At 71.8% G+C, this 56,194-nt stretch carries 55 protein-coding genes and 1 riboswitch (2 of these 56 cut by a window edge); of the genes, 24 read left to right on the plus strand and 31 right to left on the minus strand.

The window, feature by feature from the left end; all coding sequences use genetic code 11:
- The 6 genes from HHX40_RS01530 to HHX40_RS01555 all read right to left on the minus strand — a co-directional run.
- Window positions 1-854, minus strand: partial view of an endonuclease/exonuclease/phosphatase family protein gene (locus tag HHX40_RS01530; RefSeq protein WP_310737896.1) — the 5' portion only. The gene continues 46 nt to the left of window position 1, outside the view; the window shows 854 of its 900 coding nt (coding positions 1-854); its start codon is at window positions 852-854; its stop codon lies off the left edge, out of view.
- Entirely contained in the window at window positions 832-1,773 is a 942-nt protein-coding gene (locus HHX40_RS01535) for an ROK family glucokinase (protein ID WP_117409207.1), read from the minus strand. Before HHX40_RS01535 ends, HHX40_RS01530 begins: the two co-directional genes overlap by 23 nt.
- Before the next feature lie 97 nt (window positions 1,774-1,870).
- The gene (locus tag HHX40_RS01540; protein ID WP_182879125.1) at window positions 1,871-2,362 is read right to left on the minus strand and encodes a DUF5304 family protein; all 492 of its coding nucleotides are present in this window, start codon (window positions 2,360-2,362) and stop codon (window positions 1,871-1,873) included.
- Window positions 2,359-3,519, minus strand: a complete 1,161-nt coding sequence (locus tag HHX40_RS01545; RefSeq protein WP_117409205.1) for an ArsA family ATPase — start codon at window positions 3,517-3,519, stop codon at window positions 2,359-2,361. Before HHX40_RS01545 ends, HHX40_RS01540 begins: the two co-directional genes overlap by 4 nt.
- Window positions 3,516-3,953, minus strand: a complete 438-nt coding sequence (locus HHX40_RS01550; RefSeq protein WP_182879126.1) for an SRPBCC family protein — start codon at window positions 3,951-3,953, stop codon at window positions 3,516-3,518. The genes HHX40_RS01545 and HHX40_RS01550 overlap by 4 nt, the downstream gene beginning before the upstream one ends.
- Before the next feature lie 15 nt (window positions 3,954-3,968).
- Window positions 3,969-4,736, minus strand: a complete 768-nt coding sequence (locus HHX40_RS01555) for a metallophosphoesterase family protein (RefSeq protein ID WP_117409203.1) — start codon at window positions 4,734-4,736, stop codon at window positions 3,969-3,971.
- A gap of 292 nt (window positions 4,737-5,028) precedes the next feature.
- Here HHX40_RS01555 and HHX40_RS01560 point away from each other — a divergent pair, with 292 nt between their 5' ends.
- The 3 genes from HHX40_RS01560 to HHX40_RS01570 all read left to right on the plus strand — a co-directional run bounded on the left by HHX40_RS01560 (window position 5,029) and on the right by HHX40_RS01570 (window position 9,771).
- Complete coding sequence (locus HHX40_RS01560) at window positions 5,029-6,819, plus strand: AMP-dependent synthetase/ligase (RefSeq protein ID WP_182879127.1); 1,791 nt, start codon at window positions 5,029-5,031, stop codon at window positions 6,817-6,819.
- A gap of 414 nt (window positions 6,820-7,233) precedes the next feature.
- On the plus strand, window positions 7,234-8,133 hold the full coding sequence (locus HHX40_RS01565) for a manganese catalase family protein (RefSeq protein WP_117409201.1): 900 nt from the start codon (window positions 7,234-7,236) through the stop codon (window positions 8,131-8,133).
- Window positions 8,134-8,379: 246 nt separating this feature from the next.
- Window positions 8,380-9,771 (plus strand): Nramp family divalent metal transporter, encoded by a 1,392-nt coding sequence (locus HHX40_RS01570; protein ID WP_259403198.1) that lies wholly within the window; start codon window positions 8,380-8,382, stop codon window positions 9,769-9,771.
- A 169-nt stretch (window positions 9,772-9,940) separates the two neighbouring features.
- On the opposite strand, the gene HHX40_RS01575 is transcribed toward HHX40_RS01570, so the two are convergent.
- From HHX40_RS01575 to HHX40_RS01595, 5 genes are all read right to left on the minus strand, one after another.
- Window positions 9,941-11,050, minus strand: a complete 1,110-nt coding sequence (locus HHX40_RS01575) for a glycosyltransferase family 4 protein (protein ID WP_182879128.1) — start codon at window positions 11,048-11,050, stop codon at window positions 9,941-9,943.
- 123 nt (window positions 11,051-11,173) lie between these two features.
- A complete protein-coding gene (locus tag HHX40_RS01580; RefSeq protein ID WP_182879129.1) occupies window positions 11,174-12,211 on the minus strand; it encodes a hypothetical protein in 1,038 nt (345 codons plus the stop codon).
- Between the two features lie 77 nt (window positions 12,212-12,288).
- Complete coding sequence (locus HHX40_RS01585) at window positions 12,289-12,828, minus strand: C40 family peptidase (RefSeq protein WP_182879130.1); 540 nt, start codon at window positions 12,826-12,828, stop codon at window positions 12,289-12,291.
- Between the two features lie 70 nt (window positions 12,829-12,898).
- Window positions 12,899-13,059: riboswitch (cyclic di-AMP (ydaO/yuaA leader) on the minus strand.
- Between the two features lie 305 nt (window positions 13,060-13,364).
- Window positions 13,365-14,324: a C40 family peptidase gene (locus HHX40_RS01590; protein WP_182879131.1), complete on the minus strand. Its 960-nt coding sequence runs from the start codon at window positions 14,322-14,324 to the stop codon at window positions 13,365-13,367.
- 135 nt (window positions 14,325-14,459) lie between these two features.
- The gene (locus HHX40_RS01595; RefSeq protein ID WP_182879132.1) at window positions 14,460-15,776 is read right to left on the minus strand and encodes an NYN domain-containing protein; all 1,317 of its coding nucleotides are present in this window, start codon (window positions 15,774-15,776) and stop codon (window positions 14,460-14,462) included.
- Window positions 15,777-16,073: 297 nt separating this feature from the next.
- On the opposite strand from HHX40_RS01595, the gene HHX40_RS01600 reads away from it, so the two are divergent.
- The 6 genes from HHX40_RS01600 to HHX40_RS01625 all read left to right on the plus strand — a co-directional run bounded on the left by HHX40_RS01600 (window position 16,074) and on the right by HHX40_RS01625 (window position 23,352).
- A complete protein-coding gene (locus HHX40_RS01600; protein WP_182879133.1) occupies window positions 16,074-16,658 on the plus strand; it encodes a GNAT family N-acetyltransferase in 585 nt (194 codons plus the stop codon).
- Between the two features lie 244 nt (window positions 16,659-16,902).
- Window positions 16,903-18,537 (plus strand): cellulose binding domain-containing protein, encoded by a 1,635-nt coding sequence (locus tag HHX40_RS01605; protein WP_182879134.1) that lies wholly within the window; start codon window positions 16,903-16,905, stop codon window positions 18,535-18,537.
- 135 nt (window positions 18,538-18,672) lie between these two features.
- On the plus strand, window positions 18,673-20,394 hold the full coding sequence (locus HHX40_RS01610; RefSeq protein ID WP_182879135.1) for a DEDD exonuclease domain-containing protein: 1,722 nt from the start codon (window positions 18,673-18,675) through the stop codon (window positions 20,392-20,394).
- 255 nt (window positions 20,395-20,649) lie between these two features.
- Entirely contained in the window at window positions 20,650-21,009 is a 360-nt protein-coding gene (locus tag HHX40_RS01615; RefSeq protein WP_182879136.1) for an effector-associated constant component EACC1, read from the plus strand.
- A 43-nt stretch (window positions 21,010-21,052) separates the two neighbouring features.
- Complete coding sequence (locus tag HHX40_RS01620; RefSeq protein ID WP_182879137.1) at window positions 21,053-22,918, plus strand: caspase family protein; 1,866 nt, start codon at window positions 21,053-21,055, stop codon at window positions 22,916-22,918.
- Between the two features lie 38 nt (window positions 22,919-22,956).
- Window positions 22,957-23,352, plus strand: a complete 396-nt coding sequence (locus HHX40_RS01625) for a hypothetical protein (RefSeq protein WP_182879138.1) — start codon at window positions 22,957-22,959, stop codon at window positions 23,350-23,352.
- Between the two features lie 34 nt (window positions 23,353-23,386).
- Here HHX40_RS01625 and HHX40_RS01630 read toward each other — a convergent pair whose 3' ends face one another.
- The gene (locus HHX40_RS01630; RefSeq protein WP_182879139.1) at window positions 23,387-23,581 is read right to left on the minus strand and encodes a helix-hairpin-helix domain-containing protein; all 195 of its coding nucleotides are present in this window, start codon (window positions 23,579-23,581) and stop codon (window positions 23,387-23,389) included.
- Between the two features lie 135 nt (window positions 23,582-23,716).
- On the opposite strand from HHX40_RS01630, the gene HHX40_RS01635 reads away from it, so the two are divergent.
- A complete protein-coding gene (locus HHX40_RS01635; RefSeq protein ID WP_117409190.1) occupies window positions 23,717-24,004 on the plus strand; it encodes an Lrp/AsnC family transcriptional regulator in 288 nt (95 codons plus the stop codon).
- A gap of 36 nt (window positions 24,005-24,040) precedes the next feature.
- On the opposite strand, the gene HHX40_RS01640 is transcribed toward HHX40_RS01635, so the two are convergent.
- The 3 genes from HHX40_RS01640 to HHX40_RS01650 all read right to left on the minus strand — a co-directional run bounded on the left by HHX40_RS01640 (window position 24,041) and on the right by HHX40_RS01650 (window position 26,532).
- Window positions 24,041-24,829, minus strand: coding sequence for a sensor histidine kinase (locus tag HHX40_RS01640; protein WP_182879140.1), 789 nt, complete (start codon window positions 24,827-24,829; stop codon window positions 24,041-24,043).
- 190 nt (window positions 24,830-25,019) lie between these two features.
- Entirely contained in the window at window positions 25,020-26,072 is a 1,053-nt protein-coding gene (gene trpD, locus HHX40_RS01645; protein ID WP_182879141.1) for an anthranilate phosphoribosyltransferase, read from the minus strand.
- 64 nt (window positions 26,073-26,136) lie between these two features.
- On the minus strand, window positions 26,137-26,532 hold the full coding sequence (locus HHX40_RS01650) for a response regulator transcription factor (RefSeq protein ID WP_117409187.1): 396 nt from the start codon (window positions 26,530-26,532) through the stop codon (window positions 26,137-26,139).
- A 162-nt stretch (window positions 26,533-26,694) separates the two neighbouring features.
- Between HHX40_RS01650 and HHX40_RS01655 the strand changes: the two genes are divergently transcribed.
- The 4 genes from HHX40_RS01655 to HHX40_RS01670 are packed head-to-tail and all read left to right on the plus strand — an operon-like array spanning window position 26,695 to window position 30,846.
- Window positions 26,695-27,312 carry a cytochrome c oxidase subunit 3 gene (locus tag HHX40_RS01655; protein WP_117409186.1) on the plus strand — a complete coding sequence of 206 codons (618 nt, stop codon included), beginning with the start codon at window positions 26,695-26,697 and terminating at the stop codon, window positions 27,310-27,312.
- Between the two features lie 17 nt (window positions 27,313-27,329).
- Window positions 27,330-28,142, plus strand: a complete 813-nt coding sequence (locus HHX40_RS01660; protein WP_117409185.1) for a c-type cytochrome — start codon at window positions 27,330-27,332, stop codon at window positions 28,140-28,142.
- Window positions 28,139-29,215, plus strand: coding sequence for a ubiquinol-cytochrome c reductase iron-sulfur subunit (locus tag HHX40_RS01665; protein ID WP_117409184.1), 1,077 nt, complete (start codon window positions 28,139-28,141; stop codon window positions 29,213-29,215). The genes HHX40_RS01660 and HHX40_RS01665 overlap by 4 nt, the downstream gene beginning before the upstream one ends.
- On the plus strand, window positions 29,215-30,846 hold the full coding sequence (locus HHX40_RS01670) for a cytochrome b (RefSeq protein ID WP_182879142.1): 1,632 nt from the start codon (window positions 29,215-29,217) through the stop codon (window positions 30,844-30,846). Before HHX40_RS01665 ends, HHX40_RS01670 begins: the two co-directional genes overlap by 1 nt.
- A gap of 238 nt (window positions 30,847-31,084) precedes the next feature.
- On the opposite strand, the gene HHX40_RS01675 is transcribed toward HHX40_RS01670, so the two are convergent.
- The 4 genes from HHX40_RS01675 to coxB all read right to left on the minus strand — a co-directional run bounded on the left by HHX40_RS01675 (window position 31,085) and on the right by coxB (window position 35,183).
- Window positions 31,085-32,254 (minus strand): L,D-transpeptidase, encoded by a 1,170-nt coding sequence (locus tag HHX40_RS01675; RefSeq protein ID WP_182875789.1) that lies wholly within the window; start codon window positions 32,252-32,254, stop codon window positions 31,085-31,087.
- A 180-nt stretch (window positions 32,255-32,434) separates the two neighbouring features.
- Window positions 32,435-32,830, minus strand: a complete 396-nt coding sequence (locus HHX40_RS01680) for a cytochrome c oxidase subunit 4 (protein ID WP_117409181.1) — start codon at window positions 32,828-32,830, stop codon at window positions 32,435-32,437.
- A complete protein-coding gene (ctaD, locus tag HHX40_RS01685) occupies window positions 32,827-34,491 on the minus strand; it encodes a cytochrome c oxidase subunit I (protein WP_310737897.1) in 1,665 nt (554 codons plus the stop codon). The genes HHX40_RS01680 and ctaD overlap by 4 nt, the downstream gene beginning before the upstream one ends.
- The gene (gene coxB / locus HHX40_RS01690) at window positions 34,488-35,183 is read right to left on the minus strand and encodes a cytochrome c oxidase subunit II (protein WP_259403199.1); all 696 of its coding nucleotides are present in this window, start codon (window positions 35,181-35,183) and stop codon (window positions 34,488-34,490) included. Before coxB ends, ctaD begins: the two co-directional genes overlap by 4 nt.
- A 323-nt stretch (window positions 35,184-35,506) precedes the next feature.
- Between coxB and HHX40_RS01695 the strand changes: the two genes are divergently transcribed.
- Entirely contained in the window at window positions 35,507-36,640 is a 1,134-nt protein-coding gene (locus tag HHX40_RS01695; protein ID WP_182879145.1) for a cysteine desulfurase family protein, read from the plus strand.
- Window positions 36,640-36,942, plus strand: a complete 303-nt coding sequence (locus tag HHX40_RS01700) for a sulfurtransferase TusA family protein (protein ID WP_182879146.1) — start codon at window positions 36,640-36,642, stop codon at window positions 36,940-36,942. Before HHX40_RS01695 ends, HHX40_RS01700 begins: the two co-directional genes overlap by 1 nt.
- Before the next feature lie 91 nt (window positions 36,943-37,033).
- Here HHX40_RS01700 and HHX40_RS01705 read toward each other — a convergent pair whose 3' ends face one another.
- Both HHX40_RS01705 and erpA read right to left on the minus strand, forming a co-directional pair.
- Window positions 37,034-38,020, minus strand: coding sequence for a carbohydrate kinase family protein (locus HHX40_RS01705; protein WP_182878149.1), 987 nt, complete (start codon window positions 38,018-38,020; stop codon window positions 37,034-37,036).
- A gap of 170 nt (window positions 38,021-38,190) precedes the next feature.
- Entirely contained in the window at window positions 38,191-38,544 is a 354-nt protein-coding gene (erpA, locus tag HHX40_RS01710) for an iron-sulfur cluster insertion protein ErpA (protein WP_117409175.1), read from the minus strand.
- A gap of 196 nt (window positions 38,545-38,740) precedes the next feature.
- Between erpA and nadA the strand changes: the two genes are divergently transcribed.
- Entirely contained in the window at window positions 38,741-39,895 is a 1,155-nt protein-coding gene (nadA, locus tag HHX40_RS01715; protein WP_182879147.1) for a quinolinate synthase NadA, read from the plus strand.
- 61 nt (window positions 39,896-39,956) lie between these two features.
- Here nadA and HHX40_RS01720 read toward each other — a convergent pair whose 3' ends face one another.
- The 5 genes from HHX40_RS01720 to HHX40_RS01740 form a co-directional block, all read right to left on the minus strand.
- Window positions 39,957-40,703, minus strand: coding sequence for a maleylpyruvate isomerase family mycothiol-dependent enzyme (locus tag HHX40_RS01720; RefSeq protein WP_182879148.1), 747 nt, complete (start codon window positions 40,701-40,703; stop codon window positions 39,957-39,959).
- A 24-nt stretch (window positions 40,704-40,727) separates the two neighbouring features.
- The gene (locus HHX40_RS01725; RefSeq protein ID WP_182879149.1) at window positions 40,728-41,276 is read right to left on the minus strand and encodes a PspA-associated protein PspAB; all 549 of its coding nucleotides are present in this window, start codon (window positions 41,274-41,276) and stop codon (window positions 40,728-40,730) included.
- 64 nt (window positions 41,277-41,340) lie between these two features.
- Window positions 41,341-42,231 carry a zinc metalloprotease HtpX gene (gene htpX, locus HHX40_RS01730; protein WP_117409172.1) on the minus strand — a complete coding sequence of 297 codons (891 nt, stop codon included), beginning with the start codon at window positions 42,229-42,231 and terminating at the stop codon, window positions 41,341-41,343.
- Window positions 42,231-42,509 carry a PspA-associated protein PspAA gene (locus HHX40_RS01735; protein WP_117409171.1) on the minus strand — a complete coding sequence of 93 codons (279 nt, stop codon included), beginning with the start codon at window positions 42,507-42,509 and terminating at the stop codon, window positions 42,231-42,233. The genes htpX and HHX40_RS01735 overlap by 1 nt, the downstream gene beginning before the upstream one ends.
- Complete coding sequence (locus tag HHX40_RS01740; RefSeq protein WP_117409170.1) at window positions 42,506-43,306, minus strand: PspA/IM30 family protein; 801 nt, start codon at window positions 43,304-43,306, stop codon at window positions 42,506-42,508. The genes HHX40_RS01735 and HHX40_RS01740 overlap by 4 nt, the downstream gene beginning before the upstream one ends.
- A 148-nt stretch (window positions 43,307-43,454) precedes the next feature.
- Between HHX40_RS01740 and HHX40_RS01745 the strand changes: the two genes are divergently transcribed.
- Window positions 43,455-44,072, plus strand: coding sequence for a DUF3043 domain-containing protein (locus tag HHX40_RS01745; protein WP_138462863.1), 618 nt, complete (start codon window positions 43,455-43,457; stop codon window positions 44,070-44,072).
- 70 nt (window positions 44,073-44,142) lie between these two features.
- Here HHX40_RS01745 and HHX40_RS01750 read toward each other — a convergent pair whose 3' ends face one another.
- Entirely contained in the window at window positions 44,143-45,282 is a 1,140-nt protein-coding gene (locus HHX40_RS01750; RefSeq protein WP_182879150.1) for a hypothetical protein, read from the minus strand.
- Between the two features lie 63 nt (window positions 45,283-45,345).
- On the opposite strand from HHX40_RS01750, the gene HHX40_RS01755 reads away from it, so the two are divergent.
- Window positions 45,346-46,344 (plus strand): aldo/keto reductase family protein, encoded by a 999-nt coding sequence (locus tag HHX40_RS01755; protein WP_117409167.1) that lies wholly within the window; start codon window positions 45,346-45,348, stop codon window positions 46,342-46,344.
- 74 nt (window positions 46,345-46,418) lie between these two features.
- On the opposite strand, the gene HHX40_RS01760 is transcribed toward HHX40_RS01755, so the two are convergent.
- A complete protein-coding gene (locus tag HHX40_RS01760) occupies window positions 46,419-46,625 on the minus strand; it encodes a hypothetical protein (protein ID WP_117409166.1) in 207 nt (68 codons plus the stop codon).
- A gap of 131 nt (window positions 46,626-46,756) precedes the next feature.
- Here HHX40_RS01760 and HHX40_RS01765 point away from each other — a divergent pair, with 131 nt between their 5' ends.
- Window positions 46,757-48,067, plus strand: coding sequence for a bifunctional adenosylcobinamide kinase/adenosylcobinamide-phosphate guanylyltransferase (locus tag HHX40_RS01765; RefSeq protein ID WP_182879151.1), 1,311 nt, complete (start codon window positions 46,757-46,759; stop codon window positions 48,065-48,067).
- Between the two features lie 122 nt (window positions 48,068-48,189).
- Window positions 48,190-49,089 carry an adenosylcobinamide-GDP ribazoletransferase gene (locus tag HHX40_RS01770; protein WP_310737898.1) on the plus strand — a complete coding sequence of 300 codons (900 nt, stop codon included), beginning with the start codon at window positions 48,190-48,192 and terminating at the stop codon, window positions 49,087-49,089.
- A gap of 107 nt (window positions 49,090-49,196) precedes the next feature.
- Here the strand turns inward: HHX40_RS01770 and HHX40_RS01775 are convergent, their stop codons facing one another.
- The 3 genes from HHX40_RS01775 to HHX40_RS01785 form a co-directional block, all read right to left on the minus strand.
- Window positions 49,197-50,315 (minus strand): CPBP family intramembrane glutamic endopeptidase, encoded by a 1,119-nt coding sequence (locus HHX40_RS01775; RefSeq protein WP_310737899.1) that lies wholly within the window; start codon window positions 50,313-50,315, stop codon window positions 49,197-49,199.
- Between the two features lie 147 nt (window positions 50,316-50,462).
- On the minus strand, window positions 50,463-51,464 hold the full coding sequence (locus HHX40_RS01780; protein ID WP_182879153.1) for a DUF1648 domain-containing protein: 1,002 nt from the start codon (window positions 51,462-51,464) through the stop codon (window positions 50,463-50,465).
- Window positions 51,461-51,811 carry a GntR family transcriptional regulator gene (locus tag HHX40_RS01785; protein ID WP_244302415.1) on the minus strand — a complete coding sequence of 117 codons (351 nt, stop codon included), beginning with the start codon at window positions 51,809-51,811 and terminating at the stop codon, window positions 51,461-51,463. Before HHX40_RS01785 ends, HHX40_RS01780 begins: the two co-directional genes overlap by 4 nt.
- Window positions 51,812-51,946: 135 nt before the next feature.
- Between HHX40_RS01785 and HHX40_RS01790 the strand changes: the two genes are divergently transcribed.
- From HHX40_RS01790 to sucB, 3 genes are all read left to right on the plus strand, one after another.
- A complete protein-coding gene (locus HHX40_RS01790; protein WP_182879154.1) occupies window positions 51,947-53,455 on the plus strand; it encodes a leucyl aminopeptidase in 1,509 nt (502 codons plus the stop codon).
- 146 nt (window positions 53,456-53,601) lie between these two features.
- On the plus strand, window positions 53,602-54,981 hold the full coding sequence (gene lpdA / locus HHX40_RS01795; protein WP_182879155.1) for a dihydrolipoyl dehydrogenase: 1,380 nt from the start codon (window positions 53,602-53,604) through the stop codon (window positions 54,979-54,981).
- Window positions 54,982-55,012: 31 nt separating this feature from the next.
- On the plus strand, window positions 55,013-56,194 hold the 5' portion of the coding sequence (gene sucB, locus HHX40_RS01800) for a 2-oxoglutarate dehydrogenase, E2 component, dihydrolipoamide succinyltransferase (RefSeq protein WP_154956631.1). Its footprint extends 309 nt past the window's final position; 1,182 of the gene's 1,491 nt are visible here — the first part of the coding sequence; it begins with the start codon at window positions 55,013-55,015; its stop codon lies beyond the right edge, outside the window.

Below are 56,194 nucleotides of genomic sequence, written 5' to 3' on the forward strand. Positions count from 1 at the left end.
GTCGCGATTCCGGGCCCGACGCGACGCCCGGCGTGACACCCGGACGCGATCTCGGCGACCACCGGCCGGTGGTCGCTCGCGGCGGCCAGATCGCCGGAGGGCACGTCCGCCCCTCCGCAGGAGAGGACGGTCAGGCCCGGCCCCGCGAAGACCGCGTCGATGCGCACCCGGGGGTCGCGGGCCGGAAAGGTCCCGCCGCCCGGCGCCGCTCCGGTGGCCGTACGGGAACCCCCGGCCGCGGCGGCGAAGCAGTCGGCGTACCGGGCCGCGAGGAAGCGCCAGACCGGGGCGCCGGGAGGCTCGTTGAGGTCGCCCGCCAGCACGGGCGCGGCCCCGAACTCCCGGGCGGCGCCCTCCAGGATCGGCACGATCTCGGCGGCGTGGCTCAGCCGCGCCCCGGCCAGCAGGTCGAGGTGGACCGAGCACACGGCGTACCTGTCCCGACCCTTCTCCACGACCGCCACGGCGACCGCGCGCCGTTCGAGGCCGGTGAACCACCGCAGGCGCCGCCCCTCGCCCCGCAGCAGCCGTACGGCCGGGGAGGTGAGGACGGCGGTGCCGTTCAGCCGGCCTCCGGCGGCCACGGACAGCCCGGCGGCGCGGGCGAGGGCGGCCAGGGAGACCGGGACGGCGCGGCTGAACACGGGCCGCCCGTGCCGCCGCGCCGGCAGGCGCGGCACCTCCTGCAGGCACAGCACGTCCGGCCGGAGGGCTCTGATCACCCGGGCCAGCGCCCTCCGGTCGTCCTTCAGCCCGCGGACGTTGTAGGTCGCGACCCGCAACACGCTCCCGCCCTCCCGGGCGGTGCCGTCGCCGGCCTCCGGCACGTCCTCAGCGGAGCCTGGCGAGGTCACCGGCCCCCACCAGACCGGCGGACGGTCCCATCTCGGCCACCCGGATGTCGGCGAGCGGACGGTGGCCCCGGCCGGTCAGCCGCGCGGCGAACTCGTCGCGTACCCGGTCGGCGAACAGGTCCGCGGCTCCGGAGACGCCGCCGCCGAGGATGAAGCACCCGGGGTCGAGGATCGCGGCCAGGTCCGCGAGGCCCTGCGCGAGCCAGTCGGCGAGCGACTCGAACGCGTCCAGCGCCGCGCGGTCGCCCAGGCGCGCCGCCTCGGTCACGTGCTCGCCCCGGACGCCCTCGACCGAGCCGCCGAGCCGCAGCAGGTGGGTGGCGGCGGCGGGGTCGGCCTCGGCGTTCGCCTTGGCCTCCGCCAGCAGCGAGCTTCCGCTGGCGTACCGCTCCCAGCACCCGTTGTTGCCGCAGCCGCAGGGGCGTCCGCCGGGCACCGTCTGCATGTGGCCGAGCTCGGCGCCCATCCCCCACCGGCCGCGGTAGAGGTCGCCGCCGAGCACGATGCCCCCGCCGATGCCCGTGCCCACGGTCACGCACACGACGTGGCTCTCACCCCGGCCCGCGCCGAAGCGGTACTCGCCCCAGGCCATGGCGTTCGCGTCGTTCTCCACGACGACCGGCAGGCCGACCAGCTCGCCGACCTTCTTGCGCAGCGGCTCCTCCCGCCAGGCCAGGTTGGGGGCGAACCGGATGACCGACCGGGTCTCGTCGACGAACCCCGCCGCGCCGATGCCCACCGCCTCGACCTCGTGCCGCGCCGCGAGCTCGTTCACCACATCGGCGATCGTGAGCGCCATCTTCTCGGGGTCGCCCGCGGGGCTGTGCCGCAGGCCGCGTTCCAGGATGCCGCCGTTCTCGTCCACGACCCCGAACGCGATTTTGGTGCCGCCGACGTCCACGCCGATGGTCAGCGCCATGCTGTCGTCCTTCCGCCCGATCCGCTACGCCGCGCTGATTGAAGCCGATCGCGCAGGGTTGTGGCAATTCCGCAGACGCGTGCCGTTTACAGCCCCGTCATGCGAGATCGATGTGCTCCACCGCAGCTTCACCGGACCGCCGCTCCCCGTCAGGCCGCGACCGGGGCGGCGACTGGGGTGACGACTGGGGCCGCTGCAGGGCGTCGACCGCCTCCCGGAACGCCGCGAAAAGTTCACCGCCGGCCGCCATCAGATGACCGGTGACGTCCCCGCCGGCCTCCCGGCGCGCCGCGATCACCCGGCACACCGGGCAGGCACGGCAGACGTACTCGTCGTGGTCCTCCGACACGGCCTCGCTCCACACGTCGCCGGACCGGCCCGCGCCGCCGCTCGCGCCGCCGAAGGCGGCCCCGATACCGCTCGCGCCGGCGAAGGCGGACCCGATGCCGCTCACCCCGCCCTTCACCAGGCCCTTGCCGAACTCGCGGCCCATCCGCCGCTGCACGGCGTCGAGCAGCTTCATCGCCTCTTCCGCCGCGGACCCGACCGGGTCCTGACGGCGGGCGGTGCTCTCGTTCGAATCCGTCATCTCGCCCCTCCTGTCTCGAACCGTACCCGGAGCCGGCCGTCCCGGAGCGCGGCCGAGGAGATCTCCCGTCTGGCCAGGGCCGCGGGAAGGGCGATGACGCGCCGGTGGGAACCGGCGGTGACGATGAGCTCGTCGCCCTTGCGGGCGAGGTCGAGGTCGTCGCGGTCGGCGAGCGGCAGGCTGAGCGACAGCTCGTCGGCGGAGATCCGCAGCGGGGGTTCCACGCCGGGGCGGGCGAACGGGTCGCGGTCCCGGTACAGCTCCTCGCCGACCCGCGCGAGCGCGTCGGTCCCGACGGGCTCGCCCGGAAGATAGGGAACGGTCAGGACGGGCAGCGGCGCGAACGACTCGTGCACGCCGGCGAGCTGCCTGGCCTGGGCCTCCACCCAGCTCCGCCGCCACTCGTCGGCGCCCTCGGCCGGGAAGACCCGGTTGGCGATCACCGCGTCGACGCGGTAGCCGTACAGGCTGAGCGAGGTGAGCGTGCGGCGGGCCTCCGCGACGACCACGGCCTCGGGGGTGAGGACGAGCCGCACGGACGCGTCGTCGCCGGCGAGCAGCGCCCGCACCTCCAGCAGGCCCCGGTGCAGCCGCTCGCCCGCCGAGATGACCTCGGCCTGGGGCACGCTCACCTTCGCGACGTGCCGGATGACCGGCGACAGTGCCCCGAGCAGCCGCCGGCCCGCCGGAAGCAGCCGGTTGACGTGCCAGTCGAGCGCCTCGGGCAGGGCCAGCAGGCGCAGCGTCTCGGCCGTCGGCGCGCAGTCGACGACGATCACGTCCCACCGGCCGGAACGGGCCTGCTCGCGCAGTTCGAGCAGCGCGATGACCTCCTCGGCGCCCGGCAGGACCGTGATCTCCTCGGAGGTGACCTCGTCGAGGCCGAGTTCCGCCAGGACGTCGCGGGCGTAGTCGCGTAACTCGCCCCAGTGCCGCTCCAGCGACCTCTGGGTGTCCACCTGCTGCAGGTGCAGGCCGGGCGCCGCCTCGACCGGGGCGTCCGAGGGCGGCACGCCCAGCGCGTCGGCGAGCGAGTGCGCGGTGTCGGTGGAGACCACGAGCGTCTTGAGCCCGCGGCCGGCGGCGAGCGTGGCGGTCGCGGCGGCCACGGTGGTCTTGCCGACCCCGCCCTTCCCCGTGAAGAGGAGGACCCTCATCGGCCCTCGACGCGCCGCTTGAGCCCCTTCAGCGCGGTGTCGACGATGACCTTCTCGGCCTTGCGCTTGATCATGCCGATCATGGGGACCTTCAGGTCCACGGCGAGGTCGTAGGTGACCTCGGTGCCGCCGCCGTTCTCGGTCAGGCGGTAGCTGCCGGTCAGGCCCGAGACCATCCGGCCGGCGTCCACGATCCGCCAGCTCACGCCCGCGTCGCCGGTCCAGTCGTAGCCGAGGACGTACTCGTCGCTGATCACGCCCGCGTCGAGGACGAAGCGGACCCGGGTGGCGCGGCCGTCCTCGCCCGTCTCCAGCACCTCCGCCGCCTTCACCTGACCCGCCCACTGCGGGTACGCGGGGAAGTCGGCGATGACGGCCATGATTGTCGACCGGCCGGCGCCGATCGTGATGCTCGACGAAGTGCGATCAGCCATGTGGCCAACCGTACTTCACCATTCCAAGGCGAAAGGCGTGCCACGGCCGCGGAAATGGCCGACGTTGACGCACTCCGTACGGCCGACCCGGGCCCGCCCGGCGAGCGGCTGGTGCACGTGACCGAACAGCGCGAACCGCGGCTGCGTCCTCCTGATCGCCTCCAGCGTGGCCTCGCTCCCCCGTTCGAACCGCCGGGCGACCACGTCGTAGAGCAGTTCGGGGATGGCCGGCGGGATGTGGCAGCACAGCACGTCCACCTCGCCGACGGCCTCCACCTTGCGCGCGAACTCCTCGTCGTCGATCTCGTTCGGCGTGCGGTACCGCGTGCGCAGGCCGCCGCCGACGAACCCGAACCGCAGCCCGCCGATCTCCACGACCTCCCCGTCCAGGACCCGCTGCCCAGGGCGCAGGTGGTCGGCCCCCAGGCGCGGCAGGTCCACGTTGCCGTACGTGAGGTAGGCCGGTGTCGGCATGGCCGAGAAGATCTGCTCGTACTGGCGGCGGGCCGCCGTCTCGATGTGCTCCCGGGGGTCGCCGCCGAGGGCCGCCCACAGCCCCGCCGACATCGCCCGCGCCTCGTCGAAGCGCCCCGCCGTGCGCAGCCCGACGTACTCGGTCGCCTTCTCCGCGCCGAACAGTTCGGGGAAGATGCCCTGGGAGTGGTCGGCGTAGTCGACGAAGAGGAGCAGGTCGCCGAGGCAGACGAGCGCGTCGGCCCCGTCGCCCGCGCGGGCGAGCGCGTCGGCCCGGCCGTGGACGTCGCTGACGACGTGGATTCGCATGACGAGATGATAACGGCGGCTTTACCGGGCGCCGCCGGGGTCACGGAAAGGTGTCCGGCCCGCCGCGCCGGGGACACTGCCAGAGACCCTGATAGCGTCGTTTTCGATCCGGATGTCGTTCCGCATCACACCGGACGGCACCCGGACGACGCCCCGGATAACGCCTGGGTGACGGATCTACCCCTGCGTAACTTCGGACGGTAGCGTCCACTGAGACCCAAAGAGTGATGGTCCGCACGCGGTCCCGGCGCTGTCCGGCGGAGGCCGCGGGGCCGTGCGCGAAGGAGTGACCGTGCGCGAGTTCAGCGTTCCCGTGCTGGTGGACGTGCCTCCGTCCGCGAACTGCACCGACGTGGTTTTCCAGCGCGGCGTGGACGAGCCGGACGCCGTCGTGATCCGCCGCAAGGACGACGGGGCGGCGGCGGACGCGCCGTGGACGCCGGTGACCGCCGCGCAGTTCAGGAACCAGGTCGCGGCCGTCGCGAAGGGCCTGATCGCCTCCGGGATCGAGCCCGGCGACCGCGTCGCGCTGATGTCGCGCACCCGCTACGAGTGGACGGTCGCCGACTACGCGATCTGGGCGGCCGGCGCGGTCGGGGTGCCCGTCTACGAGACCTCCTCCGCCGACCAGGTGAAGTGGATCCTGACCGACAGCGGGGCCAAGGCCGCGATCGTGGAGACGGCCGCGCACGAGGAGACCGTACGCGAGGCCGTGCCCGCGCTGCCGTCGCTGTGGCGGATCGACGGCGGCGCGTTCGCCGAACTGGAGCGCCTCGGGGCCGAGGTGGGCGACGACGCGCTGGCCGAGCGCAGGGCGAGCCGGGGCGGCCGCGACCTCGCCACGATCATCTACACCTCCGGCACGACCGGCATGCCCAAGGGCTGCCGCCTCACCCACGACAACCTGCTCTTCACCGCCCGCAACGTCTCGCGGGGGCCGCTGGAGGCGCTGTTCGACGTGCGGGGACGGGCGGCCCTGCTGTTCCTGCCGCTGGCGCACAGCTTCGCCCGGCTGATCGAGATCGTCCTGATCGAGACCGGCACCGTGCTCGCGCACAGCCCGAACATGAAGAACGTCGCCCCCGACCTGCGGGAGTTCAAGCCGACGTTCCTGCTCGGCGTGCCCCGGGTGTTCGAGAAGGTCTACAACGCCGCCGAGCAGAAGGCCACGAACGAGGGCAAGGGCAAGATCTTCCACGCCGCCGTACGGGCCGCCGTGGAGTGGAGCAAGGCGGAAAGCTCCGGCGGGGCCGGTCTCGGCGTGCGGCTGAAGCACGCGGTCTTCGACCGGCTCGTGTACGGCAAGCTGCGGGCGGCGACGGGCGGCGCGCTGACGGCGGCGGTCTCCGGGGGTTCGGCCCTCGGCGAGCGGCTCGGCCACTTCTTCCGCGGCGTGGGCATCGAGGTCTTCGAGGGCTGGGGGCTCACCGAGACCAGCGCGCCGTCGACGGTCAACATCCCGGGCGCCAACAAGATCGGCACGGTCGGCAAGCCGTTCCCCGGGGTGAGCATCCGCATCGCCGACGACGGCGAGGTCCTGGTGAAGGGCCGCCACGTCTTCGACGGCTACTGGAACAACGAGCGCGCCACCAAGGAGACCATCGACCCCGAGGGCTGGTTCCACACCGGGGACATCGGCAGCCTCGACGACGACGGCTACCTGCGCATCACCGGGCGCAAGAAGGAGATCCTGGTCACGGCGGGCGGCAAGAACGTGGCGCCGGCGCCGCTGGAGGACGCCATCCGGGCGCACCGCCTGGTCAGCCAGGTCATGGTGGTCGGCGACGACAAGCCGTTCGTCGGGGCGCTGGTGACGCTCGACCCCGAGGCCCTGGAGCAGTGGAAGCAGGCCAACGGGAAGAGCGAGGTCCCGACGACCGACCCGGAGATCCTCGCCGAGGTGCAGCAGGCCGTGGACGGCGCCAACCGGATGGTTTCCAAGGCCGAGCAGATCAAGAAGTTCGTGATCCTCGACACCGACCTCACCGAGGAGAGCGGCCACCTGACCCCCTCGCTGAAGGTCAAGCGCAACCTCGTCATGCGCGACTTCGCCAAGCAGATCGACGAACTCTACGCCCACTGACAGGCGCCAGTGACAGGCGCCACCGACAGGCGCCACTGACAGGGGCGCCCGCACCACCTTGCCCCGGCGGATGCCTCCTCCTCGGCCCGCCGGGGCGTGTCCGCGCCCTGAGCCGCCGGGTCCGCCTCCGTGTGCCCTGGGGCGGCGCCGCACGCCTGCGGTCCCCCGAAGCCGGCGTGCCCGTGAAGCCGCTGAAAGCCGGTGTGAGCCGGTGTGAGTAGGCAATAGGTGGCACCTGCCCAACCATTGGTCCTTCGTTAGGTGTCGCTCCTGCTGTCCCGTTGCGGCCCGTGTTGGGATTTATGCGTGACCCCCCGGCCCATCGCACCAACAACCCACCGCACCAGCGGGGTCGCGCGCCCTCAACCCATGTAAGGCCTGCGGCTCCCTGCAAATTCCGACGCGAGGAGTCATATGTTCCGGCACACCCGGCACCTCCAGTTCGAGGCCAAGCCCGAAAAGCCCGACCCGGTGTACGCGCGCAAGCTCCAGGAACTGATCGGGGGCGCGTTCGGCGAGATGACGGTCACGATGCAGTACCTGTTCCAGGGCTGGAACTGCCGGATGCCCGGCAAGTACAAGGACCTGATCATGGACATCGCGACCGAGGAGATCGGGCACGTCGAGATGCTCGCCACGATGGTCGCGCGCCTGCTGGAAGGCGCGCCCGCGACGGCGGTCACGAAGATGGCGACCGCCGACCCGGTGGTCGGCGCGGTACTGGGCGGGATGGACCCCCAGCAGGCCATCGTGGCCGGCGGCGGGCCGCTGCCCGCCGACGCCAACGGGTATCCCTGGAACGGCCGCTACATCGTGGCGAGCGGCAACCTGCTGGCCGACTTCCGGGCCAACGTCGCGGCCGAGGCGCACGGCCGGCTGCAGACCGCCCGGCTCTACCACATGACCGACGACCCCGGCGTCAAGGACATGCTGAAGTTCAACCTCGCCCGCGACACCCTGCACCAGAACCTGTGGCTGAAGGCCATCGAGGAACTCCAGTCGGACGGCCTGGAGGACGTCGTCGTGCCCGACGACCTGTTCGACGAGGAGCACGCCGAGCACGCGGAGACGATCTGGGACCTCTCCGACGGCATCGAGGCGCAGGCGGGCGGCTGGGCGAGCGGGCCGCAGCCCGACGGCCGCCACCAGTTCTCCTATCTCCTCAACCCCGAACCGCTCGGCGGGCTCGCCCAGGCCCCGCCGCCCGACCCGAAGCTGTACGACACCTACGACGGCAGCATGGGCGAACCCCAGGGTCCCGCCCTCGGCACCGAGGTCGGCCCCATGGGCAAGCTCAAGGACAAGCTCACCTGAAGCCCCGGGCCGCTCCCGCCCGGCCTCCCGGCGGACCCGCCCGCACCCGCGATCGGTGGCGGGCGGCAGCGCGGACATCGTCCGCGTCGCGCGGGACTGCCAAAGCCGGGCGGCACCGGCCTCCGCCTCCTCGCCCGAACCGCCTCCGCCGGTCCCGGCGCGACGCCGGGACAGGTGAGGCGTCGCCACCGTCCAGACCTCTCCTCAGCGAGGCTTCCCTTGCCCGACCACCGCCGTAGCACGCCCATGCCCGCTCCCGCTCCCGCGTCGATGCCCGGGTCCGGGTCAGGGTCCGTACAGACCGTCTCCGCTGGCACGGCGGCGGAACAGCCGCCGTCGCCGGGACGCCTGGCGCGGCTGGCCGGTCTGTGCGGTCCCGCGTTCGTCGTCGCCGTGGCGTACGTCGACCCCGGCAACTTCGCGACCAACATGTCCGGCGGGGCGCGCTACGGGACCATGCTGCTCTGGGTGATCGCCGTCGCGAACGTGCTGGCCATGTTCGTGCAGGCGCTGTCGGCCAAGCTCGGCATCGCCACCGGCCGCAACCTTCCCGAACTGTGCCGCGACCACCTGCCGCGGCCGGTGAGCCTGCTGCTGTGGGCGCAGGCCGAGATGGTCGCGGTCGCCACCGACCTGGCCGAGTTCATCGGCGGGGCGGTCGCGCTGAACCTGCTGTTCGGCGTGCCGCTGCTGCCCGCCGCCGCGATCACCGCGCTGGTCTCCTCGCTGCTGCTCCTGATGGCGCCGCGCGGACGCCGCCGGTTCGAGGTGACCGTGGCGGTGATGCTCGCCGTGGTGCTGGCCGGTTTCGCCTACCAGGTGATGCTGTCGGGGTCCCTCGCGGGCGTGGCGGGCGGCTTCGTGCCCCGCCTCGCCGGGCCGGACAGCCTGCTGCTGGCGACCGGGATCGTCGGAGCGACCGTCATGCCGCACGTCGTCTACCTGCACTCCGCGCTGACCCAGCACCAGGGAAGAGCTCTCACACAGCACCACGGGGCCGTCACACGACACCACGCGGCCGTCACTCAGCACCATGAGGCTCTCACCGAGCGGCCCCGAGCCCTCGCCCGGAACCGCGGTGCCTGGGACCCGCGCCGGGCGGCCCTCCAGGCCAGCCGCGTCGACATCGCCGTCGCGCTCGGCACGGCGGGGCTGGTGAACATGGCGATGCTCACCGTCGCCGCCGCGACCTTCGACGGGAGCGATCTCGCGGGGCTGGAGGCCGTCCACGCCGGGCTCGGCGAGACCCTCGGCCCCGGGGCGGCCGTCGCTTTCGCGCTCGCCCTGCTCGCCTCCGGCCTGGCCTCCTCCAGCGTCGGCACGTACGCCGGACAGGTGATCATGGCGGGCTTCCTGCGCCGCCGCGTGCCGCTTCTGGCGCGCCGACTGGTCACGGTCCTTCCGGCCATGGCGATCCTGGCCGCGGGGATGGACCCCACCCGTGCGCTCGTCCTGAGTCAGGTCGCGCTGTCGTTCGGCATCCCGTTCGCCCTGGTCCCGCTCGTCGTGTTCACCGCCCGCCGCGCCCTCATGGGCGATCTGGTCAACCGCCGGGCGACCACCGCCGCCGGTGTCGCCGTCGCCGCCGTGATCAGCGCGCTGAACGGGCTCCTGCTGGTGGAGGTCTTCACCGGCTGAGGGCTCTCCGCTGGGCAGCCCCGGTCGCAGGCCGCGCTCACCGGCCGCGAACACGAACCACCGACACGAACCACCGACACGAACCACGGACACGAGCACGGACCCGCCCACCCTCACCGGCCGCGGGCGGCCGTCGCGGCGGCTCTCACACCGGCTCTCAAGGGGCCTGTCACAGCAGCGCGGCGAACCGGGCCGCGACGCGTTCCCAGCCCCACTCCTCCTCGATCCAGGCCCGGCCCCGCTCGCCCATCGCGCGGGCGCGGGCCGGGTCGGCCAGCAGGTCGCACAGCGCGCCGGCCACCGCCGTGTGCGACCTTCCGTCGACCACCAGGCCGGTCTCGCCGTGCAGTACGGCGTCGGGTGCGCCTCCCGAGGAACCGGCGACCACCGGCAGCCCGGTGGCCGACGCCTCCAGGTAGACGATGCCGAGCCCTTCGGCGTCGAGCCCTCCGAACCTGCTGCGGCACGGCATGGCGAACACGTCTCCCGCGTCGTAGTGGGCCGGGAGATCGGCCCACGGGACCGACCCGGTGATCACCACCGACCCGCGCGGCCCGGCGCCGGCGACCGCCCGCTCCAGCGACCGCCGCGAGGGCCCCCCGCCGACCAGCAGCAGCACCGCTCCGGGCACCCGCCGCAGGACGTGCGGCCAGGCTCGCAGCAGGACGTCCTGCCCCTTGCGGGGCACCAGCCGGGAGACGCAGACGACCACCGGCCGGTCTCCCAGGCCGAGCGCCGCCCGGACGCGCTCTCCGCCCGCGCCGGGACGGAAGGCGCCGGTGTCCACGCCCGGAGCGAGCCGTACGAGCCGGGGCGCCGGGATCACCGGGGCGAGCAGGCCGCGCGTGTACTCGCCGAGGTAGGTCACGACGTCGGCGCCCGTCCCGATCCGGCGCAGCACGCCGCGGGCGCCGGGCAGCCGCGCCCAGGACGCCTCGTGCCCGTGCGTCAGCATGACGATCCGCGCCGCGCCGGCGGCACGCAGGGCGGGAGCGAGCAGGCCGAGCGGCGCGGCGGCGCCGAAGACGACGGTGGCGCCGTCCTCGACCAGCGCCGCCGCCCTGCCCGCCACCGCGCGCGTCGGCAGCATGAGGGTCGAGGGATGACGGACCACCTCGTACGGCTGGCGGGCGTCGAACTCCTCGCACCCCTTCCACCGCGGCGCGTACACGACGACCGAGCCGGGCGGCCTGCGGGAGGCGAGGCCGTGCACGAACGCCTGGATGCCTCCCGGTCTGGGCGGGAAGTCGTTCGTGACGATCAACGTCCTGTTCGCCATCCTCACCCCCGGTATCGGCGCGGCGGGCGGTCCACGGCCACGCGGCCCGCCCGAGATCGCATTCTCGCAGGCCCCTCCCGCCGCTCGCCCGCCCCGGAACCAGGACCGGAATCAGGGCCGTGATCAGGACCGGGCCAGCTCGGCCCGTACGGAGGACCGCCAGAGGCGGGTCAGCTCGGCGGTGGTCAGCCCGAGGACGTTCCGCAGCGCGGCGTCGGCGTCCTCGCGCAGCGCGGCACGGTAGAGGGCGACCAGCCTCCGCTCGCCGAAGCGGGCGGCGATGTAACGGCAGGCCAGCCAGGCCTCCTCGTACGCCTGGGCGGGCCTGGCGGCGAAGTCCGCGGGTTCCGGCAGGCGGGCCAGGGGCGTCCCGGCCGCCGCGCCGGCCCCGGTACCGGCCTCGGCGCCGGGCGCAGTACCGGCCTCGGTGCCGGCCTGTGGGGCGCCTTCCGCTCCGGCTCCGCCGCCGGCCCGCGGGTCCGCGGCCAGCTCCGCGGCGAGTTCGGCCGCGACCACATGAACGGGCAGGCCGCTGTCGAGGTAGCCCACGTAGTCGGCGAAGCCCTCCAGGAGCCACATCGGCACCGTGCGGGGCCCGGAGGCCGCGACGTGCGTGAGCTCGTGGGTCACGACGACCTGGCGGCCGATCGCGGACAGGCGGGCGAACGCGGCGGGCTGCACGATCACCCGGTCGCCGGTCGCGACGGCCGCCAGACCGCCGACCACCGCGGGGGCGGCCAGGACGGCCGCCTGCTCCTCCGTGCGGGGCACGAGGATCACCGCGCCGCCGTGCTCTCCCCAGACCCTCGTGACCGTGCGGTCGGCCCGGCCGGCCAGCCGGGCGACCTCGGCGACCAGCCTTCGCGGCGCGCCGACGACGACGGCGCGCTCGCCGCGGGCGACGGAGGCCCCCGTCCACATGCCGGGCTGCTCGCGCACGGCGACGCGGGCCTGGGACAGCAGGGGCGACAGGGGGTCGGGCGGTGCGGCGGCGGCCGTACCGGCCAGCAGCGCGGCCAGCACGACGGCCACGGACGCCGACCGTCCGCCGCGCGTCCTCACCAGGCCCTCGGCGCTCGCGAGGGCCTGCCGTACGGGATGGGCGGGCGCGGCGCCGGCGGGACCGAGGCCATGGGGAGCATCGTAACGAGGGAACGCCACGGCTCCGCCCACCTGTGAAGGGGAACGGAGCCGTGGAGCGGTGCCGGCGACGACGGGCTCGGCACCGGGGGGACGGATCAGGCGCCGGGGCGTACGGCGCCCACGAAGGTCGCCCTGCGGTAGGAGTCGAGCCTGTCGATCCTGACCCGCGTGCCGCTGTGCGGGGCGTGGATCATCCTGCCGTGCCCGACGTACATGCCGACGTGGCCGCCGCCGCTGGTGAAGATGAGGTCGCCGGGCTTGAAGTGGCCCCAGGACACCTTCTTCCGTACGGCGCTGCGGATGGACCACGTCGTGCGCGGCAGCCGTACGCCGGCCTTGCGCCAGGCGTAGGTGACCAGGCCCGAGCAGTCGAACGAGCCGGGACCGCTGGCCCCGTAGCGGTAGGGGTCGCCGATGTGCTTCCTCGCGGTCCTGACCGCTCGCTGCGCCTTGGCCAGCTGGAGCGCGGCCCGGCTGAGCTTCTTCCGCTTGACGGCCGCCTTCTTCGTGGCCTTCTTGGCCGCCGCGGTGGTGGCGGCCCTCGTGTTCGTCTCCGTGGTCACCTTGATGACCGTGACCGTCACCGGGTCTGCCGACGCCGGCTGCGCACCGGCGACTCCCACGGATGCCGTCAAAGCGGCACCCCCAAGGGCAATTCGGGCAAGGCGGGACAGGCTAGCGGGGGTGGTAGACAGGATCTCTCCTTGGATCTTCCGCGTACGCCTACCGGGTTAGCTGACGGGTTCGGGCGGGGAAGTCGCCCTACGGCGCGTGGACGCGCCGATTCACCCCGGACCTTCGCGAGGAAGGTCGATGGTTCCCCGGCTCCGTGCCTCCTGACTGCACGGACTCGGCAGGTCGTCGGCGCCCGAAATCCCCTGGGGGAGCAAGTAGACGGACGGCGCCGGCGACGGTGGATGACGCGGGCCCGGCCGGCCGGACCGGGCTCGCCGCGGCGAGGCGTGCTCACCGCGGCCCAGAAGCTACCCAGATCAGGCGGCTCCCGGCAAAGCCATCCCGGCGCATAAAGATCGGATAACGACGGCCGCGCGCGAGAAACCGCAGCTTACCCACGTCACAGAAGACCAAGTGTGACTCTGCTCACATCAGCCATCGCAATGTCCAAATAAGGCACTTAGCTCACAGCCGGAACAAAGATCACATCGCGGGCTCAGGGGCGGACGGCGCCGATCGCGTGGTAGTCCGCCAGTGTGACAATCTTCACAACGTCGCCGGTCTGCGGAGCGTGGACGACCTTGCCGTCCCCCGCGTACAGGCCCACGTGGCCGAAGCCCGCGTGGAAGAGCAGATCGCCCGCCTGGAGCGCGTCGAGCGACACGCGGCGGCTCGCGCCCCACGCCCACTGCTCGTAGCTCGTACGCGGCAGGCTGACCCCTCCCGCCGCCCAGGAGGCCTGGACGAGGCCGGAGCAGTCCCAGGAGTCCGGCCCGCTCCCCCCGTAGCGGTACGGCTTGCCGACCTGCTTGTAGGCGAACTGGAGCGCCGACAGGGCGTTACCCGACGCCGGGCCCTTGTAGGCGACGCCCGCGCTGTTGGGGTTGCCGGGGTTGTAGGTGCCGAGCGAGCGGAGCAGCTTCATCTGCTCGTTGACGAGCTTGTCGACCTTCTTCTTCTCGTCGGCGAGCTCGTCCCTGACCTTGGTGGCCTCGGCGTAGACGGTCTTCGTCTCGTTCCGCCGGTCCTTCAGGCCCTGGATCGCGCCCTCGTACTGCTGGAGCCGCCCGATGCGCTCGGCGGAGATGTGGTTGTACGTGGCGAGACCGCTGAGCATGGTGTCGGGATCGGGGTTGTAGAAGACGCCCCACGTCCCGATGCCGCCCACCTGGTAGCTGCTGACCGCCATCGTCACCAGCCCCGAGCGCAGCGCCTCGACCCGCGCGTTCTGCTTCTTGTAGTCGTCGTTCAGCGCCAGGTACTTCTTCCTGGCCGACTTCCACTTCTCACTGGCCGCGTTGTAGCGGTCCACGAGTTTGTCCGCCTGCGCGTTCAGCCGGTTCAGCTTCGCCTTGGCCTGGGCAAGGGTGGGCTTTGGATCGGCCTGCGCGCCCGTCAGCGGCGTCAGCAGGACCACGGCGGCCAAAACGGCGGCCACCGGCACACGCCCTTGCACTCGGGCCCCCTCGGGATCAACGAAACCTGCGGCGCGACTCTATCTAGGCGATCTTGACGCTTCAACCTATTCGCAGCTATTCGCGGCAGTCATCACTCACCGGATCGGCTCTCGTACGGAGCGTGCCGGCCGGGATCAGCCGCGGCCGAGACGCCGCAGCAGCAGGAGCGAGGGCACCGGCCGGGCGCCCATGCGGCGCACGGACTCGGCCACCTCGCGGTCGGAGGAGACGACGGCGATGCCGCGCCCCGGCGGCTCGGCGCGCACGAGCGTGCGGATCAGGTCGTCGGCGATCTCGCCGGGCGCGCTGAACATCACCCGCACCCCGCGCGGCGCGGAGACCTGCACGGGCCCGTTCAGCTCGGCGCCGTCGAAGACGCACGTCACTTCCACGCGCGCCTGCACGGCGAGGCCGCCCAGCCCGGTGAGCAGGCGGGCGCGCTGGTCGGCGAGGGTCAGCGACGGATAGCCGGTCTTGGTCACGTTGTAGCCGTCGACGATCAGGTGCAGGTTGGGGAGGGCGAGGAGCTGGTCGAGGAGCTGGGGGTCGTCGTTCGCCAGCGCCCGCGCGGGCACCGCCGTCACGCCGGGCTCGCCCGGCACGATCGCGCTCACGTAGTCGGCCGGTCTGTTGATGGTGGTCGGCAGGCCGAGCTCCTTGCGCAGCCCCGCGGCAGCGTCCTGCAGGGCGTCCAGCAGCACCCGTACGCGGGCGTCCTCCATGCTGCGGCCCTCGCGGGCGGCGCGGCGGTTGGCCTCAAGCTGGCGCTCGGTGTCCGCCAGGCGCTCCCTGAGCCTGCGCAGCTCGGTCTCCGCCGCGCCGTTGGCGCTCGCCGACCTGGCTCGCGCCTCGGCCGTCTCGGCCTCCAGCTCGGCCGCCCTGGCCTCGGCCGCCTTGACCCGCTCACGCGCGTCGTGCAGCTTGCGTCTCAGGTCGGAGTTCTCCGCGCGGGCCGCCTTGAGCTGCTCGCGAACCCGGTCGATCTCCTCCTTGGCGGACGCGCGCTGCGCCGCGAGCTGCTCGCGCAGCCGCGTCTCCGCCTGCTCCCGCTGCGTGCCCGCCGCGGCCGACTGCTCCAGGTCGGCCCGCGCCTGCTCGACCAGGTCCGGCCAGCCGGGCGGCCGGGTCAGATAGGCCGCCGCCGCGACCAGCACCGGCTCGGCCGCCGGCGGCACCGTCCCCTCGGCGAGACTCGCCACCAGCTCGGGCCAGGCCGCCTCCAGCGCCTCGGCGACCTGCTCGCGGAACTCCTTGTCGTTCTCCAGCTGGGCCGCGATCGGCGCGCTGCCCAGGCGGGCGCGCTTGCGCGGGTCGAACCTGGCGATGCCGCGCAGCGGCGGCGGCACGGACGCGGCGGGCATCGTGCCCAGCACCTGCGCCGCGACCTCCACCACGTGTAAGCGGACCTGCTCCGGCAACGGACGAGACAGGCCTTCTCCGGCTGAACTCATCTCGTCGCTCCTCGGCCGTGTCCTGCAGACCTGTCGCCGGCCGGGATCGCCCGGCGGCGCCTCGCGGTGCTGTCGCCCCCGGTGTGAGAATCCGGGACCGGGCTCCACGAGGCGAGGCCTCGCGGCGCGCCGGTCCGGCGCCCCTCACGCGGCAAGATCTGCGAGACAGTCCTCTGTTCTTGTCCTTCTTCAAGGGTACGGCCGTCGCACCGTGTCCATGTCCTGTTCATGATCTGTCACCGGGCCGGGCGGCGGTCCGCTGGCGCGTGCCGCGGTCCGGTCCGTACGCTCGTCGGCGTGTTCACCCCGCCTTACCCGATCATCACCCCCCGGCTGGTCCTGCGTCCCTTCACGGAGGCGGACCTCGACGACCTGCACGCCTTCCACTCGCTTCCCGAGGTCACGCGTTACCTCTACTGGGACGCCCGTACGCGGGAGGAGACGAAGGCGGCGCTCGACCGGAAGATCGCCTGCGGGAGTCTCGGCGCGGACGGCGACGCGCTCAGCGTGGCCGTCGCGCTGAGCGGCGGAGGGCCGGTGATCGGGGACCTCACGTTGTTCCTGCGCAGCCGGGAGCACCGCCAGGGCGAGATCGGCTTCGTCTTCAACCCGGCCTGCCAGGGCCGGGGCCTCGCGACGGAGGCGGCCCGGGAGATTCTCCGCATCGGGTTCGAGGGCCTCGGGCTGCACCGGATCCACGGCAACTGCGACGCGCGCAACACCTCGTCCGCCCGGTTGATGGAACGGCTCGGCATGCGCCTGGAGGCCCGTCTGGTTGAGAACGAGTTCTTCGCCGGCGCGTGGAGCGACGAACTGATCTACGGGATGCTGGCGCGCGAGTGGCGGGCGTCCCCCGCCGCCTCCCCCGGGCCCGGAGCCTGACGCGCGCCCGCCCGCCTTCGGCCCCTGGCGGGCGGGAAATGAAAGAACGGGCCGCTCGTTTCAGGCGTTCCCACAGCACACTGCGCGGAATAAGTTTGACGCGTTGACTAACCCCCTGGTGAAACTTACGGTACGGGCACTTCGAACGCGGCTCCGCGGCGGCGGGGGGCCGACCGGCCGTCGCCGGTCGGGGCGGGCACCTCCCGGGCCTCGGCACGGCGTCACACGTCACTGAGGAGATTCGATGCGCCCCACCATCCCCCGGGCCCGTGTGGCTCGCCTGGCCGCCGGGGCGGCGGCGGTCACCTTCGCCGCGGCGGCGCTGGTCGCCACGGCGCCCGCCCAGGCCGCGACCGGTTGCGCCGTGACCTACACCGCCGGCGAGTGGTGGCACGGGTTCAGCGCGAGCATCACGATCCAGAACTCGGGCAGCGCGATCAACGGCTGGACCCTCGGGTTCGCCTTCCTCGACCCCGGCCAGAAGGTCGACGTCGGCTGGTCGGCCACCTACAGCCAGAGCGGGCAGAACGTCACCGCCACGAACGTGGACTACAACGCCGCCATCGCCACCGGTGACTCGGTGCTGATCGGCTTCAACGGCACCTGGTCCGGCGCCAACCCCAACCCGACCTCGTTCACCCTGAACGGCGTCACCTGCACCACCATCAAGGTCAGCCCGAGCGCGACCCCCACGCGCACCCCCCAGGCCACCCCTACATGGACGCCGTCGTCGACCCCGACGTCGACACCCACCTCGACCCCCACGTCGACTCCGACGTCCACGCCCACGTCCACGCCCACGGGGCCGTCCGGCTCCGCGCTGTACGTGTCGCCGAGCGGCTCCGCCGGCGCGTCCGGGACGATCTCGGACCCGACGACGCTCGCTTCGGCGATCACCCGCGTCGCCGCCGGCGGGACGATCTACCTGCGCGGCGGGACGTACAACCTCTCGCAGACGGTCACCATCGCGGCGGGGAACAACGGCACGTCGAGCGCCCGCAAGAAGCTGTCCGCCTACCCCGGCGAGACCCCGGTGCTGAACTTCTCGGCGCAGAGCCAGTCCTCGTCGAACCGGGGACTCGCCCTGAACGGGTCGTACTGGCACGTCTACGGGATCGTCGTCCAGCGCGCCGGTGACAACGGGATCTACGTCGGCGGCAGCAACAACATCATCGAGCGCACGGTGACGCGGTTCAACCGGGACACCGGGCTGCAACTCGGCCGGATCGCCTCCGACACCCCCCGCGCCCAGTGGCCGTCCAACAACCTCGTCGTGAGCTCGGAGTCGCACGACAACGCCGACTCCGACGGCGAGGACGCCGACGGCTTCGCCGCGAAGCTCACCGTCGGCAACGGCAACGTCTTCCGCTACGACGTCTCCCACAACAACATCGACGACGGCTGGGACCTCTACACCAAGACGGACACCGGAGCCATCGGGCCGGTCACCATCGAGGACTCGCTGGCCTACAACAACGGCACCCTCACCGACGGCAGCCAGGCCGGCAACGGCGACCGCAACGGCTACAAGCTCGGCGGCGAGGACATCGGGGTCAACCACGTCATCCGCCGCAACATCGCCTATCACAACGGCCACCACGGGTTCACCTACAACCGCAACCCCGGCACGATGACGATCTCGGACAACGTCGGCGTCGACAACGCCGAACGCAACTACTCCTTCGACGCGGGCACCTCGGTGTTCCGCAACAACACCTCGTGCCGCAGCGGCAGCGGATCGAACGACAAGATCGTCGGCAACTCCGACAGCTCGAACCAGTTCTGGTCCGGCTCGAACGGGTCCCGCTGCTCCTCCTACCGGGGCGCCCCGCGCTGGTCCTTCGCCTCCGACGGCCGCCTCGTCGTGACCTTCGGCTAGCCCCCTCCCGGGGCGGTCCGGCCAGTTCCCTCCCGGGCGGTCCGGCCAGGTGGACCGGACGGCCGGACCGCCCCGAGGCCCGCTCCCGCACCGCCCGGGAGGGCAAATGTCGGTCGGAATCTTTATGGTCTTTGCGTGGACGCGGTACAGGGCACGCTGGACGAGCTCGGCACTCCCCTGCGGGAGGTGACGTTCGTCGTCTTCGACCTGGAGACCACCGGCGGATCGGCCGCGGAGCACGCCATCACGGAGATCGGGGCGGTGAAGGTCCGCGGCGGCGAGGTGATCGGCGAGTTCGCCACGCTGGTCGACCCCGGCGGCCCGATCCCGCCGTTCATCTCCGTGCTCACCGGCATCACCGACGCGATGGTCATGGCCGCGCCGAAGTTTCCCGAGGTGCTGCCGAGCTTCCTGGAGTTCATCGCGGGGGCGGCGCTGGTGGCGCACAACGCGCCGTTCGACATGTCGTTCCTTAAGGCGGCCTGCCAGGCGGGCGGCTACCCGCCCCCGGTCAACCCCGTCGTGGACACGGCCGACCTCGCGCGCCGGGTGCTCACCCGCGACGAGACCCCCAACTGCAAGCTCGCCACCCTCGCGCGCGTCTTCCGCAGCTCCACCGAGCCCTGCCACCGGGCGCTGGCCGACGCCAAGGCCACGGTCGACGTGCTGCACGGCCTCATCGCCCGGGTCGGCTCGCTCGGCGTGCACACACTGGAGGAGCTGCGCGGCTTCGTGCGCGCCCCCACGCAGGAGCAGCAGCGCAAGCGGCACCTCGCCGACGGCGTGCCCGGTGCGCCGGGCGTGTACGTCTTCGAGGACGCCAGGGGCGAGGCGCTGTACATCGGCAAGAGCTCCAACCTGCGCAACCGGGTGCGCAGCTACTTCACCGCGAGCGAGACGCGGTCGCGCATCCGCGAGATGGTCGGCATCGCCGAGCGGGTCAGGACCATCGTCTGCGCGACCGCCCTGGAGGCGGAGATCCGGGAGTTGCGGATGATCGGGGCGACCAAGCCCCGCTACAACAGGAGGTCCCGCTTCCCGGAGCGGGTGGTCTGGCTGAAGCTGACGAACGAGCCGTTCCCGCGGCTCAGCGTCGTCCGGGAGGTGCGCGACGACGGGGCGGCCTACCTCGGGCCGTTCGGCAGCAGCCGCACGGCCGACGACGCGCGCACGGCCATGCACGAGGCGCTGCCGCTGCGCCAGTGCACCGAACGGCTGTCGGCCCGGGTGCGGCGGCCGGCCTGCGCGCTCGCGGAGATCGGCCGCTGCGGCGCGCCCTGCGAGGGACGGGAGAGCGAGGAGACCTACTCCCGGCACGCCGGCCGCGCCAGGCACGCCATGGAGCAGGACGCCGAGGTCGTCTTCTCCGCGATGGAGGCGCGCATGCGGCGCCTGGCGGCCGAGCAGCGGTACGAGGAGGCGGCCGTCGACCGCGACCGGCTCGCGGCCTACGTCCGGGCCGCGGCGCGCATGCAGCGCCTGCGCTCACTGACCGGCATCTCCCAGATGGTCGCGGCCAGCCCCGCCTTCGGCGGAGGTTGGGACATCCACGTCATCCGGTACGGCAGGCTCGCCGCGGCCGGCGTCATGCCGCGGGGCGCCCACCCCACGCCGTACGTGGACGCGCTGGTCGCCACGGCCGAGACGGTGACACCGGGCCCCGGCCCGACCCCCGCCGCCAGCGCCGAGGAGACCGAGTGCGTGCTGAGGTGGCTCGACTCCCCCGGGGTGCGCCTGGTCCAGGTCGACGGCGTCTGGAGCCTCCCGGCGTACGGCGCGGGGCGGCTGGTCGGCCGCATCGAGCGCGCCTACCTGCACCTGCGCGGCGACCGCCGCGAAGGCCGCCCGCTCCGGTGACCCCCGCCCCGCCCGCGTACACCGGTCCCGCCGTCGGCGCCGACCGGCACGCGATGCGGCCGAGCGCTCACCAATCGGTTCGAAAAGCGATCAATTCCTGGTTCACCGCGATATCTGGTGATGCATCAATCTCGACGACGGGGATTTCCGGAGAGCAGACGCGGGGTCATTTCTTCTGTTTTACTCGTCGGGCGACAGCCACGCATGGAGAGGCCGTGTGAGCGGGGTGTGAGATGAAAAGGGGGGTCCCCGGCTATGGCGAATTTCCTCATTCGGGTCGAAGCCGACACCGGCGCGGAGACCAGGGCCCTGTACCGGGCCCTCAGGCATGACCCCGACCTGAGCCGGCTGGCGAAGCTGTCGGCCTGCGAAGGCGATCCTCCGGCGGCTGACGAGCTCGGACCCGGTCTCGACGCGATCCTGGCGGTCGTCGACGGCGCCGGTGCGCTCGGCGCGTTACTCGTCTCGATCGCCGCCTGGAGGGACGGCCGGTCGACGAAGTGGACGGTCTCCGTCGAGAGAGAGGGAGTGCGCATCGAGCTGCAGGGCAGTTCGAGGGAAGAGCTGGAACGGGTCGTACGCGCGCTCGAGGGGCCCCGAGGTGGCGATACCTGATCCCGCCCAGTCCCGTCTGATTCTCATTGGATTCTCCTCATTCGTGGACTTCGCGCGGATTCCCGCCGCACCCACCAATTTACGGCGACTGAGGACCATTTTCTGCGATGAGATGATTTGGGGAATCCCAGACCGCAATGTCGCGGTCCTGGATGGAAAGCGCGGATTGAGCCGCAACGCCGTACTCAGCCAGATCCACGAGGTGGCGGGCCAGGCCACCGACACCCTGGTCGTCTACTACGTCGGACACGGCTTTCTGGACGAGGACGACAACGACAGTCTGCTGCTCGCCCTACCGGGAACGAAAAGACGGGAACACTTCACTGCGCTCCCGTACGAGGAGGTCCGCCGTGCGGTGCGCAGCGCCGGCTCGCGGCGCAAGATCGTCATCCTGGACTGCTGCTACTCCGGCCGCGCGCACTCGAACGCCTATCTCGACGGTTCGGAGGAGGACCGGGAACTCGCGCATCAGGCTCCCATCGAAGGCGCCTGCGTGCTCACGGCGACCTCCGACTACGCCAGGGCCCGGGCGAATCCCGGGGACCGCCACACGGCGTTCAGCGGAGCCCTGATCTCGGCTCTGGAGAACGGGATTCCCGGAGCGGGGCCGTACCTCGACGTGCGTTCGGTCTTCGCGACCGTCCGGCGAGAGATGCGCAGCCGCGGCCTGCCGCAGCCGCACCTCAGCACCCGGGACGACGGCGGCGCACTCGTTCTGGGGCGGAACCGCGCGTACCGGGGTTCCGTGGAGACGCCGCCGAAGGGTGCCGAGGTCCCGCCGTCGAGGGCGGAACCGGGATTCCGTCGATCCCGCCCGCGCTTCACGCGACGTGCGGCCGTCGTCACCGCCGCTCTCGTCGTCGTCTTGGCCGTCACCTTCCTCCCGGCGATGACGGCTCGCCTCTCGACCACCGGCGCGTGTCCGGCCGATGAACGGGGAGGATCCGAGGTCTCGCGGACCGGACGGCCGGGCAGAGCCACCCGGTTCCCCGACTCCCGCATCAGTCTGCTCCACGACCTCACGGGGCCGACGACGGTGATCGGGTTCGAACCTCCGAAAGGGGACCACCCGAATCCGAGGACATATCTGTGGCAGCCCGATCGCCGGTGCTTCGCGACTCCCGTGGGCTTCGGGAGCGACTACCTGGACGTCGCGGTCTCCCCCGACGGCAGGTGGATCGCGGGCGTCGACATGCGCACGGTGCCCGGCGCCGACGTGGTCGTCATGGATCGAGCAGGCGCGAAGAGAAAGGTCATCGACGTACCGGGCACCGTATTCGCCACAAACCTGCAATGGAACAGGACGAGCACGACATTGCTCTTCACGGAGGCTCCGGTCGACGCGAGAGGTAAGTACAACTATCCGCGCGGGGCGGACGCCGTGATGGTCAGCCTGCCCGCCATGAAGCCCACGGTTCTCGCTCTGGGCTCCACCGCTCCCTACCAGTGGGGACCAGACGGCAGCGTAGCCGGTAACTTCGGGCAGGAAGAACCGCTCGACGTCCGGTTCTTCAGCGTCAAGGGCCGGAAGGAACGGGCGTTCGAACGGGTCGGACTGCTCGGGCAGTACGGAATGGGAGCATTCTCGCCATCGGAAGAACGAATGGTGACCCACTGTCCCCGAGGGCGCGATGACGACCAGGTGTGTGTCTGGGGCTCGCGGCAGGGAGAACTCCTCGGGGCGTATCCCGCGAACCGCCTCTACGCTGATCGGCCGTACGGCAATGTCGGCTGGTACGACGAGAAATCCTTGCTCATGACCGCCTGGGACGCGAAGACGAAATGGTGGGCGGCGGCCACCCTGGACATCGCCAGCCCGGAGCCGGGCACAGTGGCGGGCCGCACGACCCTGCTCGGCCGGTTACCCGACGAGGAGGGCCACATCATCTTCGGATTCGCACCGGCCTGACCCACACCTCAGATCGATCACGACGAAAGGTGATCCCTGTGCCCCTGGTCGCCCGTAGTGACTGCGAGGTGAGCGTCTACGACGGCACGTTCTTCGTCGTGGATGTGTCGCTCTCCCCCGGCCCGTGTGAGTCGCCCGAAAGCGGTTGGCTCACGCTCTCGGCGGAGGACGACCTCGTGAGCCTCTCGCTTGAGGTGTGGGACGAAGAACCGGAGTGCCTGCGCGAGGTGTGGACGGCCACCTCCTGCGTCTTGCGGGTCCCAACAGGAGAGATCTGCGCGATGGAGCTGTACACGGATGTCCAGGACGGTTTCCTGCGCCTCGGCGGGCCGGGGAGGTCCTGGAACGTACGGGTGGACACATGGGCGGACGACGAGGCGGATCCGCGGGAGCGGTTCCTGGGCCGGTTGTGGCCGCGGGAGGCTCCGGCCTGACGCCGGGGACGGGGTGCTGCTGCTCCAGCGACGACTAGCCCAGGCTCAGGTCGTGCTGCTCGAGCGCACTCTGGACGATGTCGAGCGCTTTCGGCCCCACGCCGTGCAGCTTGGCCAGCTCGGCACGCGGCACCCCTGCAAGGTCACGCAGGGCCGTGTAACCGGCGTTGCCCAGGGCCCGCGTCGCCGGCGCACCGATCTTCGGCAGGGTGTCGAGAGAGGAGTCCACGCTCTTCATGATGCCGCGTCCGGCGCACGCCGCGGCCAGGGCGACATCGGAGCACCGGCCGGAAATAGAGGGCGCCGACGAGGGCACTAGTGTCGGGTGCGACAGCGAAGCCCCGACACAGCAGGAGAGGCCCGAATGGTCACCGCGATCGTCCACATCAAGGCGGATGTCGACCGGATTCCCGAGGTCGCCGAGGCCATCGCCGAGGTCGAGGGCGTCAGCGAGGTGTATTCGATCACCGGCGAGTTCGACCTGCTGGCGATGGTCAGGGTCGCCAGGTACGACGAGGTGGCCGAGGTCGTGCCGGGCCGCATCAACAAGGTGACCGGCGTGCGGCACACCGAGACCCACATCGCCTTCCGGACCTACTCCCGCCACGACCTGGAGGCCGCCTTCTCGATCGGCCTCAGCGACGCCGACTGATCCGGCCGGCCGACCCGCCCGGGCCGCCCACGCGCCTCAGGCGGGGCGCAGGAGGCGGACGCGGACCTCGAAGCCGCCAGGCAGCGGGTGCTCGGCCACCGAGCCGCCGAACAGCGCGGCCCGCTCCCAGGTGCCGACGAGGCTGTCGCGGGGCAGCCCGTCGTCGTGGACGACGACCTCCAGGATGGCGGGCAGCCACCGCAGCGTGACCGTCGCCGTGCGGGCCGTGCCGTACCACAGGGCGTTGCCCAGCGCCTCCTCCACGATGCGGTACGCCGACAGCTCCAGCGTCGGCCCGCCGCCTCGCGTGCCGTTCTCCGTGAGGGAGACGGCGAGCCCGCTCGCCCGGAAGTCGTCCAGCAGGCCCGGCAGCTCGCCCAGCCCCGGCTGGGGCCCTCGTGACAGCCCGTCCATGCGGAGCAGGCCGATCATCCGCCGCAGATCGGAGAGGACCCGGCGGCCGGACTCCTCGGCGTCGCGGAACGTCTGCCGCGCCCGTTCCGGGTCCTTGTCCATGATCACCCGGCCGGCGCCCACCCCGAGGGTCATCACGCTCAGGTCGTGCGCCACCAGGTCATGCAGTTCCGAGGCGATGCGCAGCCGCTCCCAGGCCGCGGCGTCATCCGGGCGGGGGTGGTCCTCCCCCGTGGCGGGGGCCGCGCTCTCCGCGCTCGTCTCCCGCCCCCGTCTCCCGGCCGTCCCGGGGACGTGACCTGCGCCGCCGGGCCGGAGACCGGCGGAGCGTACGGGCACGAGAGAGGCCATTCTGCCGTGGGTGAGGGTGGCCCAGCGGCGGAGGGCTCGGGCAACGAACAGGCGCATCATGCCCGAACGGTACGGCTCAGGCGGAACCCGGCACGTCCCCATACAGGCGGACGCGTGGTCCCTCCAGCGGCGGAGACGACAGGAACCGGTCAGCCCCCGGCACGGAAGCGATCAGTCGATCACCCGGGACGGCGGCCGGAACCGGGCGGCAGGTCGGGCGGCCGGCGGCCCGGAAGCCGGGTCGGCCGGGTCAGGCGCCGGAGGAGCGGAGCGCGCTGCTCAGCTCCACCCACCGCTCCAGGGTCTGCGCCGCCCTGCCCGAGTCGACCGCCTCCCCCGCCCGGGCGTACGCCGCGCGCAGATCGGCGACGAGGTCGTCGCCGGGGCCGTCGTAGGCGACCAGGCCGGCCGCCGCGTTGAGCAGCACGGCGTCCCGTACGGGCCCGGTCTTGCCGCGCAGCAGGTCGTGCACCGCCGCCGCGTTGAAATCCACGTCGCCGCCGCGCAGGTCGCCCGGCTCGGAGCGGGGGATGCCGAGGTCGGCCGGGTCGAAGACGGTCTGGGTCGCGGTGCCCTCCCGGACGACGAAGACCGTCGACGGCGCGGCCGTCGACAGTTCGTCGAGACCGTCGTCGCCCCGGAACACGAGCGCCGACACACCACGCTCGGCGAACACCCCGGCCATGACCGGCAGCATCCGGGCGTCGAAGACGCCGATCGCCTGGGCGGCGGGGCGCGCCGGGTTCGCCAGCGGCCCGACGAAGTTGAAGACCGTCGGCACGCCGATCTCCTTGCGCGGCGGGCCGGTGAAGCGCAGCGCGGAGTGGTAGAGGGGCGCGAAGCAGAAGGCGATGCCTGCCTCCACCGCCACCCTGGCGGTGGTCTCCGGCGCGAGGTCGAGCGCGACGCCCAGGCGTTCCAGCACGTCGGCCGCCCCGCACAGCGAGGAGGCGGCGCGGTTGCCGTGCTTGACGACCCTCGCCCCGGCGGCGGCCGCGACGATCGCCGCCATCGTCGAGACGTTCACCGTGTGCGCCCGATCGCCGCCGGTGCCGACGATGTCGAGCACCGGGCCCTCGACCGTGAGCGGGGTGGCCAGCTCGAACATGGTGCGGACGAGGCCGGTCACCTCGGCGACCGTCTCGCCCTTCGCCCGGAGCGCGACGGCGAAGGCGGCGATCTGCGCCGGGGTCGCCGCCCCCGACATGATCTCCCCCATGACCCAGGCCGTCTCGTCGGCCGTCAGGTTCTCACCTGCGAGCAGGGCGTGCAGCGTCGAGGGCCAAGTGGTGCGCGTGTCCATCGTGGGCTCCGCGATATGTCGGTGTCAGGTCGGAGAAGGTGCGGGGTGGAACTCCGGGCAGGACTCAGTGCGCCCGGGTGACGCTCAGGCGGCGCCGCATGAGGTCGGCGACGGCCTCCGCGAGCACGACGGGGTCGAGCGGGTGCGCGACCACCGCGTCGGCGCGGGACCAGTTGGCCAGCCAGCGGTCGTCCCTGCGGGCGATGAGCAGCAGGATCGGCGGGCAGTCGTGCACCTCGTCCTTGGCCTGGCGGCTGACTCCCATGCCGCCGGCCGGCACCGCCTCGCCGTCGAGCACGGCCACGTCGATCTCGCCGGAGTCGAGGTGCCTGAGCACGGCCGGCTGGGTCGCGCACTCGACGATCTCGACGAGGGGCACGTCAGCGGCCGGGCGCCGCCCGATGGCCAGCCGCACCTTCTCCCGGGTGCCTGCGTCGTCGCTGTAGACGAGAACCCTCATTACACGCTCACTGTCGAATCGCGGGGTATGGTCATCGTGATGCTACCGGCGCGGCTGCCAGGCTCGCAGCCCCGGGGCTCCTGCCATGACATGCCCGTTCCGATGGCGCGGACGGACCCTAGCGGGGGGTCGTGGGGCGACCCGACCTGGGGAGCCGCAATAATGCTGGGCGTGGCGACAGCATCCGCAATTACTACGACGACGAGACCGCACGGGTCCAACCGGCCGAACCTGGTCCAGGTTGGCACCATCGTGTGGTTGTCCTCTGAGCTCATGTTCTTCGCGGCGCTGTTCGCGATGTACTTCACCATCCGGTCGGTCAGCCTCGGACAGGGCACGCACTGGCCCGAGGCGCACCTCGAAGTCCCGTTCGCGACCTTCAACACGACCGTTCTGGTCCTGTCGAGTGTCACGTGCCAGCTGGGCGTGTGGGCTGTGGAAAGAGGCCAGGTCAAGAAGCTGCGTTTCTGGTATGTCGTAAGCTTCTTGATGGGCGCCTTCTTCGTGGGCGGTCAGCTTTACGAGTACGGGAACCTGGCGCGCGAGGGTCACGTCCTCTCGCACTCCCCGTACGACTCGGTGTTCTTCCTGACCACGGGCTTCCACGGTCTGCACGTGACGGGTGGTCTGATCGCGTTCCTGTTCATCCTGGGACGCACGTACGCCGCGAAGCGCTTGACGTATGAGCAGCAGACCAGCGCGATCGTCGTGTCCTACTACTGGCACTTCGTCGACGTGGTCTGGATCGGCCTTTTCGCGACCATCTACATCATCAAATGATCGGAACGGGGATTTCGGTGAACTCCATCACCGCCCGACGGCGCCATCCCCTCGCGCGAGTCGCCGTCGTGGCACTCGCGCTGGGCCTGCTCGGCGGCGGGTACGCGCTCGCCGCGCCGAACGGCAGCACCGCCGACGCCGCGATCGCGTCCGGCAAGGCCGACGACGCGGCGGAGGGCAAGAGCCTCTTCGTCGCGCACTGCGCGAGCTGTCACGGCCTGAACGCCGAGGGCACCAACAAGGCCCCGACGCTCATCGGCGTCGGCGCGGCCGCCGTGGACTTCCAGGTGAGCAGCGGCCGCATGCCGGCCGCCGACGCGGGCCCCCAGGCCCCGCGCAAGCCCAGGCCCGACTGGGCCACCGACCAGGCGATCGACCAGCTCTCGGCGTACGTCCAGTCCCTGGGCGGCGGCCCGACGCGGCCGACCGAGGAGCAGGTGAACCCCGCGCTGGGCGACCCCGCCAAGGGCGGTGAGCTGTTCCGGGCCAACTGCATCCAGTGCCACAACTTCGTCGGCGCGGGCGGCGCGCTCACCTACGGCAAGTACGCGCCGCCGCTGAACCCGGCGACGCCGACGCAGATCTACGAGGCGATGGTCACCGGCCCGCAGGCGATGCCGGTGTTCAACGACTCCACGATCACGCCGGAGCAGAAGCGTGACATGATCGCCTACATCACCCACGTCAGGTCGCAGGTCGACCCGGGCGGGTCGGGCCTGGGCCGCATCGGCCCCGTCACCGAGGGCCTCGTGGCGTGGGTCGTGGGTCTCAGCCTCCTGATCCTGGCCTCCATCTGGATCACCGCGAAGAAGCGACGGGCGCAGGCATGACAGAGCAGAACGAGTATCCCGAGAGCGGCCGGGTGCCGACGCGCGTCATCGGCACGCCGCCCGCCGACGCGCCCATCGAGGAGCACGACCCGATCCACGAGCCCGCGGGCGTCGAAGGCGTGATCCCGCAGGACCCGGTCAAGGTCCGCAAGGCGGAGCGCATGGTCGCGTTCCTCTTCCTGATCACCTTCCTGGCCGGCGCGGCCTTCATCGCCGCGTACGTGATCTTCCAGGTCGGCACGATCGACAAGACGGCCACGTCGAACTACGCGCTCGGCGGCACCCTGGCGCTGGCCCTGCTCTCGCTGGGCGCGGGCGTCACGGTGTGGGTGCGGCAGATCATGCCGAAGTACAACCTGGTCCAGGAGCGCCACCTGATGGCCTCCGACTCGGACACGCGCGAGTACGTCAAGGAGACCTTCCTCCAGGGCGCGGACGAGAGCGGCTTCGTCAAGCACAGGCTGCTGCGCCGCACGCTGCTGCTGGCCGCGGCCCCGCTCGGCCTCGCCCCGCTGGTGCTGCTGAAGGACCTCGGCCCGCTGCCGGGGACCTCGCTGCGGCACACCGTCTGGGGAGAGGCCATGAAGAACGGCAAGCCGCGCCGGCTCGTCGTCGAGGGCACCGGCCAGCCGATCCGCGCCGCCGACTTCAACTCGCCGGGCGGCATCCTCTCCGTGGTCCCCGAGGGCTACGAGGAGGACCTGAACGCGCTGGCCAAGGCGACGCTGATCCTGCTCAAGTTCCGCCCGGAGGAGATCAAGTCCGGCACGAACAAGAACTGGACCGTCGACGGCATCGTCGCCTACTCCAAGATCTGCACCCACGTGGGCTGCCCCGCCGCGCTGTACGAGCAGACGACGCACCACATCCTCTGCCCGTGCCACCAGTCGACCTTCGACGCGGCCGACGGTGCGAAGGTCATCTTCGGTCCCGCGGCCCGGCCGCTGCCGCAGCTGCCCCTCGGCATCGACGAGGAGGGGTACCTCGTCGCGAAGTCCGACTTCAAGGTCCCCGTCGGCCCCAGCTTCTGGGAGCGCGGCGACGCCGAAGCTGAAGTAAGAGAGAAGGCGTGATGAACGCTCCTCCGAAGGCCATCACGGGCCCGTCGACGTTCCTCGACGACCGGCTGGGCGCGGGGAACTTCCTCAAGCGCAACCTGCGCAAGGTCTTCCCCGACCACTGGTCGTTCCTTCTGGGGGAGATCGCGCTCTACTCGTTCGTCATCCTGCTGCTGACCGGCACGTTCCTGACGTTCTGGTTCAAGCCGAGCATGGGCGAGGTCAACTACCTGGGGAACTACGCCCCGCTGTACGACGTCCGCATGTCGGAGGCGTACGCCTCGTCCCTGCACATCAGCTTCGACATCCGCGGCGGCCTGCTGGTCCGGCAGATGCACCACTGGGCGGCGCTGCTGTTCGTCGCCGGCATGACGGCGCACGCGCTGCGCATCTTCTTCACCGGCGCCTACCGCAAGCCGCGTGAGCTCAACTGGCTCATCGGCGTCGGCCTGCTCACGCTGGCGCTGCTGGAGGGCCTCACCGGCTACTCCCTCCCCGACGACCTGCTCTCCGGCGCGGGTCTGCGGATCACCCAGGGCGTCGCGCAGTCGATCCCGATCGTCGGCACCTACATCTCGTTCTTCCTGTTCGGCGGGGAGTACCCGGGCCACGACGTCATCCCGCGGTTCTACACGATCCACATCCTGCTGATCCCGGGCATCCTGCTCGCGCTGATCTCGGCCCACATGATCCTGATGTGGGTGCAGAAGCACACGCAGATGCCGGGCAAGGCGCGGACCGAGAAGAACGTGGTGGGCGCGCCGTTCTACCCGGCCTTCATGGCCAAGTCGGGCGCGTTCTTCCTGTTCACGTTCGGGGTCATCGCCCTCCTCGGCACGTTCGCCCAGATCAACCCGATCTGGCTGTTCGGGCCGTACAACCCGGCGAACATCTCGGCCGGCTCCCAGCCCGACTGGTACATGGGCTTCCTGGAGGGCGCGCTCCGTCTCATGCCGGCGTGGGAGATCAACTTCCTCGACCACACCGTGACGTTCAGCGTGCTGATCCCGGCTCTGGTGCCGATGGGCATCATCATGACGGGCCTGGCGCTGTATCCGTTCCTGGAACAGTGGGTCACGGGCGACCGGCGCGAGCACCACGTGTGCGACCGGCCGCGCAACAACCCGCACCGCACCTCGATCGGCATCTCGGCCATCACGTTCTACGGAATCCTGTGGCTGCTCGGCGCCAACGACGAGATCTCGGCGAACTTCCACATCGACCTCTACACGACCACCTGGTTCGGACGGTTCGCCGTCTTCATCGGCCCGGCGATCGCGTACTGGATCACCTACCGGACCTGCATCGGCCTCCAGCGCAAGGACGCCGAGGTGCTGTCGCACGGCGTCGAGTCCGGGGTCATCAAGCGGATGCCGAACGGCCAGTACATCGAGGTCCACACGCCGCCGGCGGAGGACATCGCCGAGCACATCCGCGGCAAGAAGGAGATCCCGGTCCTGACGGGCTCGGCGGACGGCGACGGCATCCCGCCCAAGGGCGCCCGCAGCGCGATCGGCCGGCTCCGGACCAGGATGAGCGAGGCGTACGGCACCGACCACGTCCCGCTGACCGACGGCCACCACAACGGCCACCACGAGGAGGAGCCCGCCGCCGTCGGCGCCGGCGAGCGCAAGGAACTCCACTGACGCACAACCCGACCGGTGCAAACTGACCGGCACACAGCGGCCCGGCAGGGGGAACCACTCCCCCGCCGGGCCGCTGTGTTCCCCGCTTCGCTCATCGGGGCGCTCACATCCGCCGGGGTCGCGCCGGAGGCGCGCAACGGGCTCTTCCCTCGTCGCGCTTGGTCGCTTCGCTCCCGCGCACTCCTCAGTCCAGACCGGCGGCGCGCCCCTGCGGCTCGCTCGGGGTTTCCCGCTTCGCTCAGAGCGGGTCGGAGAGGGCGGCGCGAAGGCGGCTGCGCTTGAGCCACGCCGGCCAGTCGTCCTGCCAGTAGCTCCACCCGTTGTCCGCGTCCAGCCTGCGCGGAGTCCCGGTCACGACGATGGGGTCGCCGACCAGGGTGTTGTTCTTGAACCACTTGGCGTTCTCCGGGCTGACGTTCACGCAGCCGTGGCTGACGTTGGAGTTGCCCTGGTCGCCGACGGACCAGGGAGCGCCGTGGACGTACTCGCCGGTGTTGGAGATCCGGACGCTGTTGTACACGGTCGTCTCGTAGTAGCCGGCCTGGCCGGGACCCGCGTCCGGGGAGGTCATGACCGTGACGTCCTCCCTGGACATCGCCACGTGGATGCCGCTGGTGGTGTGGTGGCGGAAGACGTCGCCGCTGCCCGCGCTGATCGGCATGTCCTTGATCTGCCTGCCGTCCAGCTCGATCTTCATATGGTGTGTCTGCGTGTCGGCCACGCTGATCTGCGACCGGCCGATCTTGAAGTCGCGGGTGTAGTCCTGCTTGCCGTACATGCCGTCGCCGCCCCTGATCCCGGCGAGGCGGGCGGTCACCCGGACCTTCGTGTACGGCGGCCAGTAGTGCCGGGGGCGGAAGACGACGTTCTTGGCGTCCAGCCAGTGCCACGCGCCGTCGACGGGCTTGGACGCCTGCACGAAGAGGTTGCGCTCCACCGACACGCGGTCGGTGACGGGCTTGTCGAAGGTCAGGATGATCGGCATTCCGACGCCGACCGTGAGGCCGGTGTCCTCCTTGTTCGGCACCAGGGTGGTGACGGCGAACGTCTTGGCCGCCGGCTTGGTGGAGAAGCGGACGGTCCTGCTCCCCGGGCCGTCCGGTCCGGTGGCCGTCGCCTCGACGCTGTAGGACGTGCCAGGGGTCATGGGACGGGCGCTGCGCCACTGGGACCTGTCGGCGCTGAACACGCCCTCCACGGGCCGCCCAGCGGCCTGTACGGCCACGTGGGTGAGGGTGCCGCCGGCCGCCCCGACGAGGATGGGCAGTTCCGGCGGCAGCTCGCCGGAGCCGTCCAGCGGGGTGACGCTGATCGGCGTTCCTGACCGGCGCTCCTCGCCCCCTCTCTCGGAGAGGGAACACCCGGCCACCACCACGAGAAGGGCCAGCGCCCCCGCACGAGCACGCACGTCCGTCTCCCTCAGGTCGCTTTCCGGGAGTTATTCCCGGGCCGCGTCCCGAGCGGGCAGACACCGTACCGAAGGTCGGCAAAGAACGACGGCACCGAAGGCCGGCGAAAACCGTTGCCGGGGAGGAACGCGAACGGCCGGCCGGCGAGATCGCCGACCGGCCGCCGCCGGGTCAGGGGCTCAGTGCGAGAAGTTGCCCCGGTAGTACTGGAAGACGAACCCGATCATGCTCATGAGCGTGCAGAACACGCCGAGGAAGAACAGCCACATCCCGACGGCGAAGCCGAAGAACGTGAGCGCGGCCGACAGGCAGACGAACAGCGGCCACCAGCTGTGCGGGCTGTAGAAGCCGATCTCGCCCGCGCCGTCGCTGATCTCGGCCTCCTTGTTGTCCTCGGGCTGGTCGCCGATGCGCCGCGCCGTGAACAGCAGGTAGTAGCCGATCATCAGGGCCAGGCCGACGGAGATCGCCATGGCGGTCGTACCGGTCGGCTCCTTGGACCAGAACCAGTAGACCACGTCGGCCGCGGCGAAGAAGACGCCGCAGAGCAGGAACATCCAGCCCTGGATCTTCATCGGGCCTCCTCCACGAGCTCGGGCTTGGCCGTGATGTGCGGGTACTTGAGGTCGAACGCCGGGCGCTCGGACCTGATCCGCGGCAGCGACAGGAAGTTGTGCCGCGGCGGCGGGCAGGAGGTCGCCCATTCGAGCGAGCCGCCGAAGCCCCAGGGGTCGTCCACGGCGACCTTGGGCGCGAAGCGCCAGGTCCGCCACACGTTGTAGAAGAACGGCAGCGTGGACGCGCCCAGCAGGAGCGCGCCGGCCGAGGAGATCATGTTCAGGTCGGTGAAGCCGTCGACCGGCGAGTAGTCGGCGTACCGCCGCGGGAAGCCGATGACGCCCAGCCAGTGCTGCACCAGGAAGGTCAGGTGGAAGCCGAAGAACAGCATCCAGAAGTGGACCTTGCCGAGCTTGTCGTTGAGCATCTTGCCGGTGAACTTGGGCCACCAGAAGTAGAAGCCCGCGAACATCGCGAACACCACGGTGCCGAAGACCACGTAGTGGAAGTGGGCGACGACGAAGTAGGTGTCGCTGATGTGGAAGTCGAGCGGCGGCGAGGCCAGGATGACGCCGGTCAGGCCACCGAACAGGAAGGTCACCAGGAAGCCGACGGCGAACAGCATCGGCGACTCGAACGACAGGTGTCCCCGCCACATCGTGCCGATCCAGTTGAAGAACTTCACCCCGGTCGGCACGGCGATGAGGAACGTCATGAACGAGAAGAACGGCAGCAGCACCTGGCCGGTGACGAACATGTGGTGCGCCCACACCGTGACCGACAGGCCCGCGATGGCGATGGTCGCGCCGACCAGGCCGATGTACCCGAAGATCGGCTTACGGCTGAAGACCGGAAGGATCTCCGTGATGATGCCGAAGAACGGCAGCGCGATGATGTAGACCTCGGGGTGGCCGAAGAACCAGAACAGGTGCTGCCACAGCATCGCCCCGCCGGTGGGCGAGTCGAAGATGTGCGCGCCTAGCTTGCGGTCGGCCTCCAGGGCGAGCAGCGCCGCCGCCAGCACCGGGAAGGCCAGCAGCACCAGGATGCTGGTCAGCAGGATGTTCCAGGTGAAGATCGGCATCCGGAACATCGTCATGCCGGGGGCCCGCATGGTGAGGATCGTGGTGATGAAGTTCACCGCGCCGAGGATCGTGCCGAGGCCGGACATCGCCAGGCCCATCACCCACAGGTCGCTGCCGAGGCCCGGCGAGGTCACCGCGTTCGACAGCGGCGCGTACGCCGTCCAGCCGAAGGAGGCGGACCCGCCCGGGGTGAAGAAGCCGAGGACGGCGATGGTGCTGCCGAAGAGGTAGAGCCAGTAGCTCACCATGTTGAGCCGCGGGAACGCCACGTCGGGGGCGCCGATCTGCAGCGGCATCAGCTCGTTGGCGAAGCCCGCGAACAGCGGCGTCGCGAACATCAGCAGCATGATCGTGCCGTGCATCGTGAAGAGCTGGTTGAACTGCTCCGACGACACGAACTGCAGCCCGGGCTGGGCGAGCTCGGCCCGCATCACCAGCGCCATGACGCCGCCGATGAGGAAGAACACGAACGACGTGATCAGGTAGAGGTGCCCGATCACCTTGTGGTCGGTCGAGGACAGCCACTTGGCGATGACCGTGCCCTTGGTGTTCGGCCGCGCGGCGACGCCGGCCGGTTCCTGGATGGCGGTCACTGCGCACTCCCCGCCTGGCTCTTGATGTACTGGTCGAACTCGGCCTGGGGGACGAGCTTCACGGAGAACAGCATCTTGCTGTGGTCGGTGCCGCAGAGCTCGGCGCATCGGCCGACGAAGACGCCCGGCTTGTCGAGCGTCGTGATCTGGAAGTGGTTCTCCACGTTGCCGGGGAAGACGTCCTGCTTGAACAGGAACGCCGGCACCCAGAACGAGTGGATGACGTCGGGCGAGTGCAGGTCGAACTGCACCTGGGTGTTGACCGGCAGCACGAGCTGCGGACCCTGGGGGTTCTCGACGCTCTGCTTGCTCAGGTCCACCGGCACGCCCGCGACCACGGCCTTCTGGCCCTGGTAGTCGGTCGTGAAGCGCCAGCTCCACTGGTAGCCCTCGACGGCCACCTTGACCGGGGCGGCCTTGGTGATCCGCGTGATCTCGGTCTCGTCACGGGCCGTGAAGTAGAAGAAGACCGCCACCATGATGACCGGGACCACCGTGTAGAGGATCTCGATCGGCAGGTTGTAACGCACCTGCGGAGGCAGCTCGTCGGGGCTGTTCTTCTTCTTGCGGTGGAACACACACGCCCACAGGATCAGGCCCCAGACGACCACGCCGGTGGCGAGAGCCGCGATCCAGCTCCCGTTCCAGAGCGTCTGGACGATGCCGGCCTGCTTGGTGACGCCTTCCGGCATGCCCCCACGAGACCACTGATCGATCGCCTGGCTGCTACACGCCGTCCCGGACGCCACCAGCAGCGCCAGGGCGGCGGCTCCGGGCAACCGGCGGCGTGCCCACGGTCGCCGTGTCGTACGGCGGGTCGGACTCACGGATCGCCTACCCCACAGATGAAGCCCAAGAGTTCCTCCCTTGGGCGGGTTTTCCAATTTGACCCAAAGGTGCGACCGGCTGTGGTGTTTCCGCCGGTCTGCCCTTTACTTGGTTGAGTTCACGCTGGGGGACACATTAGCGCGGACCGGCGCCGCCCCTCTGAGCAGCCCCCGTTAATGTCCTAACTGTGGCCTACCTCGACGCGGCGTCGACCGAACCTCTCCATCCCGCGGCACGTGACGCCCTGCTGGCGGCGATCGACGCCGGATGGGCCGATCCCGCCCGCCTGTACGGCACGGCGCGCCGCGCCCAGATGTTACTGGAGCGCGCGCGGGCAGAGGTAGCCGAACTGATCGGCGCCCGCGCCGACGAGGTGTCGTTCACCTCCTCCGGGACGCAGGCCGTCCACCTCGGGGTCCTCGGCACGCTGGCCGGCCGCCGCCGGGCCGGGCGCCGCCTGGTGGCGAGCGCGGTCGAGCACTCCAGCGTCCTGCACGCCGGTGAGGTCCACGAGCGCGACGGCGGCGAGGTGGAGATCGTGGGCGTCGGCCGTACCGGCCGGGTGGACGCGGAGGCGTTCGCCGAGGCCGTCGCGCGCCCCGGAAGCGCCCTCGCGTGCCTGCAGACGGCCAACCACGAGGTCGGGACCCTCCAGCCGGTCGAGGACGCGGCGGAAGCGTGCCGGGAGGCCGGTGTGCCGCTGCTGGTCGACGCCGCCCAGTCGGCGGGCCGCCTGCCGGTCCCCGGAGGCTGGTCGGTGCTGACCGCGAGCGCCCACAAGTGGGGCGGCCCGGCGGGGGTGGGCGTGCTGGCGGTCCGCAAGGGCGTCCGCTGGCGTTCGCCGCTGCCCGAGGACGAACGGGAACGGCGGCGCGTGCCGGGGTTCGAGAACGTGCCCGCGATCGTGGCCGCCGCGGCGGCGCTGCGCGCGAGGTCGGCGGAGGCGGAGGCCGAGGGGCGGCGGCTGGCGGCCCTGACCGGCCGGATCCGTGCCGAGGTGCCCCGGCTGGTGCCCGACGTCGAGGTCGTCGGCGACCCGGACCTGCGCCTGCCGCACATCGTGACCTTCTCCTGCCTGTACGTCGAGGGCGAGGCGCTGCTGACCGAGCTCGACAAGGCCGGTTTCGCCGTCTCGTCAGGAAGTTCCTGCACGGCGAGTACGCTTCGTCCATCGCACGTCCTCGAAGCGATGGGCGTGCTTACACATGGGAATGTCCGGGTATCGCTGCCCCGTGGCGTGTCCGAGGACGACGTCGATCGGTTCCTCGCGGTGCTGCCGGGGATAGTGCGGCGGATCCGGTCGAGCTTGGGGGTGCGGTGATGTGGCGCAGACGGCCGGACGGCCGGGACACCCGGGCAGAGGAGCCGGAGGCTCCGCCCCGGCCCGTGGAGGTCCCCGCGCTGACGGTCGACGCGCTGGGCCGCAAGTGCCCGATCCCGATCATCATGCTCGCCGAGCGGATCAACCAGGTGCCCATGGGCGCCGTGGTGGCCGTGCTGGCCGACGACCCCGCCGCCTTCACCGACGTGCCGGCCTGGTGCCGGCTGAAGTCACACGAGCACGTGGCCAGCCACGAACTCCCCCAGGGCGGCTGGTCCATCCACGTCCGCCGCAACTACTAGGGAGTGTCTGACACTCCCTAGCGACCTCGTGGTTCGCCGCGGGCACTGCCGGGGCGAACCACGGGTCACGACGGTGTGGAGAGGCGGAGCGTCAGGCGTAGTGGCAGCGGGCGTGGGCGGCCACCTCGTCCGCGGCCTCCTGGCCGTACGCCGAGGCGAAGCGCTCGACGAAGACGCCCTGGCGCAGCTCGTACTCCTGGCCGCCGACCCGCTCCAGCACGTGGGTGGCGATGAGGTTGCCGATCTGGCCGCAGCGTTCGAGCGACAGCCCCCAGGCGAGGCCCGCGAGGAACCCGGCGCGGAAGGCGTCGCCCACCCCGGTGGGGTCGGCCTTGCCGAGCTCGGGAGCCGGCGGGACGTGGATCGAGGGCTCGCCCTTGCGGTCGATCCTGGCGCCCTTGGGGCCGAGGGTGGTCACCCGTACGCCGACCCGGTCGAGGATCTCCTCGTCCGACCAGCCGGTCTTCTGGGCGATGAGCCCGAGCTCGTAGTCGTTGCTGAACAGGTAGGCCGCGCCGTCGACGAGCCTGCGGATCTCCTCGCCGGGCATCCGGGCGAGCTGCTGCGACACGTCCGCCGCGAACGGGATGCCGCGGGTGCGCGCCTCGTCGGTGTGCCGCAGCATCGCCTCCGGGTCGTTGGGGCTGATCAGGACCAGGTCGAGCCCGCCCACACGCTCGGCGATCGGCCCCAGCTCGATCTCCCGGGCCTCCGCCATGGCGCCGGTGTAGAACGACGCGATCTGGTTGTGGTCCTCGTCCGTGGTGCACAGGAAGCGCGCGGTGTGGCGCAGCTCGGAGACGTGGAGGGAGGCGCAGTCGACGCCGTGCCGCTCCAGCCAGGAGCGGTAGTCGGCGAAGTCGGTGCCGACCGCGCCGACGAGGACGGGGGTGAGCCCCAGGCAGCCCATCCCGAAGGCGATGTTGCCCGCGCAGCCGCCGCGGCGGATCTGCAGGTCGTCCACGAGGAACGACAGGGACACCCGGTCGAGCTGCTCGGCGATCAGCTGGTCGCCGAAGCGGCCGGGGAACGTCATCAGGTTGTCGGTGGCGATGGAGCCGGTGACGGCGATGCGCACGGGGCCATTCTCCTCGTTGTCAGCATCAGGGAGACAGTCAGGAAGACAGGGGGCGGGGACGGTGCTCCCGCCGAACCTGTCGAGCGTACCGTCTCAGGCATGACGACGCCCCGCACAGACGATGTCCGTGCGGGGCGCTCGGATCCCGGCCGCCGGGCGCGGCGGCGCCGTCAGTTGAACGAGTCGCCGCAGGCGCACGAGCCCGTCGCGTTGGGGTTGTCGATCGTGAACCCCTGCTTCTCGATCGTGTCGACGAAGTCGACCGTGGCGCCGACGAGGTACGGCGCGCTCATCCGGTCGGTGACGACGTTCACGCCGCCGAAGGTGGAGACCACGTCGCCGTCCATGGAACGGTCGTCGAAGAAGAGCTGGTAGCGCAGACCGGAGCAGCCACCCGGCTGGACGGCCACCCGGAGCTGCAGCCCCTCCTCGCCCTGCTGCTCGAGCAGGCTCTTGACCTTCCCGGCGGCCGCGTCAGTCAGGATCAGGCCCTGCTGCGTGGTCTCGCTGCTCTCAACCGTCATGTGCTGACTCCCGCGTCTGCGCCAACCGCCCACCCGGAGCGGTCGAATGGTTCTGACGTCCTACCTAGACGCTACCAACACCCGCCGGTCCCTACACATTCCATGGGGGTACCCGCAACCCCACGGACGAACAGGGCGAAACGATGTGTAATGATTAGTCGTCAGTTAGACGATAAGTCCCCTAGGGGGTGTGGTCGTGACGATCACCGAGACCGGCCTTCCGCTCTTCATCCTCGGCAAGGGCACCGACGCGCACAGCGAGCGCGGCGTCGACTGCCCGGGCGAGCTGCCTCCCGCGTCCGACCCGGGGCTGGTGGAGCGCGCCCGCGCGGCCAAGGAGAGGCTGGGCGACCGGCTGTTCGTGCTCGGTCACCACTACCAGCGTGACGAGGTCATCCAGTTCGCCGACGTGACGGGCGACTCGTTCAAGCTCGCCCGGGAGGCCGCGGCCCGGCCGGAGGCCGAGTACGTCGTCTTCTGCGGCGTCCACTTCATGGCCGAGTCGGCCGACATCCTGACCGGCGACACGCAGAAGGTCGTCCTCCCCGACCTGGCCGCCGGCTGCTCGATGGCCGACATGGCCACCTTCTCCCAGGTGGAGGACTGCTGGGACGCCCTGGAGGACGCCGGGATCGCCGACCGCGTCGTGCCGATCACGTACATGAACTCCAGCGCGGACATCAAGGCGTTCTGCGGGCGCAACGGCGGCGCCGTCTGCACCTCCTCCAACGCCCGGCGCGCCCTCGACTGGGCCTTCGAGCAGGGCGAGAAGGTCCTGTTCCTGCCCGACCAGCACCTCGGGCGCAACACGGCCGTGCTGGAGATGGGCCTGTCGCTCGACGACTGCGTGGTCTACAACCCGCACCGCCCGAACGGCGGCCTCACCCGGGAACAGCTCGAGAACGCGAAGATGATCCTGTGGAAGGGCCACTGCTCGGTCCACGGCCGTTTCTCCGCGGAGTGCGTGGACGAGGTGCGGACCCGCATCCCGGGGGTCAACGTGCTCGTCCACCCCGAGTGCCGCCACGAGGTCGTCAACAAGGCGGACTTCGTCGGCTCGACCGAGTACATCATCAAGAAGCTGGAAGAGGCTCCCGCCGGGTCCTCCTGGGCCGTCGGCACGGAGCTGAACCTGGTGCGCCGCCTGGCGGACCGGTTCTCCGACAAGACCATCACGTTCCTCGACCGGACCGTGTGCTACTGCTCCACGATGAACCGCATCGACCTGCCGCACCTGGTCTGGGCGCTGGAGTCGCTGGCCGCGGGCGAGGTCGTCAACCAGATCACGGTCGACGCGGACACCACCCACTGGGCCAAGGTCGCCCTCGACCGCATGCTCGCCCTGCCGTAACGAGACGCGAGAGGCGCCCCCGAAGCCACTTCGGGGGCGCCTTCGCTCAGATCCGGGCGCGTTAGATCTGGGCGCGTTCGCGCCACCAGTGCAGCAGTGCGGCGTCGCCCTCGACCGCGGCGGGTTCGCGCCGCCCCCACAGGGTCAGCATCAGATCCCCGGTCGTCTCCGTGCGCACGGTCACGTCGCCGGCCGCGTCCGACCTCTCGTACGCGAAACCGGCGGGCGTGAGCCGGACCAGCCAGGACCTGCCCGTACCGGCCCGCCAGGAGATCGACTCCCCGTCGCCCTTCAGCTCGGCGAGCAGGGGCCGCCACCGGGCGTACGGAAGCACGTCGAAGAACTCCGCCACCCCGTCCGCCGCGACGTCCTCGTCGACTTCGGGCGCGATGCCGAGGGCGATCTCCGCGTCGGCGCGGTGGACGACGGTCTCGTGCAACTGCCGCCGGGACCAGAACGCCGCGCTCCGCTCCCCCGCCCAGCCCCACACCTCCGTCTCCGGGTCGCGGCTCTTCATGGCCTCGGTCAGCAGCACGGCTCCGGCCCGCAGCCAGTCGGCGAAGCCGGCGAAGTCGGCGGGATACCCGTGGTCCATCTCCTCGCGGGGATAGCGGTGCGCCGCGGCGTCGCGGACCATCGCGGCCGCCCACCGGTGGACGGCCCCGGTGTGCTCGGCCAGCGCCCGGAGGTCCCATCCGGGGCAGGTCGGGACCGGCGTGCCGCCGTCCCGTCCTCGTACGGCGTCGGCCATCAGGCCGATCTCCCGGGCCGCCGCCTCGGTGTGTCTCAGGTGGGTCCAGTCACTCATGCTGCCTCCGGTGGCCGACGACGCTCACAGGCCCGGCGCGCCCCACACGGGGAACCAGCTCGCGAGATCGGGCTCGATCTTGAGCTCCTGGCCGAGGACGCCCCGGACCTGCAGTTCCAGCGCGTTGTCGCGGCGCGGCTCCCCGGCGGGAGCGAACGGGTAGAACGTGCCGCGCTTGTAGAGATAGACGATCGCCAGCTTCCGCTGCGAGGAATCGGCGAACGTCACCAGCGTGCACAGCAGCGAGGGCCCGAACCCGGCCGACTCCAGCGACGAGTTCGCGGCGTGCAGGTCGGTCACGAGCCCGGCCACGTCGGGGTTGCGCACGGACACCCAGGTGTAGCCGTACGAGTCCTGCGACACCTGCGTCTCGCCCATCAGGGCCTCGATCTCCTGCTGGAGCCGGGCGAACGCGCCTCCCTCGGCCGCCCGGAAGCAGACCGAGCCGGTGCCCGCCGGGGCGAACCCGGTGGCGGCGCGCAGCGTTACGGCGGCGGACGGCAGGGCGAACAACGCGTCCAGGTTCGGTCTCGCGGCCTTCGACCGGCCGAGCAGGGCGTCGAACCAGCCCATCAGCGCTCCCGGCCCATCAGCAGGCCCCAACCGTCAGCCGTCCCAACCATCAGCCGGCCCGTCATCAGCGGCCCAGGGCCGCGGAGATCTTGGCGAGCTGCTCCAGCCGGCGCTCCAGCGGCGGATGGGTCGACAGCAGCGAGGCGACGCTCTGGCCCGACAGGGCGGGCGCGAAGTAGAAGGCGTTGAACGGCTGGGCCTCGCGCAGGTCCCGGGTCGGGATCCGCGCGATATCCCCGCTGATCTTGGTGAGGGCGCTGGCCAGGGCGCTCGGCCGCTGCGTGAGCAGCGCTCCCGCGCGGTCGGCGGCCAGCTCCCGGTACCGGGACAGCGCCCGCGTCAGCAGGAAGCTGACGGCGTAGACCAGGCCGGAGACCGCGAAGATGATCAGCCCGATCGGCGGGCCGTTGTTGTCCCTGCGGTTGCCCAGCCCGGCGTACAGCGAGAAGCGGGTCATCAGCCCGGCCACGATCCCGAGGAAGGAGGCGATCGTCATCACCGCGACGTCCCGGTGGGCGACGTGCGACAGCTCGTGCGCCAGCACCCCTTCCAGCTCCTGCGCGTCGAGCCGGCGCAGGATGCCGGTGGTCACGCAGACCACCGCGTGCTTCTGGTCGCGCCCCGTGGCGAACGCGTTCGGCATGTCCGAGTCCGCGATCGCCACCCGCGGCTTGGGCATCCCCGCCAGCGCGCTCAGCCGGTCGACGATCCCGTGCAGCTCAGGAGCCTCCTGCGGGGAGACCTCCCGTCCGTTCATCGCGAACAGCGCGATCTTGTCGGACAGGAAGTACTGCACCAGCAGGAGGCCCGCGGCGATCACGAGGACCATGACCGCCCGGACGCCCACCGCGACCAGGACGGCCATGAACGCCACGTAGAGCAGCCCGAGCAGGAACATCGTCACGGTCATCCGCACGCTGAGGCCGCGATCAGGGGCGAACCGCGTGGAAGTCATCAGCCGGGGATGAGCCCGGTGTCCCCGAGCATCTCCCGCACCTCCTCGATCGAGGCGTCGGCCGGCGGCAGGATCAGCTCGGACGGCTCCAGGGAGTCGTCCGCCAGCGGCCTGCCCACGTCGCGGACCTTGTCGAGCAGCGCGTGCAGCTTGGCACGGAACTGCGTCTCGTCGTCCGTCTCGATGGCGGCCTCAAGCTCGCCGTCGAGCTCGTTCAGCACGTCGATGTCGGCGGGGGCGATCTCGACCTGCCCCTCGCCCATGATCCGGACTATCACAACCCCTCCCCCGGCTTACGGAGCTGCTGCGTGTGCTGCTGGGCGGCCGGGGCCGCCTGGCCCTGCTGCCCCGCCTCGATGGCGCTCTGCGGCGCCGGGCCCTGACCGAGCTCGGCCTTCATCCTGGCCAGTTCGAGCTCCACGTCCTGGCCGCCGCCCATCCGGTCGAGCTCCGCCTGGATGTCGTCGCGCTGCCCGGTGAAGTCGTCCAGCGCGCCGCTGGCCAGCAGCTCGTCGATCGCGCCGGCACGGGCCTGCATCTGCGCGGTCTTGTCCTCGGCCCGCTGGATGGCCAGGCCGACGTCGCCCATCTCCTCCGAGATGCCGGAGAACGCCTCGTTGATCCGCGTCTGGGCCTCGGCCGCCGTGTACGTGGCCTTGATGGTCTCCTTCTTCGTACGGAAGGAGTCGACCTTGGCCTGGAGCCGCTGGCTGGCGAGAGTGAGCTTCTCCTCCTCGCCCTGGAGGTTGCTGTACTGGAGCCGCAGGTCGGCGATCTGGGCGTTCAGACCGTTGCGGCGGGTCAGCGCCTCGCGAGCGAGGTCCTCGCGCCCGGCCGACAGCGCCTGCCTGCTCTGGTTCTCCAGCTTCGAGGTCTGGCTCTCGAGCTGGTTGATCTGCAGTTCCACCCGCTTGCGGCTGGTGGCCACGTCGGCCACGCCACGGCGGACCTTCTGCAGCAGTTCAAGCTGCCGCTGATAGGAATAGTCCAGCGTCTCCCGCGGATCCTCCATCTTGTCCAAGGCCTTGTTGGCCTTGGACTTGAAGATCATGGAAAGTCTCTTCATCACGCTCATGCGCGTCGGCCGTCCCCTTCTCCAAGGTCCTGCGTGGGTGACCCCAGCCGTCTAAAGCCCCTTGCCCAGGCGGCGGAACCGCCTGGGTTCACCCTACGCATAACGCGCGAGGGCGTCACTAAGTTGCACTCCCGGTAGGCTGGGCGACGTGTTCCGACGTCGCACCCAGACCTCTGCGGAGGACTCCCCCGTCCCTGTAGAGGATCCTAAGCCCCACGGCACCCCGGGCAAGGGCCGTCCCACTCCCAAACGGAGCGAGGCGCAGGGCCGCCGCCGCTCCCCGGTGACCGCGCCCTCCAACCGCAAAGAGGCCTACCGTCTGGCCCGCGAGCGCGACAAGGCGCTGCGGGCGCGGCAGCGTGAGGCCATGCTGCGCGGAGACGAGCGGGCGCTCCCCGTTCGCGACCGCGGCCCGGTGCGCAAGTTCGCCCGTGACTGGGTCGACTCGCGGCGCCTGCCTGGGCAGTACTTCCTGCCCGTCGTCTTCGTCATCATGCTGCTGTCGATGGTGCCGTTCCCGATCCAGGTCCGCTCGGCGGTCCTCCTGGTCTACACGCTGTCCCTGCCGGTCGTGATGGTGCTGGTGCTGGCCGGCTCGTTCTACGTCGCCGGACGCGTGAAGAAGGAGGCGGCGGAGAAGTTCCCGGGCGAGAGCCTCAAGGGCATCGGCTTCTACGCGGCGATGCGGTCGTCGCAGATGCGGCGCCTGCGCTTCCCCAAGCCCACCGTCCTGCCCGGCGGCATCCCGGTCGAGCTGAAGAAGTGACGCCCGCACGCTGATCCCGGCACGGTGAGTCCCGGACGGCGACGCCCGCTTGGTGCCACCCGCGCGTGGATCAGGCGGACGTCCAGTCCAGCACGCCGCGACGCACCACCGGCCGGAAACCGCCGGACGCGGCGTCACGGGTGAGCGCGTCGGCCGTGGCCCGCAGCAGCGCGTAGTAGGACGACCACCCGGCCTGGTAGTACGGCAACTCCGGCGACGCCGCGCCGACTCCGCCGGTGGCGGCGTCGGTCACCAGGTAGCCGCCGAAGTCCACGGCGCGGGCGACGGGGACGCCGCCCATCCCGCACGCCTCCGGCCAGGCGGAGACCATCTCCCGCGTGCTCATCATCAGGTCGGACGTCGGGAACCGGAAGCTCGCACCGCCACGGGAGCCGTCGTGGCGCAGCAGCGACGCCCGCAGGGAGTCGGGCAGCCGGGTCCCGAGCCGTTCCTCCGCCCTGGCCACCAGTCGCGGGGCCGCCGGGCCGTTCAGGGAGGCGTACGTCCGCGGCGCGTGCGCCCTGAGCCAGCGCTCGATCCGCCGCCACTGCCGGTTGACCCCGGCGGTCACGCGGCGGGAGACCGGCCGTACGGCCGGCGTTCCCGGGGGCGCCGGATGGAGCACGCACTGGGGGCCGGGAGACGTCTCCGGCTCCGCGGTCACGGGCTCCCTATCCTCCGGGTATGCGGGAACCTCGCCTCCGCACTCGTCCGCCGTGCAGTCGGCCACCGAGTAGAGGATGCCGGGGCCCTGCCCCGGCTCGCAGACGTCCGCCGGGCACGGTTCGTAGGACGTCCAGGCGTCCGGAGCGAACACGGCGCTCTCCAGCACCTGCGCTCCGAGGGCCAGCAGGGTGATCGACACGACCGCCGCCGCCGTCCAGCGGCGCGCCCTCGTCCCGCGCGGCGGCACGATCCCCTTGATCGGCGGGAGTCCCCCTAGAAGGCGGGAGACGGGAGCGCCGCCCTCCGGCCGCCGGTAGCGCTCCAGGTCCTCCTCGGTAGCCCACCCCAGCACCGGCTCCGGGCCGCGCCGGGCCTCCGCGTCCCCGCTCTCCCCCTGGGACGGCGAGGTGGTGGCCCGGGACGGCCCTACAGGCGTGGTGGCCCGGCGTCGCCGCGCGGCCAGGACCAGCCCGGCGGCGGCCCCCGCGACCAGCGCGGCCAGCAGTGCCAGCCGTACGGGACGAGAAGAGATCAACCGGCGCACGCCGGGCACCTTACCGCGATCCGATCATCGGGGTGCCGAGACTCATGACCTAATGTCAGAGGCATGGAATACCGTCATCTTGGCCGCAGCGGCCTCATGGTCAGTGAGATCAGCTACGGAAACTGGATCACCCACGGTTCCCAGGTGGAGGAGGACGCCGCCGTCGAGTGCGTCCGCGCGGCCCTCGACGAGGGGATCACGACCTTCGACACCGCCGACGTCTACGCCGGGACCCGGGCGGAGGAGGTGCTCGGCCGCGCGCTGAAAGGTGTGCGCCGCGAGTCGCTGGAGATCTTCACGAAGGTCTACTGGCCGACGGGTGAGGGCAAGAACGACCGGGGCCTGTCCCGCAAGCACATCACGGAGTCGATCAACGGCTCGCTCCGCCGCCTGCAGACCGACTACGTGGACCTCTACCAGGCGCACCGCTTCGACGTCGAGACGCCGCTGGAGGAGACCCTGCGCGCGTTCGACGACCTCGTGCGGCAGGGCAAGGTCCTCTACGTCGGCGTCAGCGAGTGGTCGGCCGACCAGATCGCGCGGGCACTGAAGATCGCCGACGAGATGGGGTTCGACCGGCTGGTGTCGAACCAGCCGCAGTACTCGATGCTGTGGCGGGTCATCGAGTCCGAGGTCGTGCCGCTGTGCGAGAAGGAGGGCCTCGGCCAGATCGTCTGGTCGCCCATCGCGCAGGGCGTGCTGACCGGCAAGTACCTGCCCGGCCAGCCGCCGCCGGCCGGGTCGCGCGCCACCGACTCCACCGGCTCGGGTTTCATCAACCGGCTGATGCGGGACGACGTGCTGCGGCGGGTGCAGGACCTCAAGCCGATCGCGGCCGACCTCGGCCTGTCGATGGCCCAGCTCGCCGTGGCGTGGGTGCTGCAGAACCCCAACGTGTCGTCGGCCATCGTCGGGGCGACCAAGCCGGAGCAGGTGCGCGACAACGTCAAGGCCACCGGTGTGAAGCTCGACGCCGAGGTGCTCAAGAAGATCGACGACGTGCTGGAGCCCGTCGTCGAGCGTGACCCGGCCAAGACCGTCAGCCCGTCCAGCCGTCCCTGAGGCTCAGCCCGATCACGTCGGCGCGCCGCCCGGCTCCCGCGTTCACGGGGTCCGGGCGGCGAGCGCCGCGCGCCTCACTCGGCGCGCAGGGACATCCCCGAGTATTCGACCCGCTCGTCCTCCAGCAGCGACACCTGCTCGACGCCGGCCTCCAGGAGTTCGCGCCAGCTCTCCCCCAGCCACGACTCCGCGTCCGACTGGCTGGAGAAGATCTCCCGGGGCAGCGGGCGGTCCGTGACCTCGCCGCCGTTCGCGTCCTCGTAACGCCACCGCCAAATCATCCGCACCCGCTCCTTCGCTTCCTCGCCGTCCCCGCGCCCGGGACGCACGCCGGGCCGCCGCGACGCGACGGCCGTGCAGCCGGACCCTATCCTGGCTACCCGATCTCGGCGGAGCGCGGAAGGGGGGCGACATGAAGGTCCGGGTGGAGGGCACCGGCGGGCTCCAGGGCTGGCCTGTCCCAGGTTGCGCCTGCGCGTCCTGCGGACGCCTCGATCCCGGCCACCGGCGGCCCGCGTCCGTCCTGGTCGACGACCGCGTACGGCTCGCTCCGGCCGCGCCGGGTCAGGCGCCGGAGGCTGTCACCGCGACCGCACCGGACACCCCGATCGCACCGGACGCTCCGGCGGGGCCGCACGCGGGGGCCGAGGGGCGCCTGCCCGAGGGATACCGGGAACTCCGCACCTCGGACGGCCGCGAGGTCACGACGCCCGACGGCGGCAGGCTGCTGTACGCCGTGGGCCCGCCGTCCGGCCGCGGCGAGCCGGACTCGCCTCCCGACGCGCCCTTCGACGTGGTGCTCATCGATCTGCCGGACCGGCCGGAACGGCTGGGTGACCTGCGCCGGCGGGGGCGGGTGACGCCGAACACCCGGATCGTCGCGGTGCACCTCTGCCACCGCATCCCCTCGGAGGGCGAACTCGCCCGCAGGCTCGGCTTCTGGGGAGCGGAGACCGTCCCGGACGGAACCGTCGTCGGCACGGCGGGCACACCGATCACCGGCGGTCCTGCCCACATCACCGGAGTCGGGCACACCGTGGACGGACCTTCTCCCACCCCGGCCGGATCCGCCGTCGCCGCCGGCGACCAGACCTGCGCGGGTGACCCCGCGGCCGTCTCTCCGGCCCCGGACGTCACGGTGACGAACGGCGTCCGCGCCGCACAACGGAGCGGGCGGCCCCGCCGCACGCTGCTGCTCGGCGGTTCCCGGTCGGGCAAGTCCGAGGAGGCCGAACTCCGTCTGGCCGCCGAGCCGGAGGTGACCTATGTCGCCACCGGGCCCTCCGGGGGCGACGACCCGGACTGGCTGGCCCGCGTACGGGCTCATCGGGAACGACGCCCCGCGCACTGGCGAACCGTGGAGACCACCGATCTCGCGGCGGTGCTGTCCGGCGGCCGGGGGACGTTCCTGGTCGACGGGATCGGCACCTGGCTCGCCGCCGTGTTCGACGAGTGCGGCGCCTGGCCGGACGACGCCCGCCCGGAAGACCTCCGCCGCCTCGACCGGGTGGAAGCGCGGTGTGCGGCGCTGGTGGACGCCTGGCGAGGCACCCGCGCCCGGGCGGTGGCGGTGAGCGACGAGACCGGCCTGGGGGTGATTCCGGCCACCGCCGCCGGCAGGCTCTTCCGCGACGCGCTCGGCCGCCTCAACCAGGCCCTCGCCCGGGAGTCCGAGGAGGTCGCCCTCGTGGTCGCCGGCCGGGTCGTCCCCCTGCCGATCTGATCGCCACAGCGCCACCGCCCTCACCCGCAGCAGGCCAGGAGCCACGAACCGGAGGGCCACTACGATCGTCCCCCGTGCCCTCTGACCCCCGCGTAAGTCCCGGTGCGGCCTGGTGGTTCGCCGTGGGAACCCTCACGATCTTCCCGGTGCCGCCCGTAGAGGCCGACCGCTCCGTGGTGGGCCGCGCCATGTCCCTGGCGCCGTTCGTCGGGATGGCCCTCGGCGTGGCGGGCTCCGCCGTGTTCGTGGCCGCCTGGGCGGCGTCCGGCTCGTCGCTGATCGCCGCCGTCCTCGCGGTCGGGACGCTCGCGTGGCTGACCCGGGCCCTGCATCTCGACGGCCTCGCGGACCTCGCCGACGGGCTCGGCAGCGGAAAGCCGGCCCAGGGGGCCCTCGACGTGATGAAGCGCTCCGACATCGGGCCGTTCGGAGTCGTCACCATCCTGATCACCCTGTTCCTCCAGGTCGCGACGCTCCAGCGGGCCGGCCCGTTCGCCTGGCCGATGCTGGTGACGGCCGCCGCCACCGGCAGGCTGGCCGTCACGTGGGCCTGCCGCGCGGGGGTGCCCGCCGCCCGTCCAGGCGGCCTCGGCGCTCTGGTCGCGGGCACCGTAGGGCGGGGCGCGGCCGTCGCGGCGACCGTCGTCACCGCGGCCGTCGTGGGTCTCCTCGCCCTTGCCGCGATCAGCCCGCCGCACCTGGACGCGGTCTCGGCTCTGATCGGATTCGCGCAGGGTTCTCCCAGCGACCACTCCGGCCCGTCCATCGCTGCCGAGAACGTCGCGGTGGCGGTCGCCGACGTGGGAGTCCGGCCCGCCGGGCTGCTGTACCGCCTCTCGGGCGATTCGCGTCTGAGCGTCACCGCCGGTCTGCTCCTGGCGATGGCCGCCGGGCTGGTGTCCACCGCCCTGCTGCGCCGCCGGGCCGTACGGCGACTGGGCGGCATCACGGGCGACGTGCTCGGCGCCCTGGTGGAGACGGCCACGACGGCGACGCTGCTGGCCGCCGCCGTCCTTGTCTGACGTCCGTCCGGCGCCTGCCGGTCGAACAGGGGCTCACCGGCAGAGGGCCCGGCAGCCCGCCACGGGCTCGGCCGCCGGACCGCCGGCGGCCTCGGCGACCGGGCGGGTCAGCGCGGCGCGGACACGGGACGCAGCCGGAAGGCGACGAACACGACGACCGCGAGCAGCGCCCAGCCGACGACGCCGGTGACACCGGCGAGCGCCGGGTTCGGCGGGGCGCCCGCGTCGCCGAGGAGCAGCGCCAGGCCCGTCACCGCGTTGAGCGAGCCGTGTGCGATGACCGCGGGCCACACGCTGCGCGAGCGCAGCCGCATCCAGCCGAGCAGCGCCCCGAAGGCGACGCAGAAGCCGACGAACAGCACCGCCGCCCAGGCGCCGAGTGCCGGGTAGTTGTACCCCTTCAGCGTCAGCGGTGCGTGCCAGAGGCCCCAGATCACCCCGGACAGCGCCAGCGCGAGCCATACCCGACGCCCGCGCCGCTCCCCCGCGGCCCTGTCCCCCGCAGCCTCGCCCCCGGCACCCGCGACCCCGGTGTTCACGCCCCCGGCGTTCGCGACCTCGGCGTTCGCGACCTCGGCACCGGCGACCTCCGCGTTGACGTTCCCGGCGTGCGCGACCTCCGCGTCAGTGTTCCCGGCGGGCGTGACCTCGGCGTTCTCGTGCCCGGCGGCATGCGCGGGCGTGACGGCGGGGTCGCCGAGCAGGCGCGGCAGCAGCCAGCCCCGCCAGCCCCACTCCTCTCCGAGCGCGGGAATCGCGTTCAGGAACGGGGCGATCAGCACGGCCTGCACGGCCTGTACGACATACAAGATCCGGGGGTCCATCGGGACCTGCCCCAGGACCGCTCCAAGTTGCGCGCGGAAGAGGCTGAGCCCGGCGAAGTCGAGGCTCACCACGCCGGCGGCGGCGCTGATCAGGAGTGCAAGGGCCACGAGAAGCGGCACGCCGAGCAGGGCCGTCGCCAGGAGTGCGGCGGTTCTCCCCCGGTCCGGTCCGAGCGTGAGCCCCGTCGCCCGCGCCCACTCCTTCAGCCGCGTGCCGCGCCGCCGCAGGACCCACACGGCCAGTACGCCGAGGGAGGGCGTCAGCATCATCAGTCCTCCGACCAGCGCGAAGGCCGGCGTGGCGAGCCGTACGGCCCCCAGCCAGACGGGCAGCGCGATCAGCCACGAGGCCCCGAACGCGACGAGGAGGAAGAGGCAGACATCGGCGTTACGGCGGACCACGGTCATCACCTTTCGAACGAGGACGGGCGGTAGGCGGACGCCGGTCCCGCCGCGCGGCAGGCACGGCGAGGCGGTGTCGCGGGCGGTAGGACGACGGTCAAGCGGTGCCTCGGGGAACGCGGCGGCGATCAGGCGGTGGGACGACGGTCAGGCGGTCCTGCGGGCGGCGAGGGCGTTGAGCAGGGCGGCGCCGGTCTCGGCGTCGTCCACGCTGACGGCGAGTTGCCCGCCGGAGGTGTAGCGCACGACCAGGCAGTCACCTCCGCGGATCATGACGGTGGCCCTGCCGGGCAGGCCGCGGACGCCCCATCCGCCCACCTGCACAGGCGACCTCCACTCCACCCAGGCCCGCTCGATCCGGTCCAGCCGCACGGTGCGCGAGGGCCACCGCAGCGGGCCGAACGCCATGGTCAGCCCCTCAGGTGCGATCCGTACCGAGACCGACGACACCGCCAGCCCGATCACGGCCGCCAGGGCGAGCGGCAGGGCGGTGGACCAGCCCGCGGGGGCGAGGCCCAACAGAGCTGCCGCGGCGAACGACAGCGCCGCGGCGAACGCCACGACCCCCAGCCCCACCGCCCAGGGCGCCGTCGCGGTGGACACCCACACCGGCCGCTTCCGGGTGTCGAGGTCGATCAGCGGACCCGGCCGCTCCCGCTCCGGCGGCGCGTCGTCCGAGCCGAGCCGCCCGGCGAGCCGGCCCAGCGCCCCGAGCGCGAACGCGACGCCGACGACCACCACGATCTCCCAGCTCGGCGAGGCCGCCCGGGTCCAGTCGTCCCGGCCGAGGTTCGCGGCGACCGTCACGGCCTGGACGCCGATCAGGAAGGCGGCGGTCCAGCCCAGCCCGGCGGCGAACCAGACGCGCGTCGCCCTGCGGATCTCCCCCCGCGTCCGCGCCAGCCCGACGAGACTCGTCCCCGCGACGACGGCCCACACCAGGGCGAAGAGCGTCAGCGCGGCCGGCGGCATGGACCGGTCCGGCTGCCCGGACGGCCCCCAGTGACTCGCGACGGGATCGGGGAGCCGGCCGGCGAACGCCAGCGGCACCGCCACGAGCACGGCGGCGACCAGGACGGTCCAGGCCGCGGCGGCCAGGAGGAAGCGGGCGCGCACGCCCGTGTCGGAGGTCCGGTGCGGGTGGGTCATGGCGATTCCTTCATGAGTTCCTTGACGATGCCGAGGACGTCTTCGGGACCGACCCCGTATTGGGCGGCCTCGTCGAGCAGGTCACGCACGCGTTCGCGGAGCGCCGCACGCCCGTCGGGCCGCCGGAGCACGGACACGCCGCGCCCCCGGCGGAACTCCAGCAGGCCCTCGTCCCGCAGTTCGCGCAGCGACCGCAGGACCGTGTTGGCGTTGACTCCCAGCGCGGCGGCCAGGTCCCGGGCCGGTGGCAGCCGGTCGCCCGGCGCGACGTCCCCGGTGGTGATGGCGCGCTTGATGGCCGCGCTCACCTGCTCGTGCAGGGGACGCGGGTCGTTGAGATCGAGCATGAGCAACATGGTGCTAACCACATTAGCATTATCTGCCGTTTGGTGCTGTTTCCATCAGCACCATCGAGCGCACCCATAGATGGGATGAACCCTCGTTTATGCGTAGCCGAGTAAGCCCAGCTAGCATCGGCTCACGTGACCACAGTGCGTATCAACGCGTCTGACGCGGTCTCGACCGAGACCGGCGCCCTCATAGTCGGCATCCATACGACCCCCGACGGCCCACGCACGGCCCCGGGCGGCGAAGGCCTCGACCAGGCCCTGGACGGACGGCTGACCGAGATCCTCACGACGATGGGGTTCACGGGCAAGGCCGAGGAGGTCGTGAAGATTCCGACCTTCGGCGCGCTGCCCGCGCCCGTCGCCGTCGCCGTCGGCCTCGGCGAGGCGCCCGAAGGCGACTACGACCAGGAAACCCTGCGCCGGGCGGCCGGAGCGGCCGTACGGTCGCTCGCCGGCACGCCGTCCGCGGCGCTCGCCCTGCCCGCCCGCACGGCCGCGGAGGCGGCGGCCGTGGCGCTGGGCGGCCTGCTGGGCGCCTACGACTTCACGCGATACCGCACCGGCGGCGACCGCAAGCCGCCCGTCGGCGAGATCGTCGTCCTGTCCGGCGCGGCCGGGGCCGAGGAGGCCGCCGAGCGCTCGGCGACGGTCGCCGAGTCGGTCACCCTCGTCCGCGACCTGGTGAACACGCCGCCGTCCGACCTGTGGCCCGCGCGCTTCGCCGAGATCGCGCAGGAGAAGGGCGGCGAGGCCGGCCTCTCCGTGGAGGTCTGGGACGAGGTCCGGCTCAAGGAGGAGGGGTTCGGCGGCATCGTCGGCGTCGGCCAGGGCTCGGTCAACCCGCCCCGCCTGGTCCGTCTCGCCTACAGCCACCCCGAGGCCTCCCGGAAGGTGGCCTTCGTCGGCAAGGGCATCACGTTCGACTCCGGCGGCCTGTCCCTCAAGCCCAGCGCCTCGATGGACTGGATGAAGTCCGACATGGGCGGCGCGGGCGCCGTGTTCGGCGCGCTTCTCGCGATCGCCCGGCTGGGCCTGCCCGTCAACGCGGTCGGCTACCTCTGCCTGGCCGAGAACATGCCCTCCGGCAGCGCCCAGCGCCCCTCCGACGTCCTGCACACCTACAGCGGCAAGACCGTCGAGGTGCTCGACACCGACGCCGAGGGCCGCCTGGTGCTGATCGACGGCATCGCCCGCGCCCTCGAGGACGCCCCCGACGTGGTCATCGACGTCGCCACCCTCACCGGCGCCCAGATCGTCGCGCTGGGCTGGCGTACGGCCGGGGTGATGGCCAACGACGACGCGCTGCGCGAGGAGGTCGTCCGCATCGCCGGCGAGCAGGGCGAGGGCGCCTGGGGCATGCCGTTGCCCGCCGAGCTGCGCAAGGGGCTCGACTCCGCGGTCGCCGACATCGCCAACCTCCAGCCCGAGCGCTGGGGCAGCATGCTCGCCGCGGGCATCTTCCTGCGGGAGTTCGTGCCGCAGAGCGTCCCGTGGGCGCACGTGGACATGGCCGGGCCCGCGTTCAACAAGGGCGAGCCGCACGGCTACACCCCCAAGGGCGGCACCGGCGCGCTGACCCGCACGCTCGTCGCGATCGCGGAGCGGTACGCCGGGAACGGCACGTCCGACCGGGCTGTTTAACAGGAAGACGGCCTGACACCAGGCCGGACCGACAGAAGACGGCGTGTGGCGGCGTGCCCGCGGGCCGGGGCCATGATCGCCTGGGACTAGTGAGAAGATGCCGCCGGACTCATCCGGCGGAGTGAATACGACCAAGGAGCATTCCAGTGGCTGATGGCAGCGGCCCCTACGACATCGTCGTCCTAGGTGGCGGTAGCGGTGGTTACGCCTGTGCCCTGCGGGCGGCCGAGCTCGGCATGAACGTCGTCCTCATCGAGAAGGACAAGGTCGGGGGCACCTGCCTGCACCGCGGCTGCATTCCCACGAAGGCGCTGCTGCACGCGGCCGAGCTGGCCGACCAGGCCCGTGAGGGCGAGTCGTTCGGTGTGCGCACCCGGCTGGAGGGCATCGACGTCCCCGGCGTCCACGCGTACAAGGACAAGGTGATCGGGGGCCTCTACAAGGGCCTCGCCGGGCTCATCAAGAGCAAGAAGATCACCGTGGTCGAGGGCGAGGGCCGCCTGGCCGGACCCAACCGCGTGGCGGTCGGCGACCAGGTGTACGAGGGCCGCAACGTCGTGCTGGCGACCGGCTCGGTGCCGAAGTCGCTGCCCGGCCTCGACATCGACGGCGAGAAGGTGATCAGCAGCGACCACGCGCTGGTCCTGGACCGGGTGCCGTCCTCGGTGGTCATCCTGGGCGGCGGCGTCATCGGCGTCGAGTTCGCCAGCGTGTGGCGTTCGTTCGGGGCCGAGGTCACGATCGTCGAGGCGCTGCCGCACCTGCTGCCGCTGGAGGACGAGTCGAGCTCCAAGCTGCTGGAGCGCGCCTTCCGCCGCCGGGGCATCAAGTACGAGCTGGGCGCCCGGTTCGAGAGCGTCAAGACCACCGGCACCGGGGTCGTCGTCTCGCTGGAGAACGGCAAGACCCTCGACGCCGAGATCATGCTCGTCGCGGTCGGCCGCGGCCCGGTCTCGGCCGGTCTCGGCTACGAGGAGAACGGCGTCTCGACGGAGCGCGGCTACGTGCTCGTCAACGAGTTCTGCCAGACCAGCGTGCCGGGCGTGTACGCCGTGGGCGACCTGATCCCCACGCTGCAGCTCGCCCACGTCGGCTTCGCCGAGGGCATCCTGGTGGCCGAGCACATCGCCGGGCTCAACCCGGTCCCGATCGACTACGACGGCGTCCCGCGTATCACCTACTCCGAGCCCGAGGTCGCGTCGGTCGGCGTCGCCACGTCGGTCGCCCGCGAGCGCGGCCACGACGTCGTCGAGCTGAGCTACAACCTCGCGGGGAACGGCCGGAGCAAGATCCTGCAGACTCAGGGCGAGGTCAAGGTCGTCGCCGAGCGCGACGGCCGGGTGCTCGGCGTCCACATGGTCGGCAGCCGGGTGGGCGAGCTGATCGCGGAAGCCCAGCTGATCTTCAACTGGGAGGCCACGGCCACCGACGTCGCCCAGCTGATCCACCCGCACCCGACCCAGTCCGAGGCCCTCGGCGAGGCGATGCTGGCCCTGGCCGGCAAGCCGCTGCACGTCCACAACTGAAGCCCTCCTAGCGAACGCGAGAGAAGAAACCATGCCGGTCTCCGTAACCATGCCCCAGCTCGGCGAGAGCGTTACCGAGGGCACCGTCACCCGCTGGCTGAAGAAGGAAGGCGAGCGCGTCGAGGCCGACGAGCCGCTGCTCGAGGTGTCGACTGACAAGGTCGACACCGAGATCCCTTCGCCGTCCGCCGGCTACCTGACCAAGATCATTGTGGCTGAGGACGAGACGGTCGAGGTCGGCGCCGAGCTCGCGCTGATCGACTCCGAGGCGGGCGCCGCTCCGGCCGCCGCCGAGCCGGCGCCGGCCGCGCCCGAGCCGGCCCCGCAGCCCGAACCCGAGCCGCAGCCCGCGCCGCAGGCCGCCGCGCCCGAGCCCGCGCCCGCGCCGATCTCCTCGATCCCGCAGCCCGCGCCCGCCGTGGTCACGCCGCAGCCGGCCCCGCAGGCCCAGCCCGCCCCGCAGCCGCAGGCTCAGCCCGCTCCGGCTCCGCAGCCGCAGGCCCAGCCGGCGCAGCCCGCTCCGGCGGCCGAGCCGACTCCGCTGCCGTCGTCCGGCGAGAGCCCGTACGTCACGCCGCTGGTCCGCAAGCTCGCGGCCGAGCACGGCGTCGACCTCGAGGCGCTGACCGGCACCGGCGTCGGCGGCCGGATCCGCAAGCAGGACGTGATCGAGGCCGCCCGCGTCCAGCGCGAGCAGGCCGCCGCCGCCCCGGCCGCGCCGCAGGCGGCGCCCGCCCAGGCGCCCGCGGCCCCGGCCGCCGCCGCGCCCGCCGCGGCGGAGGTGCGGGTGGACACCACCCTGCGCGGCCGCACCGAGAAGATGTCGCGCCTGCGGCAGACCATCGCCAAGCGCATGGTGGAGTCGCTGCAGGTCTCAGCCCAGCTCACCACCGTGGTCGAGGTCGACGTCACCCGCATCGCCCGCCTGCGCGACCAGGCCAAGGGCGAGTTCCTGCGGCGCGAGGGCGTCAAGCTGTCGTTCATGCCGTTCTTCGCGATCGCCGCGATCGAGGCGCTCAAGCAGCACCCGAAGCTGAACGCCACGATCAACAGCGAGACCAACGAGGTCACCTACTTCGACGTCGAGCACCTCGGCTTCGCGACCGACACCGAGCGCGGCCTGCTCGTCCCGGTGATCAAGAACGCGGGCGACCTCAACATCGCCGGGCTCGCCCGTAAGATCGCCGACCTCGCCGAGCGCACCCGCACCAAC

It is taken from the genome of Microbispora sp. H10949 (assembly GCF_014161435.1).
Taxonomy (GTDB): Bacteria; Actinomycetota; Actinomycetes; order Streptosporangiales; family Streptosporangiaceae; genus Microbispora; species Microbispora triticiradicis.

Coding starts and splice junctions, on each gene's coding strand:
- HHX40_RS01670 (WP_182879142.1), top strand. CDS start 29,215: ATGAACGCTCCTCCGAAGGCCATCACGGGCCCGTCGACGTTCCTCGAC.
- coxB (WP_259403199.1), bottom strand. CDS start 35,183: ATGCCGGAAGGCGTCACCAAGCAGGCCGGCATCGTCCAGACGCTCTGG.
- erpA (WP_117409175.1), bottom strand. CDS start 38,544: ATGACGGTTGAGAGCAGCGAGACCACGCAGCAGGGCCTGATCCTGACT.
- HHX40_RS01550 (WP_182879126.1), bottom strand. CDS start 3,953: ATGGCTGATCGCACTTCGTCGAGCATCACGATCGGCGCCGGCCGGTCG.
- HHX40_RS01755 (WP_117409167.1), top strand. CDS start 45,346: ATGGAATACCGTCATCTTGGCCGCAGCGGCCTCATGGTCAGTGAGATC.
- HHX40_RS01595 (WP_182879132.1), bottom strand. CDS start 15,776: ATGAGTTCAGCCGGAGAAGGCCTGTCTCGTCCGTTGCCGGAGCAGGTC.
- HHX40_RS01605 (WP_182879134.1), top strand. CDS start 16,903: ATGCGCCCCACCATCCCCCGGGCCCGTGTGGCTCGCCTGGCCGCCGGG.
- HHX40_RS01780 (WP_182879153.1), bottom strand. CDS start 51,464: ATGACCCACCCGCACCGGACCTCCGACACGGGCGTGCGCGCCCGCTTC.
- HHX40_RS01760 (WP_117409166.1), bottom strand. CDS start 46,625: ATGATTTGGCGGTGGCGTTACGAGGACGCGAACGGCGGCGAGGTCACG.
- HHX40_RS01545 (WP_117409205.1), bottom strand. CDS start 3,519: ATGAGGGTCCTCCTCTTCACGGGGAAGGGCGGGGTCGGCAAGACCACC.
- HHX40_RS01765 (WP_182879151.1), top strand. CDS start 46,757: ATGAAGGTCCGGGTGGAGGGCACCGGCGGGCTCCAGGGCTGGCCTGTC.
- HHX40_RS01740 (WP_117409170.1), bottom strand. CDS start 43,306: ATGAGCGTGATGAAGAGACTTTCCATGATCTTCAAGTCCAAGGCCAAC.
- HHX40_RS01565 (WP_117409201.1), top strand. CDS start 7,234: ATGTTCCGGCACACCCGGCACCTCCAGTTCGAGGCCAAGCCCGAAAAG.
- htpX (WP_117409172.1), bottom strand. CDS start 42,231: ATGACTTCCACGCGGTTCGCCCCTGATCGCGGCCTCAGCGTGCGGATG.
- HHX40_RS01725 (WP_182879149.1), bottom strand. CDS start 41,276: ATGGGCTGGTTCGACGCCCTGCTCGGCCGGTCGAAGGCCGCGAGACCG.
- HHX40_RS01680 (WP_117409181.1), bottom strand. CDS start 32,830: ATGAAGATCCAGGGCTGGATGTTCCTGCTCTGCGGCGTCTTCTTCGCC.
- HHX40_RS01570 (WP_259403198.1), top strand. CDS start 8,380: ATGCCCGCTCCCGCTCCCGCGTCGATGCCCGGGTCCGGGTCAGGGTCC.
- HHX40_RS01720 (WP_182879148.1), bottom strand. CDS start 40,703: ATGAGTGACTGGACCCACCTGAGACACACCGAGGCGGCGGCCCGGGAG.
- HHX40_RS01575 (WP_182879128.1), bottom strand. CDS start 11,050: ATGGCGAACAGGACGTTGATCGTCACGAACGACTTCCCGCCCAGACCG.
- HHX40_RS01785 (WP_244302415.1), bottom strand. CDS start 51,811: ATGCTCGATCTCAACGACCCGCGTCCCCTGCACGAGCAGGTGAGCGCG.
- trpD (WP_182879141.1), bottom strand. CDS start 26,072: ATGGACACGCGCACCACTTGGCCCTCGACGCTGCACGCCCTGCTCGCA.
- HHX40_RS01615 (WP_182879136.1), top strand. CDS start 20,650: ATGGCGAATTTCCTCATTCGGGTCGAAGCCGACACCGGCGCGGAGACC.
- HHX40_RS01635 (WP_117409190.1), top strand. CDS start 23,717: ATGGTCACCGCGATCGTCCACATCAAGGCGGATGTCGACCGGATTCCC.
- HHX40_RS01700 (WP_182879146.1), top strand. CDS start 36,640: ATGTGGCGCAGACGGCCGGACGGCCGGGACACCCGGGCAGAGGAGCCG.
- HHX40_RS01535 (WP_117409207.1), bottom strand. CDS start 1,773: ATGGCGCTGACCATCGGCGTGGACGTCGGCGGCACCAAAATCGCGTTC.
- HHX40_RS01650 (WP_117409187.1), bottom strand. CDS start 26,532: ATGAGGGTTCTCGTCTACAGCGACGACGCAGGCACCCGGGAGAAGGTG.
- HHX40_RS01640 (WP_182879140.1), bottom strand. CDS start 24,829: ATGATGCGCCTGTTCGTTGCCCGAGCCCTCCGCCGCTGGGCCACCCTC.
- HHX40_RS01665 (WP_117409184.1), top strand. CDS start 28,139: ATGACAGAGCAGAACGAGTATCCCGAGAGCGGCCGGGTGCCGACGCGC.
- HHX40_RS01540 (WP_182879125.1), bottom strand. CDS start 2,362: ATGACGGATTCGAACGAGAGCACCGCCCGCCGTCAGGACCCGGTCGGG.
- HHX40_RS01555 (WP_117409203.1), bottom strand. CDS start 4,736: ATGCGAATCCACGTCGTCAGCGACGTCCACGGCCGGGCCGACGCGCTC.
- HHX40_RS01655 (WP_117409186.1), top strand. CDS start 26,695: ATGCTGGGCGTGGCGACAGCATCCGCAATTACTACGACGACGAGACCG.